At 34.0% G+C, this 43,730-nt stretch carries 39 protein-coding genes, 1 tRNA gene and 3 pseudogenes; 24 read left to right on the top strand and 19 right to left on the bottom strand.

Features of this window, described 5'->3' with window-relative positions; translation table 11 throughout:
- Positions 1 to 130 precede the first annotated feature (130 nt).
- Complete coding sequence (locus JR312_RS02280; RefSeq protein ID WP_264331111.1) at positions 131 to 1,456, top strand: dihydroorotase; 1,326 nt, start codon at positions 131 to 133, stop codon at positions 1,454 to 1,456.
- Between the two features lie 84 nt (positions 1,457 to 1,540).
- Positions 1,541 to 2,722: a ribonuclease D gene (locus JR312_RS02275; protein WP_416647620.1), complete on the top strand. Its 1,182-nt coding sequence runs from the start codon at positions 1,541 to 1,543 to the stop codon at positions 2,720 to 2,722.
- Here JR312_RS02275 and coaE read toward each other — a convergent pair.
- A complete protein-coding gene (gene coaE / locus JR312_RS02270) occupies positions 2,712 to 3,290 on the bottom strand; it encodes a dephospho-CoA kinase (RefSeq protein ID WP_416647619.1) in 579 nt (192 codons plus the stop codon). The genes JR312_RS02275 and coaE overlap by 11 nt on opposite strands.
- A 135-nt stretch (positions 3,291 to 3,425) precedes the next feature.
- Between coaE and JR312_RS02265 the strand changes: the two genes are divergently transcribed.
- The 3 genes from JR312_RS02265 (at position 3,426) to metG (ending at position 7,463) form a co-directional block, all read left to right on the top strand.
- Positions 3,426 to 4,829 (top strand): NAD(P)H-dependent flavin oxidoreductase, encoded by a 1,404-nt coding sequence (locus JR312_RS02265; protein WP_416647618.1) that lies wholly within the window; start codon positions 3,426 to 3,428, stop codon positions 4,827 to 4,829.
- 83 nt (positions 4,830 to 4,912) lie between these two features.
- On the top strand, positions 4,913 to 5,803 hold the full coding sequence (locus tag JR312_RS02260) for a hypothetical protein (protein ID WP_416647617.1): 891 nt from the start codon (positions 4,913 to 4,915) through the stop codon (positions 5,801 to 5,803).
- Positions 5,804 to 5,933: 130 nt separating this feature from the next.
- Positions 5,934 to 7,463, top strand: a complete 1,530-nt coding sequence (gene metG / locus JR312_RS02255) for a methionine--tRNA ligase (protein ID WP_416647616.1) — start codon at positions 5,934 to 5,936, stop codon at positions 7,461 to 7,463.
- Between the two features lie 117 nt (positions 7,464 to 7,580).
- Here the strand turns inward: metG and JR312_RS02250 are convergent, their stop codons facing one another.
- The 3 genes from JR312_RS02250 to JR312_RS02240 all read right to left on the bottom strand — a co-directional run bounded on the left by JR312_RS02250 (position 7,581) and on the right by JR312_RS02240 (position 8,906).
- Entirely contained in the window at positions 7,581 to 8,030 is a 450-nt protein-coding gene (locus JR312_RS02250) for a hypothetical protein (protein WP_416647615.1), read from the bottom strand.
- Positions 8,031 to 8,094: 64 nt separating this feature from the next.
- On the bottom strand, positions 8,095 to 8,292 hold the full coding sequence (locus JR312_RS02245) for a hypothetical protein (protein ID WP_416647614.1): 198 nt from the start codon (positions 8,290 to 8,292) through the stop codon (positions 8,095 to 8,097).
- 206 nt (positions 8,293 to 8,498) lie between these two features.
- Positions 8,499 to 8,906 (bottom strand): hypothetical protein, encoded by a 408-nt coding sequence (locus tag JR312_RS02240; protein WP_416647613.1) that lies wholly within the window; start codon positions 8,904 to 8,906, stop codon positions 8,499 to 8,501.
- A gap of 218 nt (positions 8,907 to 9,124) precedes the next feature.
- Here JR312_RS02240 and tnpA point away from each other — a divergent pair.
- Positions 9,125 to 9,568 (top strand): annotated as a pseudogene (gene tnpA, locus JR312_RS02235) (IS200/IS605 family transposase).
- A 56-nt stretch (positions 9,569 to 9,624) separates the two neighbouring features.
- Here tnpA and JR312_RS02230 read toward each other — a convergent pair.
- Positions 9,625 to 9,963: an outer membrane protein assembly factor BamE gene (locus JR312_RS02230; protein WP_006013961.1), complete on the bottom strand. Its 339-nt coding sequence runs from the start codon at positions 9,961 to 9,963 to the stop codon at positions 9,625 to 9,627.
- Between the two features lie 131 nt (positions 9,964 to 10,094).
- Between JR312_RS02230 and JR312_RS02225 the strand changes: the two genes are divergently transcribed.
- On the top strand, positions 10,095 to 11,084 hold the full coding sequence (locus tag JR312_RS02225) for a ribonucleotide-diphosphate reductase subunit beta (RefSeq protein WP_006013958.1): 990 nt from the start codon (positions 10,095 to 10,097) through the stop codon (positions 11,082 to 11,084).
- Positions 11,085 to 11,215: 131 nt separating this feature from the next.
- Positions 11,216 to 11,668, top strand: coding sequence for an ankyrin repeat domain-containing protein (locus tag JR312_RS02220; protein WP_416647612.1), 453 nt, complete (start codon positions 11,216 to 11,218; stop codon positions 11,666 to 11,668).
- Between the two features lie 1,299 nt (positions 11,669 to 12,967).
- Here JR312_RS02220 and JR312_RS02215 read toward each other — a convergent pair.
- Both JR312_RS02215 and ygfZ read right to left on the bottom strand, forming a co-directional pair.
- A complete protein-coding gene (locus tag JR312_RS02215; protein ID WP_416647611.1) occupies positions 12,968 to 13,804 on the bottom strand; it encodes a CREC-EF hand family protein in 837 nt (278 codons plus the stop codon).
- Positions 13,805 to 13,928: 124 nt separating this feature from the next.
- Entirely contained in the window at positions 13,929 to 14,726 is a 798-nt protein-coding gene (ygfZ, locus tag JR312_RS02210; RefSeq protein WP_264331039.1) for a CAF17-like 4Fe-4S cluster assembly/insertion protein YgfZ, read from the bottom strand.
- A 112-nt stretch (positions 14,727 to 14,838) separates the two neighbouring features.
- Here ygfZ and JR312_RS02205 point away from each other — a divergent pair, with 112 nt between their 5' ends.
- From JR312_RS02205 to JR312_RS02175, 7 genes are all read left to right on the top strand, one after another.
- Positions 14,839 to 15,129, top strand: a complete 291-nt coding sequence (locus JR312_RS02205) for a co-chaperone GroES (RefSeq protein WP_416647610.1) — start codon at positions 14,839 to 14,841, stop codon at positions 15,127 to 15,129.
- Between the two features lie 89 nt (positions 15,130 to 15,218).
- Positions 15,219 to 16,877: a chaperonin GroEL gene (gene groL / locus JR312_RS02200; protein ID WP_007302814.1), complete on the top strand. Its 1,659-nt coding sequence runs from the start codon at positions 15,219 to 15,221 to the stop codon at positions 16,875 to 16,877.
- A 287-nt stretch (positions 16,878 to 17,164) separates the two neighbouring features.
- Complete coding sequence (locus JR312_RS02195) at positions 17,165 to 17,668, top strand: protein-disulfide reductase DsbD domain-containing protein (RefSeq protein WP_264720002.1); 504 nt, start codon at positions 17,165 to 17,167, stop codon at positions 17,666 to 17,668.
- Positions 17,669 to 17,795: 127 nt separating this feature from the next.
- On the top strand, positions 17,796 to 18,743 hold the full coding sequence (locus tag JR312_RS02190; protein ID WP_416647609.1) for a hypothetical protein: 948 nt from the start codon (positions 17,796 to 17,798) through the stop codon (positions 18,741 to 18,743).
- A gap of 131 nt (positions 18,744 to 18,874) precedes the next feature.
- A complete protein-coding gene (locus JR312_RS02185; RefSeq protein ID WP_416647621.1) occupies positions 18,875 to 19,147 on the top strand; it encodes a protein-disulfide reductase DsbD domain-containing protein in 273 nt (90 codons plus the stop codon).
- A 108-nt stretch (positions 19,148 to 19,255) separates the two neighbouring features.
- The gene (locus JR312_RS02180) at positions 19,256 to 20,581 is read left to right on the top strand and encodes an alanine:cation symporter family protein (protein WP_416647608.1); all 1,326 of its coding nucleotides are present in this window, start codon (positions 19,256 to 19,258) and stop codon (positions 20,579 to 20,581) included.
- A gap of 392 nt (positions 20,582 to 20,973) precedes the next feature.
- Positions 20,974 to 23,241 carry a hypothetical protein gene (locus JR312_RS02175; RefSeq protein WP_416647607.1) on the top strand — a complete coding sequence of 756 codons (2,268 nt, stop codon included), beginning with the start codon at positions 20,974 to 20,976 and terminating at the stop codon, positions 23,239 to 23,241.
- Here JR312_RS02175 and JR312_RS02170 read toward each other — a convergent pair.
- From JR312_RS02170 to JR312_RS02160, 3 genes are all read right to left on the bottom strand, one after another.
- Positions 23,228 to 23,818 carry a Maf family nucleotide pyrophosphatase gene (locus JR312_RS02170; RefSeq protein ID WP_017531625.1) on the bottom strand — a complete coding sequence of 197 codons (591 nt, stop codon included), beginning with the start codon at positions 23,816 to 23,818 and terminating at the stop codon, positions 23,228 to 23,230. The two genes, JR312_RS02175 and JR312_RS02170, sit on opposite strands and share 14 nt — an antisense overlap.
- Entirely contained in the window at positions 23,815 to 24,051 is a 237-nt protein-coding gene (gene infA / locus JR312_RS02165) for a translation initiation factor IF-1 (protein ID WP_007302820.1), read from the bottom strand. Before infA ends, JR312_RS02170 begins: the two co-directional genes overlap by 4 nt.
- 163 nt (positions 24,052 to 24,214) lie before the next feature.
- On the bottom strand, positions 24,215 to 25,447 hold the full coding sequence (locus tag JR312_RS02160; RefSeq protein ID WP_416647493.1) for an IS256 family transposase: 1,233 nt from the start codon (positions 25,445 to 25,447) through the stop codon (positions 24,215 to 24,217).
- A 122-nt stretch (positions 25,448 to 25,569) separates the two neighbouring features.
- Here JR312_RS02160 and JR312_RS02155 point away from each other — a divergent pair, with 122 nt between their 5' ends.
- Together JR312_RS02155 and lpdA are read left to right on the top strand one after the other, a co-directional pair.
- Positions 25,570 to 26,049 (top strand): disulfide bond formation protein B, encoded by a 480-nt coding sequence (locus JR312_RS02155; RefSeq protein WP_064085878.1) that lies wholly within the window; start codon positions 25,570 to 25,572, stop codon positions 26,047 to 26,049.
- 686 nt (positions 26,050 to 26,735) lie between these two features.
- A complete protein-coding gene (lpdA, locus tag JR312_RS02150) occupies positions 26,736 to 28,121 on the top strand; it encodes a dihydrolipoyl dehydrogenase (protein ID WP_341813247.1) in 1,386 nt (461 codons plus the stop codon).
- 1 nt (position 28,122) lies between these two features.
- Here the strand turns inward: lpdA and JR312_RS02145 are convergent, their stop codons facing one another.
- On the bottom strand, positions 28,123 to 28,488 hold the full coding sequence (locus tag JR312_RS02145; protein ID WP_416647606.1) for a hypothetical protein: 366 nt from the start codon (positions 28,486 to 28,488) through the stop codon (positions 28,123 to 28,125).
- Positions 28,489 to 28,561: 73 nt separating this feature from the next.
- Between JR312_RS02145 and JR312_RS02140 the strand changes: the two genes are divergently transcribed.
- The gene (locus JR312_RS02140) at positions 28,562 to 29,584 is read left to right on the top strand and encodes a UDP-N-acetylglucosamine--N-acetylmuramyl-(pentapeptide) pyrophosphoryl-undecaprenol N-acetylglucosamine transferase (RefSeq protein ID WP_416647605.1); all 1,023 of its coding nucleotides are present in this window, start codon (positions 28,562 to 28,564) and stop codon (positions 29,582 to 29,584) included.
- Here JR312_RS02140 and gshB read toward each other — a convergent pair.
- Positions 29,569 to 30,495: a glutathione synthase gene (gene gshB, locus JR312_RS02135; RefSeq protein WP_416647604.1), complete on the bottom strand. Its 927-nt coding sequence runs from the start codon at positions 30,493 to 30,495 to the stop codon at positions 29,569 to 29,571. The two genes, JR312_RS02140 and gshB, sit on opposite strands and share 16 nt — an antisense overlap.
- Positions 30,496 to 30,558: 63 nt before the next feature.
- Here gshB and bcp point away from each other — a divergent pair, with 63 nt between their 5' ends.
- Together bcp and recF are read left to right on the top strand one after the other, a co-directional pair.
- Complete coding sequence (gene bcp, locus JR312_RS02130; protein WP_416647603.1) at positions 30,559 to 31,026, top strand: thioredoxin-dependent thiol peroxidase; 468 nt, start codon at positions 30,559 to 30,561, stop codon at positions 31,024 to 31,026.
- An 8-nt stretch (positions 31,027 to 31,034) separates the two neighbouring features.
- Positions 31,035 to 32,114, top strand: a complete 1,080-nt coding sequence (gene recF, locus JR312_RS02125) for a DNA replication/repair protein RecF (protein ID WP_416647602.1) — start codon at positions 31,035 to 31,037, stop codon at positions 32,112 to 32,114.
- 17 nt (positions 32,115 to 32,131) lie between these two features.
- On the opposite strand, the gene JR312_RS02120 is transcribed toward recF, so the two are convergent.
- The 3 genes from JR312_RS02120 to JR312_RS02110 form a co-directional block, all read right to left on the bottom strand.
- Positions 32,132 to 33,292: an aspartate kinase gene (locus JR312_RS02120; protein WP_264330934.1), complete on the bottom strand. Its 1,161-nt coding sequence runs from the start codon at positions 33,290 to 33,292 to the stop codon at positions 32,132 to 32,134.
- 89 nt (positions 33,293 to 33,381) lie between these two features.
- Positions 33,382 to 35,100 carry a monovalent cation:proton antiporter-2 (CPA2) family protein gene (locus JR312_RS02115; RefSeq protein ID WP_416647601.1) on the bottom strand — a complete coding sequence of 573 codons (1,719 nt, stop codon included), beginning with the start codon at positions 35,098 to 35,100 and terminating at the stop codon, positions 33,382 to 33,384.
- 5 nt (positions 35,101 to 35,105) lie between these two features.
- Positions 35,106 to 35,678, bottom strand: a complete 573-nt coding sequence (locus tag JR312_RS02110) for a thioredoxin family protein (protein WP_416647600.1) — start codon at positions 35,676 to 35,678, stop codon at positions 35,106 to 35,108.
- A gap of 102 nt (positions 35,679 to 35,780) precedes the next feature.
- Here JR312_RS02110 and tmk point away from each other — a divergent pair, with 102 nt between their 5' ends.
- Positions 35,781 to 36,374, top strand: a complete 594-nt coding sequence (gene tmk / locus JR312_RS02105) for a dTMP kinase (RefSeq protein WP_264330937.1) — start codon at positions 35,781 to 35,783, stop codon at positions 36,372 to 36,374.
- Between the two features lie 25 nt (positions 36,375 to 36,399).
- Here tmk and JR312_RS02100 read toward each other — a convergent pair whose 3' ends face one another.
- Positions 36,400 to 37,080, bottom strand: a complete 681-nt coding sequence (locus tag JR312_RS02100) for a hypothetical protein (RefSeq protein ID WP_264330938.1) — start codon at positions 37,078 to 37,080, stop codon at positions 36,400 to 36,402.
- Between the two features lie 365 nt (positions 37,081 to 37,445).
- Positions 37,446 to 37,522 (bottom strand) — tRNA-Met (locus tag JR312_RS02095).
- A gap of 96 nt (positions 37,523 to 37,618) precedes the next feature.
- Between JR312_RS02095 and JR312_RS02090 the strand changes: the two are divergent.
- From JR312_RS02090 to JR312_RS02080, 3 genes and pseudogenes are all read left to right on the top strand, one after another.
- A pseudogene (locus tag JR312_RS02090) lies at positions 37,619 to 39,723 on the top strand (ComEC/Rec2 family competence protein).
- Between the two features lie 41 nt (positions 39,724 to 39,764).
- Positions 39,765 to 41,579, top strand: a complete 1,815-nt coding sequence (locus JR312_RS02085; RefSeq protein WP_416647599.1) for a hypothetical protein — start codon at positions 39,765 to 39,767, stop codon at positions 41,577 to 41,579.
- Between the two features lie 35 nt (positions 41,580 to 41,614).
- Entirely contained in the window at positions 41,615 to 42,526 is a 912-nt protein-coding gene (locus JR312_RS02080) for an RluA family pseudouridine synthase (protein ID WP_416647598.1), read from the top strand.
- Between the two features lie 6 nt (positions 42,527 to 42,532).
- On the opposite strand, the gene JR312_RS02075 is transcribed toward JR312_RS02080, so the two are convergent.
- Both JR312_RS02075 and JR312_RS02070 read right to left on the bottom strand, forming a co-directional pair.
- Complete coding sequence (locus JR312_RS02075; protein ID WP_007302306.1) at positions 42,533 to 42,880, bottom strand: diacylglycerol kinase; 348 nt, start codon at positions 42,878 to 42,880, stop codon at positions 42,533 to 42,535.
- 271 nt (positions 42,881 to 43,151) lie between these two features.
- Positions 43,152 to 43,730, bottom strand: a pseudogene (locus tag JR312_RS02070) (carbamoyl-phosphate synthase large subunit); the annotation flags it as partial.

The raw sequence follows: 43,730 nt of genomic DNA, 5'->3' as shown, positions 1-43,730 counted from the left end.
TTATTACTTTTTTTTCGGTTTGACACACTTTTTTGAACGTTCCCTTGCTAGTTATTGTAACATCACTTTAATTTGGTTGTGTTTTACTAAAAAAACTTTAGATTTATTTTGTAATTGATACTTAAATATAATGACACAATCTTGGAATTTATTGCAGAAAGGCCAAAAGGAAGGCTATAAAATTGCGTATATCAATGCTCGTATTATTGACCCGGAAACTAAACTTGATATAAAAGGTTCATTGTTAACTGAAGGGGATAAAATTGTTGATTTTAGCGAATCATTACTTTCAACAAGTGGAGTTGATGAAACAATAGACTGTAAAGGGCTTGTTCTAATGCCAGGACTTATTGACATTCACGTGCATTTTCGTGAACCAGGTCAAGAGCATAAAGAAACTATACATACGGGTAGCAAATCTGCAGCTGTAGGAGGCGTTACAACTGTAGTTTGCCAGCCAAACACTGTTCCAGCGATTGATAGTGTTGTCTTGGCTAAATATTTGAAATATAGAGCACTTGAAACTTCACATGTGAATGTTGAATTTTACGCCAAAATTACCACTTCGGAAGAAAAATTAACTGAAATAGCGCTTTTAAAGGAAGCAGGTGCGGTTGGGTTCACCGATGATGGTATGCCAGTTATGAATCCAATGATTATGAGACAGGCACTGCTTTATTCAAGTATGCTTGGTGTTCCTATTGCTCAACATGCAGAAGATTTAAATCTATCTGCTGGTGGCGCAATTAATGAGGGTAAGATTTCTGAAGAATTGGGAGTAAAAGGAATCTTGAGTGCATCAGAATCGGTTATGGTAACTCGTGATATACTACTAATGAAGGACATAGAAAATGTACACTACCATATTTTACATGTCTCTTCAAAAGATTCACTTGATGCTATTAAACGAGCAAAAGATTTGGGGTTAAATGTTACATGTGAAGTAACTCCTCATCACTTTACTTTAACTGAAGATATAGTAAAGCAACATGGAGCAATCGCAAAAATGAATCCGCCACTTCGTACAGAGGAAGATCGTTTAGCTATGATTGAAGGTTTAAAGACAGGTGTGATTGATTGTATTGCAACCGATCATGCTCCGCATGATCTTAGTTCTAAAGATTTGCCACTTGAAAATGCTGCATTTGGTATTGTTGGCCTTGAAACAATGCTGCCCATTTCACTTGAACTATATCACAGTGGACAAATGGGTCTACTTGATGTGCTTGCAAAATTGACATATAAGCCTGCAGATATCATACATGTGCCACGTGGCCGCATACAGAAAAACCTTGCAGCGGACTTAATTTTAGTTGATTTGGATCATGAATGGAAAATTAAAGTTGACAACTTTGCTAGTAAATCAAAAAATTCCCCTTTCGATGGACGCAAAGTGAAAGGGCGCGTAATACGTACCGTTGTGTCTGGCAAAACTGTATACTTACGGAAGAGTTAGTTATCATATAGTTGTGCTTTGAATTTCAACCAATTGTAGAGATTGAATATAAGTGGTAAAATATAGCCACTGAATAAAAAATATATGCTAATTAGTACGACATCGGAGCTGGAGAATGCATGTGAAGAATTGATGGCAAAAGATCCAAAATTTATAGCAGTGGACACAGAGTTCATTAGAAACAATTTAACCTACTATCCTAGATTATCACTAATTCAAATTTCTTACGGAGAGAAGAGTTTTATTGTAGATGTGTTAGTACCGGGAATTGACTTATCGCTTATTAAGAAAATAATGCTGAATCGAGAAATAACCAAAGTTTTTCATAGTTGTCGGCAAGACATAGAATCCTTACTCACCGTGCTTAAATGTGTTCCTACTCCCATTTTTGATACCCAAGTTGCTGCTATGTTTTGTCATTATTATCACGACTTTATTGGTTATTCAAAAGTAGTAGAGCAATATCAGGGGGTAGCGCTGGATAAAATTAAAGCTAAAAATTCAGACTGGTTAAAACGGCCATTATCTGAGGATCAATTAGATTATGCAGTAAATGACGTGATACACCTATATGACCTACACCAAATATTGTGCAATAAACTTGAAGAAAATAATAGGATAGGCTGGTTTCAAGAAGAGATGGAATCAATAGTTGACGTTAATAAGTATTTGCATAATCCAAAAGATGCATGGAAGAGGATTAAATTTAATTATGAAGCAAATCCAAGGTTGATGTTAACTGTTAAAGCAGTTAGTGAGTGGCAAGAGACCTTAGCACAGCGTTACAATATAAATCGTAATAAGGTAGTCAATAATGCCGTAATAACTGGTTTAATTGAAAAAAACGTGGAACATATTGATGACATTTTAGATGACCTTAAGAGAAACACAAATATAAAAGAGGAAGATTTATTAGAATTTATAGATATTTTCAATGAGAATGAGAAGGAATTTGTGCAGCAAAATTATACTCTGTCAGATAATTATGATAAATCTGTATTTGATATACTCTCGATTATTTTGGAGAGCAAATGTAAGGAAAATAACATATCAAGAAAGTTAATTTCATCAAAAGATGAGTTAGCTGGCTCAATATCTGGGCAGATAGATAAACTATTCAAGGGATGGAGATATGATTTTTTCGGCAGATCAGTAGAATCGTTTTTGAATGCAGGCTCAAGGTTTGAAATTTTAACGGTAAAATCTGCTGATAGTATAGCTAAGATTCGGAGTAATCTTGTGGAGAATAACCGTATCACGTGTTAAGGTCTAACGAGTTTATTATATCTTTCACTTGAGAAAGAACATTTGCACTGGTATCGATGATAAAGTCGCTCATTTGCTTTTTTTCTTCAATAGGTAGCTGAATACTAGACATTAGATCCAGCTTTTTTTTATCCATATTACGCTCACTAAGCCTTTGAGCTTGTACAGTGCTATCTGCATGGATAAAAACAATAAAATCGCAATATAAACGGAATCTCGTTTCCAGTAGGAGTGGAATGTCTAGGACTAGGAGTTTTCTGTCGTTTTCTTTCTCCTGAGCAATAAAAATTGCTAATTCACTCTGCACAGCAGAATGCACTAAAGATTGAAATTGCTTCCAATTTTCATCGTAGGCCAAAAAATATTTAGACAATACTGCTCTGTCTATTTCACCATTTACTATCACCCCAGGAAATTTTTCTTCTGCGTAACTTATTATGTTTTTGTTTACTTTATAAAGCTGGTGCATGACAGAGTCGGCATCAAACAAAGCGGCACCAAATTCTTTAAAGCAATTGGCTACAAAGCTCTTTCCAACTGCAATCCCACCTGTTAAACCTATGATCATATAGCAAATTTCTTATAAAACTATATTTATAGCATCTCCTATGCCTATTTAAAACTGAATGCATAGGTATAAAAAAGAAAAGCTATTATTTTTTTAGTAATTCAGTAAAATAGATTGAAAGATTAAGAGGAAATTTTGAAAGATAAGATAAAAAAGATAGTGATTTCAGGGAAAAAAGTCTGGCCAATCGTCGAGGGCGGTAAAGGCATTGCAATCAGTGATGGAAGATCAAGTGGGGCATTTGCTGCAGCAGATGCTGTTGGTACGTTTTCTGGTGCAAATGCTAAACTTATTGATGACAATGGTGAGTTGGTGCCGCTGATTTATAGAGGTAAAACAAGAAATGAAAAGCATGAGGAATTAATTAAGTATAGTATTGAGGCTGGAGTTAGTCAAGCAAAAATAGCGAATGAAATATCAAAGGGCCGTGGAAGAATACATATGAATGTGCTTTGGGAAATGGGAGCAGCAGAACAAGTCCTTCATGGCATATTAGAAAAAGCAAAAGGCTTAGTTCATGGCATCACTTGCGGTGCTGGTATGCCTTACAGGCTTGGAGAAATTGCAGCTAAATATCAAGTTTATTACTACCCTATTATCTCATCGGCGCGCGCTTTTAAAGCGTTGTGGAAACGTGCTTACCAAAAAATATCTTCTTTTTTACTTGGTGGAGTAGTATATGAGGATCCGTGGCTTGCTGGTGGTCACAATGGACTCAGTAATAGTGAAGACCCAGAATTACCGCAGGCTCCATTTGAAAGAGTTGCAGAGCTTAGATCTTTCATGAATGAGGTCGGTCTTTCTGAAACGCCAATTGTTATGGCGGGGGGAGTGTGGAATTTGAAGGATTGGGAACATTGGTTTGATAATTCGCAAATCGGACCGATAGCTTTTCAGTTTGGCACTCGTCCACTTTTAACAAAAGAAAGTCCGATTTCTACGGAGTGGAAAAAGAAATTACTCACTTTAGAAGAAGGTGACGTATTTTTAAACAAATTTAGTCCGACAGGATTTTACTCATCTGCAGTAAGAAATAGCTTCATACATGAGCTACAGGAACGAAATTCACGTCAAATAAAATTTTCAGAAAGTGCGAGTGGAGGGTTTAATAATGAATTTGCAATAGGTAGCAGAGGTAGAAAGATTTACCTCACTGCAAAAGACAAAGAGCTAGCAAATGCATGGATTAAAGCAGGGTATACAGAGGTAATGAAAACTCCAGATACAACTGTTATTTTTGTGACACCAGGCAAATTTGCGGAGATAAGACAAGATCAAATTAATTGCATGGGATGTTTGAGCCATTGTCTGTTTAGCAATTGGAAAGATCATGGTGACCATTCAACAGGGCGAAAGCCAGATCCACGGAGTTTCTGTATACAAAAGACACTGCAAAACATTGTACATGACGGCAATGTTGAAAATGAACTTATGTTTTCTGGACACAATGTGTACAAATTTAAGCAAGACCCATTTTATGAGAATGGCCACGTACCAACAGTAAAGGAGCTGGTGGAAAGAATATTGACAGGTTTATGACTAACTTGACAAGAAGACATTATTCTATATAATTTATAGTAATAACTGTTTATTAATTTAATCTTAATTTGAGGAGAATATCTATGTGCGATAGTGTTTTAAAAAGGTATGCACTTGCCTATATAAAAGAAAATGGCAGTGACGAGAATGTTCAAGAATTTTTAAGTTCTCGTGGTATGCAAAATATTGATAACTGGAGTGATAAAAATTTTGAAAATGCGTATAAGGAATTTAGGTGCTATAACCCAACTAATGAACACAATATAGGAAGTGATCGACATGATAGTAGGCAACAACCTACAAGCCCTCAGGTTACACACGTACATGTACACAATAATAGAGGTTTAGATTTTTGGGATTATTTTCTACTGCGTAGCCTATTTAGTGGTAATACTACAGTGATAAATAACCTTGGTTCCGGTATCAGTAACCAGCCAAGCAGAGAAGATAAGAAAAAAGACGCAGAAGACAACAGGAAATTATTAGCTTTAGGGATAGTAGCTGTAGTTGCGTGTGTTGCTTTCCATGCTTTAATGTGTGTTTGGTACAACAGCAGCGAAAAAACGGCTAGAAAGTCAGAAAAGGTAGATTACCTGGATAATAAACTTAAAATGTTCAGAAATATAGAATTTGCAGTTGGTGCAATTTCTTTAGCAGCTTTAATAGGTTGCGCTATTAACCCAGTCTTACCAGTTTGGGGTTTAGTCATTCTTGGCATTAATTCTCTTGTGTGTCTTGCTGGTGGCTTGGCTTTTCATATGAAACATGAGAAAGAGTCAGAAAATATTAAGAAGGCTGAAGAAGCGGTAGATTATTATCATAAACCAGGATCTGGGCATAGCTCTGGAGGTTCTTCTCATGATGCACCACCTCCTTACGATTTTAATACTGCTCCAACTGCTCCTCCTCAAGGTGTATTTAATAATTCTTACCCGGAGCAATGTGTTGGAGGTTATGGACCTTACTCTAACTAAAGCGTAAATCACTTACAGGATACCGCTGCAAAACGCAGCGGTATAATGGCTTTTCAGATTGCTTGTACGATAGGATATATATTGATTTTTATTACTAGTGCAGATACGATAAAGCTTTAAGCACTACAAGATGGAGCAATTTGAGAGCTTTTACATCACTACGCCAATATATTATGTAAACGACAAGCCACATATCGGCCACGCATATACTTCCCTTATCTGTGATGTTACAGCTAGATTTATGAAATTAGCTGGAAAGAACGTTAAATTTACTACTGGTACAGATGAACATGGACAAAAAATTGAAAAAGCAGCTAAAACAAAGGGAATAGAGCCAAAAGAATTTACAGATGAAATAAGTGTTACATTCAAAAAATTAGCTGAGCTAATGAACTTTGATTATGATGATTTTATTCGCACCACAGAAGAACGTCATGAAAAGGCAGTTATAGCTCTATGGAATAGGCTTGAAGAGAGAGGACAAATATATCTGGATTCTTACTCAGGTTGGTATTCAGTTCGTGACGAAGCGTTTTATCAGGAATCAGAGTTGATAGATGGCAGGGCACCAACAGGTGCTGAAGTTCAGTGGATAAAAGAAGAGAGCTACTTTTTTCGTTTGTCAAGTTGGCAAAATAAATTACTAGAGTTATACGCAAATCAGCCGAATTTCATCTTTCCTGAGAGCAGAAAAAACGAGGTGGTATCGTTTGTAAAATCAGGACTTACTGACCTTTCGATTTCTCGTACTAGTTTTAATTGGGGAATAAAAGTACCAGGGAATTACAAGCACGTAATTTACGTTTGGATAGATGCGCTCACTAACTATCTCACGTCAATAGGCTTTCCTAATATAGAAGATGAGGAATATAAGAAATTTTGGGCAAACTCTTTTAACGTTCATGTGATCGGTAAAGACATATTGCGTTTTCACGCTGTATATTGGCCAGCTATTCTTCTTGCAGCAGATTTATCACTGCCAAAGCAAATTGCAGTTCATGGTTGGTGGCTAAACGAGGGAGAAAAAATATCCAAATCCCTTGGTAACGTTATAGATCCAATTGGTCTGGCAGAAGAGTTTGGTGTTGATCAACTACGCTATTTTCTCCTTCGGGAAGCAAGTTTCGGTCAAGATGGTAATTTCAGTAAGAAGAACATGATCAGCCGCATAAACTCAGAGCTGGCAAACAATATAGGCAATTTAGTGCAAAGAACAATTTCATTTCTGCACAAGCAATGCTCTGGAATTGTACCAGCAGTTGATCGCAACTTGCTTAAAGATGATGAGAGTTTACCAAATTGTAAAGCCATAATTGATCAAGTGATGGATCATCTATCAAAGTATGAATTTAACCAGATTATACTACTGATTATCAATATCTCTTCCAAGGCCAATGCTTACATAGATAAAAGTGCACCCTGGACGTTAAGTAAAACCGATAGAAAGCGCATGGATTTAGTAATTTACAAACTACTCGAATACATCAGAATAATTGGTATTTTATTGCAGCCAATTATTCCAAAATCAGCAGAAATGATGCTAGATCAATTGCAAATTCCAAAAGAACAACGCAACTTACAATCTCTGTGCAATGCGTGCGTAAGCTTAGGCATTACACTGCCTAAATCTACGCCGATTTTTTTGAGGATCGATATTTAAAGAATCCTTGGTAAGCCGTTACAAGACTAGACTGAGTTGGCCGTTCTGTAGTTAGCCTTTTTAATTCAACAGAGTCAAAAAAAGTGCCTTGGCGTTTTGATGTATCTATACCGTTATCTACTTTGGAAGAAATGATTGAGATGCACCGAAATTATTTTTAGCACTCTTAAAAGAAGAATTTAACATTTCGTGAGACTCATCAACTTTACTTTTCAACATAGTCTGTGGAGTAGGTACATGGTGAGCAGATGGTAAATTTACAGTAGAATTACCATCTGCTTGGCCTAGATGTGCCTGCTGCTCAGATAATCCAGAAGCAGGATCTAAAGTACATACGGGAGTTGGAAACAACTTTGATGCTAAAGCTGCTACTATAACTGATGCGTACGTTGCAATACTACTAAATTTTACAATCTGAGTTGTTCTATCTTTTAGTTTCGGTTGATCACCTGTTTCTTTTGCTACTGCATGCAATTTTGGTTGATTACCTTCTTCTTTAAATAAATTGCTAAGAGCTTCAGAATCTAAAACTTCTTCTTGATTTCTTTTTTTATGCTCTTGATGCATTTTCTTAGCATCTTCATCAGAATTAATAATGTATTATACCTTTTTATCTAGTTGTTTTTGCATTTTAGCTTTTTCTTTGGCATTTTGAGCATCTAAACAAGAAGAAGTAATTGTTAGCTCTTTGCAGTGCAGCTGAAAGCGCAAAAACTAGAGCAGAAAATACGGCACCACTAATAATAAATGGAAGGCCAACACTTAACGCTGCAACTGGAGCTAAGAAACTAACATAAGGAGCTGCAGCAAACACTCCTGATGCTAACAAAGTTGCTATAGCTAAAGTTACTACCCCTTTTTTACAGTAAAGGTAGCAAAAAAAGCTACAAATCTATGTAGTATTTAAACTCGCTCCTACTGGGACCTGAACCTAATCCACTACAACATATCAGAAAACATTATCTCTATTTTTTCTGGTTACACACTGAATTTTTTCTCAGCATAATGATTATGAGATTGCTTTTTAGCTTGGTTTTACTCAACTAAAGCTAAGTTATTAGAAATTACCTGGTTTATTTGAGCGTTAGCAATATGAGTATCTTGTTGTCTACATTTAGTACAATACATAATAGATGCAGCTCCAATAGCAGCTCCAACACAAGCAGCTCCAGCAATTAAGGCAATTTGATTAAAGTCTTTGTTATAACCTTGGTTAAATCCTTCACTGTAGCCTTTTTTGTAGCCCTCCATATAACCATCTTCATAACTTTTTTGTTGTGCAAAAAAACCATAAGCGTATGTAAATAATGCTCCTCCTGCAGCGTAAAATATACCCTGTATTCCAGGTTTGATTATGTCTGGAACAAGCCTAACGCCATTCTTTATTTCTTGTACTATAGAAATTGTTGTTAAGTTCTTTATGTTAAAATCATTGATATTCATTGCTTTTTGTAAAAAAATTAAGCTATATACTTTATATCTTAACATTAATTTAGTTTTAAAACAAATTAATATTTTAATATAAGTTTTCTCTTTTGTAGAGAATCTGCTTTTTCTTGTTTTGTATGAACTTAGAAAATTTTTATTGTCCCAAATTTGGGAGAAAAACCCTGGACCATCCTTTTAAGAATATAATTTTAAGGTGAAAAATCTCAAAGAATGTGGAATATTATAGAAAAAGCAGTCACTCTGTATATATGTCACATAGTGTGGATAACAAAATATCGATATCCAGTATTAGTTGGAGATATTGGACAGAAAGCTAAAGAAGTTGTACAAGAAGTATGTGCAAATAATCAAGTAGAGAGGTAGAGTTGCGTCAACATGTATACGTTTCTGTACCCCCATACTTAAGTATTAGTAAGTTAGTGCAGTTAATAAAAGGAAAAAGTTCCAGAAAAATCCACCAAAACTTTCCAGAGCTGAAAAAAAGATACTGGGTTATGGGCATTTGTCAGGACTAGCGGAAATGTAACTGACGAAATGATAAAAATTATATTGAAAATCACTTTAAAAAAGAAGATAAATTTGGTAAGTCGAAAGTTAGCATTATATGCTCTCTCTCAATCTTTGGATTTCAATCCATAGTGGTTGAATCTAAATAGGTGAATTTACGTTACCTAAATTAGTTACTTGTGATGAAAAATATATCAGCAAATTTTCAATCAACAACAGCTAAAGACCTTTCTGCAACGTTGATTTCTCTTATATCTGTAACTTCGTCATTCTGATTAAACGAAATTTGCAGGGACTTACTACTATACTTCCTTTTTCCTAAAAAGTTGGCTTGTTTAATTTTATATGAGATATAGTACCAAACATTGTCATCGAACTTTGATACTAATGTTGGTGATCCTAAAGTGTGAACCACTTTTTCTTTATCGTCACCTACTTTTATCTTGCTCCACAATTCAACACTAATGCCAGGAGCTCCGTGATTGTGAATAGTGTGAGTGCAGCTCACTGTAAATAATAAAATAAAAGATATTAATACTCGCATTTCTGTTGATAAATTGCTTGAAGCTATAATACACTAATAAATTATCTGCCGTCAAATTTCAAAAAAGTTAAATTGACTGATTCTCAATATCACTTAATATAATATTTACTTTAGAAAATAATAGGTGTCTTATGTCATTGTTAGAAGCAGATCCAATATACAAACCTTTTAATTACCCTTGGGCGTATGATGCGTGGCTGCAGCAACAAAGAATCCATTGGATACCTGAGGAAGTTCCGCTTGCTGATGATGTGAAAGATTGGAAAACTAAACTTTCGAATGTAGAGAAAAATTTATTGACCCAGATTTTTAGGTTTTTTACTCAAGCAGATATTGAAGTAAATAACTGCTATATGAGGCATTATTCAAATATATTTAAGCCAACAGAAATATGTATGATGCTTGCAAGCTTTTCCAATATGGAGACTATACACATTGCAGCCTATTCATACCTTCTAGATACGATTGGCATGCCAGAAAGTGAATATCAAGCATTCTTAAAATATGATGCTATGAGAAAGAAGTATGAATACATGTTAGAATTTGAGGAAAGTAAAAAGCACGATAAAAAACATGTTGCTAAAACTTTAGCAGTATTTGGTGCCTTCACTGAAGGATTGCAGTTATTTGCATCATTTGCAATTTTGCTCAATTTTCAACGGTTTGGAAAAATGAAAGGTATGGGGCAAATAATTGCTTGGTCAGCACGTGACGAAACCTTGCACACCAATTCAATTATCAATTTGTTCAATACGTTTATTAAAGAGAATAATGAAATTTGGAATGACGAGTTCAAAGAAGAATTATATTCTGCATGTCGCACTATTGTTGAACTTGAAGATGAATTTATAAGTCTTGCTTTTGATTTAGGAGATGTTGAAGGGCTATCTGCAGAGGAAGTGCGCAATTATATACGTTACATAGCAAACAGAAGGTTAACGCAATTAGGTCTTAAATCTATATATAATGTTAAAGATAACCCTATTCCGTGGCTTGATGAAATACTAAATGGCGTGGAACATACAAATTTCTTTGAAAATAGAGTAACAGAGTATAGCCGTGCAGCAACTCAAGGCACTTGGGAGGAAGCTTTTGCTAAAAACGATACAAAAAGTGAATAGCAGTAACTTCACCCTTTTTTATCGTTTCAACGGAAGCTTGCGATATATATCAAAGGTGGAAGGAGGAAGAATTTGATATAAATCATCTATTTAGCCTAGAGAAAAGAGAGTATAGATATAAGGTTACATTATTGCATGTAATAGTTGGAGATTTTGATTGCTTAGAGGAGGAGAAGAAGAAGTTAATACGATATCTATTAGACAAAGGTGCTAATGTTAATGCACGAGATTCTTTTGGAAAAACTCCTTTGTACGATAGTCATGACAAAGAGGTAACACAAATTTTACTAGATGCAGGTGCTAATCTTTTTATAAAGGATCATTATGGAATGACTGCAAGAAAACATGCCCGTGATGAATCAAAGCAGCTTTTAAAAAAGGCAGAAGATAAATACAAGCATAAAGCAATGAAATTTGGTGCTATTGTTGGTATTACGGCTGGAATGGAAGTTGGTAGTGGACTTTTTGCTGCTGCTGGTCTTTCATTACTAATATCGGCTTTTATTGGCGCAGCTGTTTCTATAGCAATGGGGTTTGTTGTTTTTGGTATTACATATAAAATGTCAAAGCCTAGTGGGATGTAGATAATGTTGATCTACTATCAGAAGAAATTTATGCAAGTCTAGGCGTGTAACAGTGTAGTTAAGTAAAAAAAGGAAGAAGCTTCTTCCTTTTCTCCAAATTTTTTGAAGTATCTATTAACAGGATTTTAGATACCTTGTTTTACGATATGTATAACCATAAACTCGCACAAAAGCCCCTTTTTCCTGTTTAAGTTATTCACAGAATTGTTAATAACTAAGTTGATAACCTAGTAGAGTATAGAATTTTACATTTCTGAGTACTTTGGAGATTTATAATAAATATGATCTCCAAATACTAATATATAATTGAGAACAAAAAAACTGTGGATAACTCTGAAAAGTTAGATTAATTTAGACATTTTTGAAAGAAAAGAAACAAACAATGAAGCAACCAAGCTGATATAGTTATGCAAGAACTAATATAATTAGTTGCTATTTTAACACTTTTTTGATAATAGGCAATTAAGAGAACAAGGAATGGTATTTAAATTAAAATTTTAGTTCTTTAAACATTATTAAAGTAATGCTTTAGATATTTCAAGGTAAAACTTTTAAAGTAGTACTTGAGTATTTTTAAATATTAATCTGGAGGTTCAACAGGCACTTTTTTATGCTGTTTGAGAAGAGCAAAAATTGCATTTTCTCCTGCTGAAAGCTTGTGTTTCTTATATTTTCCATAATATATATTATGTAATTTTCAATACTAATAAAACTATTTCCCAATCTTTTAAACAACAACCTATCGAACCGCCGGATTAGTACTTAAAAGGAACTATTAAAGTACCTCTTTCAGTATTAAGAAGCACTTAAAATTTCAACCTTTAGCTCCAATACGACCCTCTATTTGTCTTTTCTTAAAAAATGTTAATATATTTATCAATTGAGTAAGTTTTTCTGTAAATATTTCAATCTAATCATACTCTTTTTGATGTCTTTTTTGATCTTTTTCAGAGTTATCCACAGTTTTTTTATTCTCAATTATATATTAGTATTTGGAGATCATATTTATTATAGATCTCCAAAGTACTCAGAAATGTAAAATTATGTACTCTACTAGGTTATCAACTTAGTTATTAACAATTCTGTGAATAACTAAAACAAGAAAAAGGGGCTTCTAATCAAATGGAGAAATAGTGTCATTCTTTAAAGAACGACGCTAAAAACATTGTTTCTGTTCGAGCAATGGTTACACCTATTATCAGGACAAGTTATCTAGGGTACCCTGAATAGGATTAAGGGTACCTAACGAAGTAAAAAACTTGGAGAAAAAGGAAGAAGTCTCTTCTTCCTTCTACTTAACTACACCGCTACTTTTGATTCTGGACAAACTTCTTGCTGTGTAATAGCATCCTTTAGCTCATTACTAGGCTTTGATATTGTATATGTAATACCACCAGCAACAAGTCCAGTGAGTACAGCAGCAGCTACAGCTATGCCAATTAAAGTCAGCATTTGTAATGCAACACCAGCAGCAAAAAGTCCACCACCAACTGCTAATCCAGCTATAACACTGCAAATAGCACCAGCAACAATTGCTTTACTAGTTGGGCTAAATAGCTTATTTTCAACATTTGGATTTATTTTATCCGTACTGCTTTCAGCTTTCACTCTATTTTCAATAAGGTCTCTAATTGAGGTTATCAATCTCTTAAGATTTTCTTTTCGCTGTGCACATTTTTCATTTTTAATTTCTCTCTCTATAGCACCTTTAATTTCTTCAAGCTCACCTTTTTTTAAAGAATCGAAAAATTCTTCTTTTTTTTCAATAACTTCTAGAATATTATTTAAAACTTCTGATGGATATTGGCGACTAGGATCTGTAATATATTCAATCAGTGAAATAGATTTCACCTTATTTTGATTTTTAGAAGATAAAATCTTTGCTCTTACAACTTCTTTAAGCAAAACTAGTTCTTTCGCACGCTTCAAAACTGCTTTAAGATAGTCTACACGAGTTGCTTCATAAGTTCCAATTATTGACTCCTGAGTTTTTTCATTAGTTTCACTAAAAATAGTAAGAAAATCTTCTTTTGATACTGTTCCTAAAAGTTCAACAATATCTCCAATATCTCCATTACCTCTAAATCTTTGATATAATTGTTGAAATGATTCTTTCTGTTTTTCTGTTAATGGCATATCAAACTCTATTAAAAATAATAATATACTTTAATTATGATATATTTAAATAATAAAGTCAAGAATTTAACTAGTATTGCAAACACTTAAACAAGAAAAAGGGGCTTTTACTCGAATAGATATTTTATAACGTCTTAATGCTAACTCCACCGACATATAAATTTGCGTGGCTTTTTCCAGTATTAAGCAATGCAAGTCCAATATTGTCGACACTAGAGCGTAGTTCTCCTACTTCTTCATTATGTTCACTGATTACTTTAGTGCCAATATTTGGAAGTGCATTTTTTCCCTCAACAAGGTAAAGCTTCCTTCTGAATTTTTCTTGTCTGCTCATTCGATTTACAACTTCCTGACCTATATAGCACCCTTTATTAAAGCTTATACCATTTATCTTATCGATTAAATATTGCAGCGGAAATGATGAATTTTGCACCATATCTTTTGCTCCATCTGGGACAAGGTTTTTAATTCTAACTTTTTCATACTGAATAAAATCTCCAACCGGTTCTTTTATTTCATCTTCATGTATGATCCTCATTCCTAGCAGCTTGTGCCTTGGATCTTGAAAAATAACTTGTGACTTACTACTACACTCCGCCAACTTAGCATCAAACAAAACTCCAACCTTATATAGTGAACTAATGTCTTTAATCCTCACTCTAAGGTAAGTTTTGAGCAAGTCTAATTTTTCAATTATTTGCTGTAGATGGGCATTTTCACACTCCAAATAAATATATTTATCATGCTCAATGAGGAAAAAATCGTACAGATATTTTCCCTGAGGGTTGAGTAATAAAGAGTAAATTGCCTGCTGGCTACTTAGTTTATTAATATCATTTGTTATAACACCCTGAAGAAAATCTCTCGTATCTGGTCCGTATAAAGATATTAGACTACGGTTTGCTAGCGGTATGTAACCCATAAAACTTCTGTTCAAATCTTAATTATACACTTTTACTAACTCCAACCCTTGAAATGTAACCTTTAGATGACTACATAGAATTGTAGGTTAATCTATTAATGAGGAAACATAAATGTCAAGTGTAAATTTGAATGTATTAGATGATAACGTGCTAATAAAGCCTATTACTGAAGAAAAACAAGGTGGAATTGTACTACCATCAAGTGCTGAAAAGAAGCCTACTAGAGGTGAAGTTATAGCAATTGGTAGTGGTTCACGCAACTCAAGCGGAGAGCGTATAGCTTTAACTGTAAAAACTGGTGATAAGGTTTTCTACAGGCAGTGGGCTGGCACAGAAGTAGAGCATGACAATGAAAAGTATGTCGTGATGAAGGAGTCAGACCTACTTGCTGTTATCAAGTAGGTATCCCTATTTTACTAAACTAATGCGCTATATAGTGCATTATGTATTTTAATATTCTAAATTTTTTATTAATTTAAGGAGTGATAAAAATGGCTAACATAGTAGTATCAGGCGAACAGTTGCAAGAAGCCTTTCGTGAAGTTGCAGCAATGGTTGACTCAACGGTGGGAGCAACTGCAGGGCCTAGGGGAAATACAATAGGAATTAGTAAGCCATATGGTGGACCAGAGGTCACAAAGGATGGCTATAAGGTAATGAAAGGTATAAAGCCTGAAAAACCATTACACTCTGCGATAGTAAGCACCATTGCTCAAAGTGCTTCTCAGTGTAATGACAAAGTTGGTGATGGTACCACAACATGCTCAATACTGACTAGCAATATGATAATGGAAGCTTCAAAGTCAATTGCAGCTGGAAATGATCGTATTTGTATCAAAAATGGAATACAGAAGGCAAAAGATGTGATATTAAAGGAAATTACATCAATGTCTCGCACAATTTCTTTAGAGAAAATGGATGAAGTTGCACAAGTTGCAATAATTTCTGCAAATGGTGATAAAGATATTGGTAATAGCATTGCTGATGCTGTTAAAAAGGTTGGAAAAGAAGGCGTCATCACTGTTGAAGAGAGTAAGGGTTCAAAAGAATTAGAAGTTGAACTTACAACTGGTATGCAGTTTGACCGTGGTTATCTCTCTCCATACTTTGTTACAAATAATGAAAAGATGAGCGTGGAGCTTGATGATCCATATTTGCTGATTACAGAAAAAAAACTTAATATTATTCAACCTTTACTTCCTATTCTTGAGGCTATTTTTAAGTCTGGTAAGCCTTTGTTTATCATTGCAGAAGATGTTGAAGGTGAAGCATTAAGCACTTTAGTGATCAACAAATTACGTGGTCTAAAAGTTGCTGCAGTAAAAGCTCCAGGTTTTGGTGATAGGAGAAAGGAGATGCTCGAAGATATAGCAGCTTTAACAGGTGCTAAGTATGTCATAAAAGATGAGCTTGGAATCAAGATGGAAGATTTGACTCTTGAAGATCTTGGTACTGCTAAAAATGTTAAAATCACTAAAGACAATACCACAATTGTTAGTGAAGACAGCGACTGTGACAAACAAAACAGAGTAAATGCTAGAATTAACCAGATTAAATCTCAGATTGAAACTTCAACCTCTGATTATGACAAAGAAAAGCTAAGAGAGCGTTTAGCAAAATTATCAGGCGGCGTTGCTGTACTCAAAGTTGGTGGAGCAACCGAAGTAGAGGTAAAAGAACGTAGAGATAGAGTAGAAGATGCACTTCATGCAACAAGAGCTGCAATTGAAGAAGGGATAGTTCCAGGTGGAGGAGTTGCACTTCTTTACGCTGCATCTGCTCTTGATAAGCTAAAAGCTTCAAGCGATGAAGAGCAAATAGGTATCAACATTGTCAAAAAAGTTCTCAGTGCTCCAATCAAAAGATTGGTTAAAAATGCTGGTCTTGAATCTGCTGTTATAATTGACTATTTGATTAAGCAGAATGATAAAGAGCTTATATACAACGTTGAGGCTATGAACTACGCTAATGCATCAACAGCTGGTGTAATTGATCCGGCAAAAGTAGTTCGTATTGCTTTTGAAACGGCAGTGTCTGTAGCAAGCGCACTTATTACTACTGAATCTATGATAGTTGATCTACCAAACAAAGAAGAAAATGCTTCATCACCTATGGGTGCAGGAGCAATGGGCGGAATGGGTGGATTCTAAGTAAACAAGAGCCTTGGAGCAAGTTGCTCCAAGGTATCTTTCTAGTTCTAAAAAGTCTTACATTTATAAAGGAAATAAATTTGTGATTTTCTATGCAAAGCCACTACTATTTATATTTGTTACGTCTTTTTAATATTATAACTGCTTAAAAATAAAAAAATAATATATGAAAGTTATAATTGCTAGTATATTTCTATTAGCATAATATTATATTAACAAATGATTTATATAATATTTTTATTATAATAGATAGAACTTAAATTATTTTCTTCATAAATAGAGTATTTATGAAAATACGTATATACTCAATCCTACTTTTACTTTTTTCTTGCACTCAATTGTGCGCTGAAGAAGAAGTTGCAAAATTTGATCTGCTCATTGGTAAGGTAAATAAAGCAAACCTCACCATTGAAGGCGCAATAAAGGTTACAATAAAACCAGGTTGGCATATATATTACAAAGATCCTGGAGATTTCGGCCTTCCTACTTCCTTTGACTGTCAGGGTAACATATCAAATATAGATATTCATTGGCCTACTCCCAAGGAACATGAAGATAAAGTTGGGGAAGTTACATTTGTTAGTAACATATATGAAGATATGGTGTTATTTCCCTTTAAAACTAATATCATTCCAAATCAGGAATACGTTGATATTAACTTTCATATAAAGTACGCAATATGTAAAGATAGGTGTATCCCTAAAAATGCCGAGATAAAAACCAGTCAACCACTAAAGGATTTTATAGATTCTGATATCAATAAACTCATAAATGAGTGGTACAAGAAGTAAGGTTAAAAAGCAAGAGCTTAACAACTATAGTTGAGAAAGAGCTTTAAAAGCCTTATGTGCAATTAAAATCATTAATTATTTACTATATTATGTTAATATAGTAATATTAATTTTTTGATATACAATCATGACTCATCAATGTAAACACATAATAAATGAAACTGCTAATCAAAAAAAAGAAGAAGGAATAGAAGGTGTGATTATTACTACAGCACACGCTTCAGATGATATGCACAACTGCGTAAAACGCGCAAATTATTCTACTCTTACTAAGCACATTTGTCAACCTGGTTGGTTTATAAAGGACCTATTGGAGGAATTTTTTCCTGAATTAATACACAATGAAAACATCATGCATTATACTAACCCAAACCCTGTTAAGGAATACTATGCAGCAAATTTTGCTATAACATTTGAATGTAAGGAAGATGCAAAGTGTGGAAATGCAATAGATTATACAAACTTTTTACCTAGCGGTATATGGTGTAGTGGAAAAGGTAAAACGAATACTAGCGGTAAGGGTTATCCTTACAATGAGCTCTCTGCTGATAATAACAATAAAAGTGCATGTTATCACAGTAAAGATTTTAATAAAAATGCACTTCATAACAAAAATTTCTTCTGGAATACAACGTGTCCTAATCTAGTATTAGATCGTAGCGTAGAAGAGCTAAAAGAATGTGCAGGTAAAACTATAGTTGCAAAATTGGTATCACCTTTAATAATTGTTGATAAGAGTAATATGATAATAGATAAAGATGGCAACAATACTAAAATACCCTATCTTCACTTAGAGCACTTCTTAACTTTTGACGGCAAGCTTAAAGATGATCCTAAAAACAACTGTGCAATTTATAAGAACCTCACTAAGAAACCCACTGAATTAATTGAATTAAAAGATAAAGTTTTATGGACTTCCGACAAAGAAGTAAAGTTGATAATTCCTGACACTGGTAATATAAGATGTTTAGGTTCTCCTAGTAAAAGTGAGAGCGTAATTCAAAAGAGTGATGAGATAACTACTGATAACGAAGAGCTCCCTAGCTATAACTACAGTAATGATTATGTGCTATAATTTTCTTGAATGTACGCTCAAGAAAAGGTTTATTGCTACAATTTTCATGATACAAAAATAAGCTTAGGTATTTTAACTTTTTTATAAGGTTTGATACCTACTCTCTTTCCTTTCAGCTATAAACATACAATATAGATATTCATTGGCCTACTCCCAAGGAACATGAAGATAAAGTTGGGGAAGTTACATTTGTTAGTAACATATATGAAGATATGGTGTTATTTCCCTTTAAAACTAATATCATTCCAAATCAGGAATACGCTGATATTAACTTTCATATAAAGTACGCAATATGTAAAGATAGGTGTATCCCTAAAAATGCCGAGATAAAAACCAGTCAACCACTAAAGGATTTTATGGATTCCGATATCAATAAACTCATAAATGAGTGGTATGAAAAATAGGATTTTAGCAGGCTTACTATAGCTTTTATAGTGTTACTTCTCATAAACAATAAGTTAGGTATTTTTCAATTTTTGCTATATACTCGAGTAAAGGTCTCTCTTTTACAGATGGATACAGTAAAGTTTGTTTTATTACTGCCAACAATACTACTCATACTAGTTGCTGGTGTTTACCTATCGGTTAAACTAAAATGGTTACAGGTGTTTAGACTACCGTATGCCGTTTCACTTATTGGAGCTAAAAGAGGAGAAAATAAATTTTCTTCTATAGCCGCCCTGTTTACAATCTTAGGAGGAAATTTAGGAGTAGGAAACGTTTCAGGCACTGCTGTTGCTCTAAAAACCGGAGGACCAGGATCCATTTTATGGATGGCAATAATTATTGTTGTTACTTCTGTGATAAAATATGTTACTTGTTACCTAAGTATAAAAACCAGAAAAGAAAAAAATGGACGGTTTATAGGTGGACCTGTAGCCTACATGACTGATGCATTTAATTCTAGAAAAGCTACAGTTGTGTTTCTAGTTATTATGATGATGGTTTCAATAACAGTTGGTAACCTTGTTCAGGTAAATTCTCTATCAATACCACTCAGCATGGTAGATATACCTGTAGTCATTGGCGGCATTGTAATGGCCATAATATTTTTTGTTGTTGCAGCTCTCAGCTTAAAAAAAATTAAAATTTTTATATCGGCTATGATACCGATAATGACGGTAAGTTACCTCACACTTTGCGGTATCATATTATTTAAGTTTAGTGAAAATATTCTTCCTTCTCTAAAACTAATAACAAGCAATTTTTTTACAACTAGTAGCTTTAACTCTGGCTTATCTTTAGGTTTAATTTTAGAAATGTTGACTATTATTCAAGTAGGAACTCTGCGAGGTATTTTTGCAACAGATATAGGACTTGGCCTCGAAGGAATTGTACACTCCTCGATTACTCCTAAAAAAAATAACAATAAATTTATCATTGAACAGAGTCTAATCACAATAATATCTCCTTTTATAGTTGCACTCATAGTGTTCATTACAGCAATGGTACTGCTTGTCACAGATTCTTGGATTACTGATTTAGAGAGCACTAACATGTGCATTTTTGCTTTTAGAAAAGCTATGAATTGGTCCTATACTGACTATTTAATTATGGCTATAATGTTTTGTTTTGCCTTTACTACTATCTTTACTTGGTTTTTTTGTTCAAAACAAACAATACGCTATGTATCTATGGATAATAAATACACTAAAATCTGGACTGTAGTTTTTACCTTAATCATTCCATTTGGTGCAATCGGTGGAGTTAAGTTACTCTGGGATATCGCTGATATTTCAATTGCTGCTTTGCTGCTCATAAACATACTTGCTATACTCAAGCTCACTTCTCAAGATCCAGAAGTATTTACTATGAGTAGCAAATACTTGAAGTTGTAAAAACAGAGCTAAAGCAATATTTTAAGTTATCATTCCAGTCTGGAATCCAGCCTTTCATGAACTTCATCAAAAATGTTATGTTTTAACATAATACTTTTATGCTCACTAACTGAGTGCCACTGGATCCCAGTGTCAGCTACTCAAATGACATACTTTTTGGTGAAAATTACTCTTATATTACAACGTTTGTAGTTATGAATTTGACTATAGGATCAAGTCTAGAAAAATCTAGATTCCAGACTGGAATGACAACTTAAATTGCTTGATGTGAACATAAAATAGCTCATGTCATCACGTTAGCAATACAACTTCTTTAATAAAAACTAAATCAATTCCCGTAATAATTGTACTAGCTAAGGCTAAAAGGCAGAGGGTTATTAGTGAGGGAAAATATGAATACTCAAAGCACACAACAATATCATGAATTCATTCGAGGATTTTTTACTTTATTCGATGAAATAAAAAAGGAAGACGACCCAATTTATAATTCCAGAGTTGGTTTTAATGCAGTAAAGTTTCTAATAAAGCACTCCGTCTGGAATTTGGAGACAGATGAAGACAAAAATAAAGCTTATGAAGTTATTCTTCCAGAGCAGAACAAGATAAAGAAAGCCGAACAAAAGCTTGAAAGTGAAGTTAAAGCAAGGTTAAAAGAGTATGTTGATGATATCGCAGGAGTTTCAATATATGGCGATCACGCAAGTATTACACTGGGAGATGACAAAAAAGAGTTTAAAATCAGCGAGTTTTTAAATAGTGACTTTTGTCAGAAGAAAGGAATTTCGGGATTTTCAACGCTGCATAGTGATGGAAAGAGCGGAATGCACGGTTTTGTTGCCGAAGAAGGAGAGAAAAGAATAAGGCATTATGTTGTAACCGATGGTTCATATGAAATGACTTTGAATTGGCATGACAAAAATGGAAAAAAATGTACTATCAAAATCAAGATTGATAAAGATGGTGTAGATCTCACTGAACGTAATGGTGTTACTGAGGAACAATTAAAAGCAAACACAGATGTAAAAATAGGTGGCTTATTCCTATATCAAATACAATTCAAGGAGAAAGGACAAGAACAAGAGAATCAACAATCATCTGAAACTTTCATAGAAAATGATATTAGTAAAGGTGTTGGCGTTCAAGCTACTCAAGATCAAGAAGTTGAGTTTAAGCATGCAACGACTAGCACTACAAATTCTAAGAACGCATCTGCTAAAAAGATTCCACCGTCACTGCCACCTAGAGCTAGTTCATTACCTAATAATCAGAAAAAAGATGAGTATCAGCCAATACGGATTAATAGTAGAAATAACTACAATTCTCCATATTCTGATGCTTCTTCAAGCAGTACTATTTTCACCAAGTCTGTAATCTACAATCAAGATAATACACAAGAGGATGAACGGTATGACAATCCTACATTTGCTACATTTGGACATGCTGTACCTGGAAGCCAAAAATCAGATGAAAGTGAGCAAATATCTAATAATCGGCAAAAAGGTGCAATTTTTGATCCTACAACTACTGAAAGCGCTGCACCAGTACAAGACGTTGCATTCAAAAAAGTTAAAGATGCATTTAAGTATGAAAACGCTAAAGAATCACGCAATACTGGAAATAAGCAACCACTAAATGATGTAGCTTCGATTCTTGCATGGAAAGCAAAAAATGAGTTATTACGTAGTGAAAGTGAGTATGATGAAGAATTTTCTGACTTCGAAGATGGTTGGAGCGATAACGAAGATGAGTATATAACGCTTTCAAATCGTCAATCAGATTATAAACAAGAAAAAGATTATCTTAGCACTAAGGAAAACGAAGAAAGAGGAAACGATAAACAAAAAGAAACCGAAGATAAATTACAAGAAAATGAATCTCTAGAATACAGCTCAACAGACATAAAAACAAACGATTCGGGCTATTCATCTCCAACTCACTCTAATCATGAAAAATCTCGAGTAAATTCTGGACAGTTAAAAGCGAGCCTAATGAATGTTGAACAAAGAGATGATAACCTACTTACGGAATTTACCAGTAAGTTGGATAAAGAAACTCAGAAATTCCTGCTAAAACCAGTAAATCAAAAGAAAATGAGTGGGCAAACAAAAGAACATTTATTAGCAGCTGGATTGCTAAAAGACAATGCAGCGGAGAAAGAAATAAACGACTCAGGTTACTCATCTCCAACTTACACTAGCCACTATAATTTTCAGGTCAATTCTGAGCAATTAGAGAAGAGATTAGAAACCATTGAACCAAAAGATACATTGGAAAAATTGAATAAAGGATTGAGAGAACCTTCACACCAGGCTACTAAAGATTTATTCTCAGAAAGTATGTTGAAAGAAGTAAAAGAAGGTAAAAAATATGACCCTGTACGTAAGTTATTAGAAAGAAAAGTGGCAGAACAAGAAGCAGAACAAGAAAATGATAATACTAATCTGACTATAGACAAAAATAGCGAACTATATAAATTGCTAGAAAAAGATGCAGCACAACTGAAAGCTGGAATAGTAGAAGAGGAAAGAAAAGATACTTTAACAGAACGCAATGATAGTCCTGATCGCAATAGAATTGCATTAGCAAATAGAAATAGAATCTGGGCTAAACTTATTGCTGAAGAAAAACAAAAAAAGGACAATGGTATTAGTATAGGTTAAAGTAATTACTTAGCAAGCAATGGGTTTCATGTAATGGTAACCCTATTACAGAAGAGTATGAGCCACGTAAAAATAATACAAACATTCCTGCAAGACCTTGTATGTTGCACCCCCCTGCCCTGTTTTTCCACTCTTCTGATGCTAAATAATATTTAATTTCTTGTTCGCTGAGACGCTTAAATTTCACTATTGTAACTACAGTCCTAATATGCTGTTTAGATTGATCAGGAGTTAATAAACACACACTGGTGTATACTCTATGCCTTCTTCCTGATAACAAGCGAACGCATTTTTCTGCTTGCTCAACGTTTTCAGCTTTGAGCAGTATCCTTCTACCACAAGCAACAACTGTATCAACACCAAGCACAAAGTAATTTGGATTTGCACTTTGTATTTTCTCGGCTTTACTTTTTGCCATACGGATTGAGTAATCTTTTGGCAGCTCTTTCTTCAAAGGCGATTCATCTGTATCTGCTGGCAAAACCAAACCTGGCTTAATATTTATTTGTTTTAGTAAGGCTACTCGCCTTTCTGATGATGAAGCAAGAATAAGATTATCTAGAGATTGTTCTATCACTTGAGCCTTTTTATTATCCTACCCTTTCTTGCATTCCTATCATAAATACTCATCTCAACTAACACTCTATCGCCTATAATAATACGTATTTTACTTCTTCTCACTCTTCCTGATACATGACAGATAATCTCATGTTCATTGTCCAGCTTCACTCTAAATTCTGCTGCAGGTAGTAAAGCAGTTACTGCCCCTTCCACTTCAAAAATTGTTTTTGATTTGTCTTCTTTTATCATTGTCGTATTATAATTTAATAATCTTTTTCAGTCTACTATAGATTTTAAATTATTATCAATACAGGAGATTTTTATACTCTACGTGAGTATTCCTCTTGCAACTTATCTCCATATAATACAAGAGGAAAGGGGAACGTTCAAAAAAGTGTGTCAAACCGCATTTTCAATTCAACTCAATTTTTAACCTACCAGGAAAAAAGATATCAAGTTGAGACATAGTTAAAGCCCAATTAGGCAAAGCAGTAATCCACTTTTGCTCTACCTTTTTTATAGCACAATATACCTGTTTGTACAAGGCATTTGTACTGGTAAATGAACCTTTAGTTTTAGTAAATTTCCTGATTTGTCTATGCAACCCCTCAATTGGATTGGTGGTGTAAATCATCTTCCTAACTGGCCCAGAATACTTAAAATAACTAGATAAATTTTCCCAATTGTTTTGCCACGATTTTGTAACTAAGGGATATTTTTCACTCCATTTTTCTTCCAGCTCAAGCAAATAATTCTCAGCGATTTCTTTACTTGAAGCACGATATATTTTTTTTAAATCATTCATGAAAACTTTTACATCTTTGCTAGATACATATTTCAGTGAATTCCTTATCTGATGCACTATACATAGCTGTACTTCTGCTTTAGGAAATACACTATTTATAGCTGTAGGAAAGCTTTTTAGTCCATCAATGCAGGCAATTAGAATATCTTCTACTCCTCTTTCTTTGAGGTCATTTAGAACTCCCAACCAGAAGTTAGCTCCCTCACTTTCAGCCAAATAAAAACCTAATACTTCTTTTCTGCCATTTTGATTTATGCCCAATATATTATACATGCATTTACTTATACAATGTCCGTCCTCCTTGACCTTAAAGAACATGCCATCCATAAACACTATTGGATACACTGATTGCAGTGGGCGGCTGCGCCATTCATTGATTACTGGAAGCAGTTTATCAGTAATACTAGATATCTCTGCTGCTGATATTTTGTGGTCATATATTTCCTCAACGTGTGAAGCTATGTCTCTGTATCCCATGCCACTGGCGTATGTACTTAAGACCTTTGCTTCAAGTTCTGGATGTAGGCTTGTTTGCCTTTTTTTGACTATTTGCGGTTCAAAGCTTCCCTCCCTATCTCTTGGTGTTAGCAGCTCAAATGAGCCTGCACTCGTGCGTAAAGTTTTTGCGTTTCTCCCATTTCTTCGGTTATTTTCTTCACTTTCAGCTGACATGTGGCTTTCTATTTCACCTTCCAGACTTGCCTCTAGCAACCTTTTTATAAACGGTGTTAATGCTCCATCTCTTCCTGTCAATGGTCTTCCTTCTCGTATAGATGACAGGATATTTGTTTCTAATTCTTTATAATCTACCAAACCAGTAGTTCTATTTGCTTGACTCATATCAAACCTCCATTTTTTATATCAATTTATTACTTTTTTTTCGGTTTGATACACTTTTTTGAACGTTCCCCGTTGTCAAACAAGAGTTGACTCTTCACAGATATTGTAGTAATTCGTTAACTATGTCAGATGTAAATAACAGTTCTATAATTTTTCTCTTATCAAGCGCTGTCGCTTTAATTTTTGCATATGTGCTAGAGTATTTTTTCAATATGATACCGTGTAAGTTATGTATATACGAGCGAGTAGTTTACTATGTTACAGGGCTACTTGCAGTTGCGTATATGTTCAAAGACAACAAAATCCTAATCTATGCGATGTTTTGCAGCTATCTCATTGGTGCAATAATATCTTTTTATCATGTAGGTCTTGAACTCCACTTATTTCATGATGTTTTAGGCTGTACAGAGCAAGCAAGTGGTAACGTTAGCATAGAAGAGCTAAGAAATAATCTATTAAACCCTAACTACTCTCCGTCTTGTGACAGACCTCATTATATTTTTGGTGTTTCGTTAGCAACATGGAATCTTATTTATCTTATAGTAGCTCTATTCTTATCAGGTAAAATGTATTGTGGAGAAAGAAATAAGGTACAACAGTAACTGGTATAGACGCTGTACTTGTGCGTTACTTGGTGCTGTCCGTAATTTAAAAATTTAGCAAGTCATACCCACTGATTCTTGCACAGCTGTACGAACATTATGGTTCAGCATGCCAGTGCCCTCTTTCTTGTCATCCGAGTAGCTGAAACTGGAAGTGCGGCTATCACCCAAATAACCTTTCGTTGTTATTCAAGCAACCTATTTCTTGTCATCCTAGTGCCCAGATACTGGGATTAAGTTTGTCCATAATCTCACCAAAAACGTTGTGTTTTAGAATAATTTTGTGCTCAATATGCTTATTTGTAGTAAAGGTTTCTGGATTCCAGCATCAAGTGCTGGCCTGAAGCTTTAGCTATAGATATTAATAAATTTACTAAGTAAAAAAAGGCAAAAGAATCCCTATATAGCGAGTTTTAATAATGTAAATTGATAATGTGATAACAAGCGTGTTTTGGCTGAAGTAGAAAAAATTTAAAAAACATGCAGCCGCTATAATTTTTATGTAATCTGCCAATAAATATCTGAGTTTTGTTGTTAAACCCGCGGAGATTAAAAATAAGGATAAATACTCTTATTGATATAAGAAGAAAAGTGGGAAGGTTTGTCAAGCCGCTTCTATGCACCTGAGCATTGATTATACGGGTTCCATCTGTTATATATAATCTTTTTGAATACGAAGAAAGCTGATGAATGAGTATGATATTACAGTTATAGGCAGCGGTCCTGGTGGTTATATAGCAGCAATTAGAGCGGCGCAGTTTGGATTTAAAACTGCAATTGTTGAAAAGGAAGAAAATTTGGGTGGTATATGCTTAAATTGGGGGTGTATACCAACAAAATCGCTACTTAGAGCATCTGAAATTTATAGGTTAATAACAAGATCAGAAGAATTTGGCATAAAAGTAAAGGATGCAAGTTTTGATATACAATCAATAGTGAAATACTCAAGAAACGTTGTTGATAAATTGTCAAGCGGTGTTGCATATTTGATGAAAAAAAATAACATCAAAGTTCATCAAGGCTTTGGTAAACTTGCAGGTAATCGTACTGTAAAAATTCTTAATGACAAAAAGGAGGAGGAAATTTCTTCCAATCATATCATTTTAGCAACAGGTGTTAGAGCGCGAAATCTACCTGGAGTAGAGGCGGATGGAGATTTAATATGGAATGCGCAGCACGCTATGACTCCAAAGAAGTTACCAAAATCGCTACTAATCATAGGTTCTGGTGCGATAGGAATAGAATTTGCAAGTTTTTATAGTACTTTAGGGGTTGATGTAACAATTATAGAAGTAAAAGACACTATTTTGCCGCTGGAAGATAAAGACATTTCAAATTTAGTACAAGAGATATTTACAAAACAAGGAATAAAAATATATACGAGCAATAGTATAAAAACTTTCACTAAAAATAAAGACTCTGTTCAAGTGCAGCTAAGTAGTGGTGATAACAAAGAATTCGATAGAGTAATTGTTGCAGTTGGCGTTCAAGCAAACACTGAAAATATAGGTTTAGAAAATACAAAAATTAAGTTGAGTCCTTCTGGTTTCATTGAAACGAATGAGTGGTATGAAACAAGTGAATCAAGTGTGTATGCAATAGGTGATGTAGCTGGTCCCCCATGTTTAGCGCATAAAGCAAGTCATGAAGCTGTAATCTGTGTTGAGAAAATTGCTGGTAAAAATGCTCATAAGTTAAAAAAAGAGTGCATACCAAATTGCACTTACTCTCATCCGCAAGTAGCAAGCGTTGGCCTTACTGAGGAACAGGCAATAAAAAGTGGATACGATATAAAAGTAGGAAAATTTCACTCCAACTTTAATGGTAAATCTATTGCACTAAGTGAAACTGAAGGTTTAGTGAAAACAATTATAGACAAAAAAACAGGCGAACTTCTTGGAGCTCACATGATAGGAGCGGAAGTAACAGAGTTAATTAGCAATTTCGCTCTTGCAAAGCAACTAGAGGGAACAGACTGCGACATAAAATCTACGATTTTTCCTCATCCAACTATTTCGGAAATTATACACGAATCAGTACTTGCCGCAGATGGTGAATCGTTAAATAGTTAAGCTAACGATTCATTGTTTTAGAGCTACAATTATCCTGATTAGGCGATTCAATTCTAATAGATTGATTACCAATATCAGATTTTTCTAACTTTTCTTTTAACCCTTCAGCGGCTTCTTTCACTTCAAGCTTTTTTTCCTGATTAAGATCCTCTGGGCTTTTTCTTTTACTTTCTAAACCTTGTTGTCTATCAATATTTTTATTGAGTTGTTCTTGCTGAGGTAGATCAACAACTGAGTTAAAAAGAGCTTTTGTTATGCTTTTTAACAATCCTATAAAACCTCCGCTTCCGCCTTCTCTTTGCTCTTGAGGCTTGTTTTTCACGTTTTTACTGTTGCTGCTTTCAGGCATTTTTAACTCAACTATCATAAAGCTTAATAAAATTTTACATGCAGATTATTAAAAAATGATTAATAATCTATTATCAAATTGCTATTTACAGATGGATATTATTCTAGCAACAGGCGGTACAGGTGGGCATGTTTTTCCAGCTATAACCTTAGCAAAAGCACTAAAGGTACAAGGGCACAATTGTATATTATTCACTGATCAAAAAACCATCAATATAGAAAGTTATATTTTACCATTGTGCAAACCAAGTGGCAACAAATTGAAGTTTCTCTTTTTGTTAATGTATAGTTGTGTATTAGCACTGTATCAAACAAGAAAATTAAAACCAAAGCTAATCATTGGTTTTGGTAGCTACGCTTCTTTTCCAACTCTTTTTGCAGCAAAGATTTTTTCTATACCTATAATTTTACATGAACAAAATATAGTTTTAGGGAGAGTAAATAGATTCTTTTTCAAGAGTGCAAAATTAATTGCAACTAGCTTTCCAGAGACTAAGTATGCAGAAGGTAGTAAATGCGTTTTTACAGGAAATTTTGTCGGTATAGAAGCACAAGGCTATTCTAGAGCTGAAACAGTTTTAAACGTGTTAATAATAGCAGGCAGTCAGGGTGCAAATTTTTTTGATGATGTAGTGAGCAGCGTAATTTGTGATCTACCTGTTGAAGTAAAAGAGAGGATTAGAGTAACGCAGCAATGTACGAAGAAAAATATAAACAAGGTCAAGAGTCTATACAAAAGTGAAGGAATTGATTGTGAGTTAAGTGAGTTTTTCGATGATATGGAAAATAAACTGGCCAATGCTCATTTGGTAATTAGCAGAGCGGGGGCAACTTCAATAGCAGAGATTACTCTTGCTGAGCGTCCTGCTGTATATATTCCTTATCCTCACTCAAAAGATAACCATCAATTTTATAATGCAAAACATATTGAAGATTCGGGAGCAGCTGTAATGTTTGGGCAAAATAGTAACGCGAAAAAGAATCTAGGAGAGTTGCTAGTTGATTTATTGCAAAATTGTCAAAAATTGCGTGATATGGCTAATAATACTAAGAAAACAAGAATAAGGAATGGAGTTACTGAATTTATTAAGGCAATAGCTCAAGAACTTAGTTGACGAATTGCTTTTTCTTCAAATGCATTCCATAGTTCTTTTTCTAGTGATTTACTATACAACTTATTGATATAAACTACTCCCGTAGGCGAAGTTGTGTTAATTTCAAGAAGGAAGTTATCTATAATATCAATGCCAACGAATATTAGCCCTCTTTTCTTTAGCTCAGGACCAATTTTATTACATATTTCGTTGTCTCTATCATTCATTTGGGCAGGCTCAAAACTTGCTCCGAGTCTCAAATTTGTTCTGATTTCTCCGCTAGATTTTGGAACTCGCTTCATTACTCCTATTGGCTTTCCATCCAGTAGCAGTATTCTTTTATCTGTATTTATCTTTTTACAAAATGCTTGTGCAATTACAGGACATTCATATTTTGCAATCATGAGATCGACTACCACTTGAATGCTATTTTGGTCTTGTATTCTTATTACGTCATTTCCTCCATAGCTATATAGTGGTTTCAAGATGATATCTTGATAGTCGTGACAAAAATTTCTAATCATCGATATATTTTCAGTGATCAAAGTTGGAGGAATTAGCTCTGGAAATAGTGAAGTAATTAATTTTTCAGGACAGTTTCTTATTTCTGTTGGATTATTTATTACTAACGCAGTAGTCTTTTCTAAGATATAGGTTGTTGTAATGTACCGCATATCAAATGGTGGATTCTGTCTGATAAATATGATATCCATTTCATTTAGGTTGATTACTACATCCTCTTTTGAAATGAAGCTACAATCATCAACGCTGACTTTCTGAGAAAGGGCAATTGGCTGATTTAACTTGAGTGCTAAATTATTAGGTACATAAACAAAAATTTCGTACCTTCTTCTTTGCGCTTCTTTTATTAATGAAAATGTAGTATCAGCTTCAAAATTTATACTTTCATCCATCTGAAAAGCTACTTTCATTTATCCTCCCTTCCTATTACAATATAATATAGTACCATAAAAGTGTTAATAATGGAGCAAAGTATGGAATTAACAATAGGAAATAATGCATCTGATTTTAGCTTGCCAACAGATTCTGGTGAGATTTTATCACTGAGTGAATTTTTTAATAAAAAAAATGTAGTTCTTTATTTTTATCCTAAAGACGATACTCCGGGCTGCACAATGGAGGCAAAAGGCTTTAGAGACAATATAGAAAATTTTTCTTCTCTTGACACAGTGATAATTGGTGTATCAAAAGATAGCGTTAAGTGCCACGCTAACTTCAAAGCAAAATATTCTCTGCCATTTTCTTTAGTTTCTGATGAAAATGCTGAAATGTTGGAAAAGTATGGTGTTTGGGTAGAGAAAAGTATGTTTGGCAAAAAGTATATGGGAGTAGAGCGTACTACTTTTTTAATAGATAAAAAAGGCAAAGTAGTGAAGATTTGGAAAAATGTAAAAGTGAGTGGACATGTTGATGAGGTTTTAGAGGAAGTAAGCAGAATATAAATTAAAGAATGGCTACCCATTGCTATATGAAAAAATTGAAATTACATAATTTCCGTAGTCATTCAAATTTCGAACTGGATTTAGACGATAGATCGGTTGTAATAACTGGTCAAAATGGTATTGGTAAAACTAATATACTTGAAGCAATCTCATTGCTTGCTAAAAGTAATGGCATGAAAAAAGTAAAAATTAGTGAGATGCAAAATAGACTCAGTAATGAAGATTGGGCAGTGCATTATGACTTTTTTAATGGAACATACTTTAACTCAATTGGTATAGGAAAGAATCTTAATAATAAACTAATACAAATTGATGGAAAAACACAATCAAGTTATTCATCTCTGTATAGAATATCCAATGTAATATGGCTCATTCCACAAATGGACTATATTCTTCTTAATTCTCCGAGCGACAGATTAAAATTTTTAGACCGTATCGTCTCACTGTTTGAAGAAAATTACACTTATTGCTATATGAAATACAGGAAAGCTAAACATGAGCGAAGTAAACTGCTTAGAGAGAATATTTTAGACGGAAATTGGCTCTCTAGCCTTGAAAATGTCATGGCTACCAATGCAGTTGATATTTTACGTATGCGTTTGTCTGTTTTAAAAATACTACAGGGCACAATTGATAACCATTCTTGTGAGTTTTTTCCAAAGGCAAGTTTGAAATTTAGCAGTCAGCTAACTTTGAACGATACTGCAGAATATTTTCAGAATCGTCTAAAGGAAAACAGAGAAAAAGACTCATTAACTGGTAGAGTAACCTTTTCTGTACATAATGATAATTTTCGGGTTTTTTGCCAAAAAGGGGACATGCCAATAAATCTTTGTTCTACTGGAGAGCAAAAGCTATTACTGCTTTCTATCATCTTATCCAGTGTAAAAGCAAGGTGTATTTACTACAATAAAGCACCTCTTCTTCTGCTTGACGATATAATGTCGCATCTGGATAAAGATTACAGAAAGGTGTTAATGGAGGAGGTGTTAAGCATTCAATGTCAAACTTGGATAACCGATGTAAATCAAGATAATTTCAATAACTATCTTTGCTCTTTCAAGTTTGTTGAATTATCAAGTAAATAAATTTCAAGCGTGCTGTCTCATACATCAAGCTCATATTCGGTATGTAAATCTCTAATTAAAGCCTCAGCGTGTTTTTTTTGAACAACTATACTGATCTTGATTTCGGACATTGTGACAGCAAGTATTTCTATCTTTTTTTCGCTTAAAACCTTGAGTGTGCGGTACATCACTTCAGTGTTAGACATAATACCAATACCAATTATTGAAATTTTAGCTATATTATTGTTTACGACATAATTTTCATTTTTGTTCAATAACTTTGTCATTAAATCAACATCAAATTTAGAAATCAAAAAGCTTGACCCATGTATCATGTCAACTTTAACGTTTGCTCCTGCTATATCTCTTAAAGTATCCAGAGTATTTGCAAAGTTAGTAAAAGTTACAAGAGCTTCGTGAGTGCTATAAGTTATTCCAGTAATTAAGTATCTTTCCAGTACATCTTTTTCGTGTAGTACTGTAGTGCCTTCTACTTCCTCAAAAGTGGATAACACTTGCACCTTAATATTATGCTTCATTGCAAGTTGTACTGAACGATTATGCAATATTTTAGCACCAGATGACGACATCTCCAATATTTCATTGTAAGAGATAGATTTAAGCTTGCGTGCCCTTGGAACAATTTTTGGGTCTGCTGTATATATTCCGTCAATATCAGTAAAAATTTCACAAGTCCTAATACCAAAGACTACAGCAAAGGCAATTGCTGAGATGTCAGATCCTCCTCTACCAAAAGTAGTGATTCTATCATCGTATATACCCTGAAAACCAGCAATGATTGCAGCAGTATAACCCTCAGCAAAAGATCTTTTTACATGGTCAATTTTTATCTTTTTTATTTTAGACTCAGAATAAAAATTATCCGTTAGAATTGGTAACTGCCAGGCGAGCCATGATTTAGCATTAACTCCAACAGACAGAAGAGTGATAGCTAATAACCCGCAAGAGATTTGTTCTCCTGCTGAAAGCAGGACATCATACTCTGATAACTCTTGTCTACAATTTAAATTTGAAATTTGCCTGGCTTGAAAAGCCATTTGGTCAGTGAATCCTGCAGCAGCAGATACAACAGCAATTACATTATAACCTTTTTCAATATCGTTTTTTATTAGATTTGCAACTCGATTTAAGTCAGTTAGCGAAGTACCACCAAATTTTTTTATTATTATTTTGTTCATAGTTACAATAAGGTCAATTTCACCTTTCTAGAGAGTATAGTTGCTTAATTAAATGTGTTTTTCTGGTCACTAATTAAAGTGATAGAGGATTATTCATCTTTATCACTACCAAGGTCTTTTAACATACTGTAGTTGCCTTTTCTGAATTTACCTTTTAAAGATGTAACTCCGCTTTCGCTAATACCACTTAAACTTAATGCTGCTCCACCTAGCTGTAATCCAATTTCAGACGTTTCGGGAATAACTTTACTAGCCCCTAGATCTTTATAAACCTCCACATTATTCAAATCTGGTAAACGTATTATAATATTTACATGCGGGAAGTTTGTTGCAACTAGAGAAACTATTTTCTTTATAGTGACTTCGTTCTTTATTGAAACCACAAGAGCTTGAGCTCTTTCTATTCCTACTGATTTTAAAATTTCATATCTTGTAGCATCTCCAAGATATATAGGGAAACTGTCATTTTTTCCTTCTTTCACTATTTTTGATTGAATATCTACAACAACATAACTTAAATGCTCTGCAGTAAGCATTTTCGTTACCATATATCCCACTCTACCAAACCCGGCAACTATTACGTGGTTATAAAGATCTTGTGTGTCTGTTTCGATTGCTTCATCGTCTAGTATTATTTTTTCAGTGCTAAATGAATTTGCTATCCAGTCTCCTATTCCCGATAAAAGAGGAGTAAAAGCCATAGTTACTGTAGTTACCATCATAAGCACTTGAGCGATTTCACTTGATAGTACATCTAATTCATCTGCTAAACGGAATAAAATAAATGCAAATTCACCGCCTTGTGCAAGCAGTAATCCAGCTTGTATTGCAGGTGCACTTCTAAATCCAAAAAATCTACACAATGTATATATAATGGACGTCTTTAAAACGATAAGGATAATTGATAATAAAGTAACGAGTGGTAACTTATTGAGTAAAAGGTCAATATCAATAGACATGCCAACAGTCATAAAGAATAAACCAAGAAATAAGTCTTTAAATGGCAATACTGCATGCTCTACCGAATTCCTGTGTTCTGTTTCTGCAACTAGTAACCCAGCAACAAATGCGCCTAATGCCATTGATAAATGAAATTGTTCAGTAATAAATGCTGATCCTAATATTATCAGAAGTGTTGTTGATATAAAGATCTCATTACTCTCCATTTTGGCAATAACCGAAAACAATGGCCTCAGTAATAACCTACCAGTTACAAATATCAACACCAATGCAATAGCTGCTTGCACTAATGAGCCTGCCAACGAGCTTATTAAGCTGTGTTCAGAATTGCCAGTAAGCAGAGGCACTAGTACTATTAGAGGTACCACTGCAAAGTCCTGCATTAGTAGCACTGCTATTGACAATCTACCAACTTGGCTTGCTTGAGAACCCTTTTCTTGCAGAACCTGCAACACTATTGCTGTTGAGGATAGTGCAAGTCCACCACCGATAACTGCTGCCATGTTTGTATTTACTCCAAAGGCAAGAGCAATGCACCATATTGCTATCATGGTAACTATAACTTGAAGGGAACCAAACCCAAACACATGCCTACGCATAGCGATAAGGCGTTCAAATGTCAATTCAAGACCTATAATGAACAATAGGAAAACTACGCCAAACTCTGCAAAGTTATCCATTACTTCAACTGAATTTATCAGATCAAACCCATGAGAACCAATCAACGCACCTGCAACAAAGTAACCAAGTACTGGGCTAATATTCATTTTCCAAAACGCTATGACTATAAACACAGCAGCAGAGAGTAAAATTATAATATCAAACAAATGCTGAGAGCCGCTGTGCATAATATTCAACCTGTAGAATTAGACCATTTTATTGAACAACCAATGCTTGATTTTTGGTCAACTGGAGGATTGCTAGTTTCTGCAATAAATTTCATGGCTTGAAATAAATCACTACTTCCTACTTCGTAATTTTGAACTTTCTCTTTTTTTGTGTTGTTAAAACGCCCGCGATAGCAGAGGGCTAGTTTGGAATTAAAGCCAAAAAAATCAGGGGTACAAACAGCACCATACTCTTTAGCTACTTCTTGGTTATTGTCAATCAAATATGGAAATGTAAACTTATTTTCCTTGGCAAAATTAATCATGTTTTCAAAGGAGTCTTCTGGGTACTCATTTACATCATTTGGCATGATTGCAACGGTGTTTACCTGATAATCTTTTTTTAACAAATTAACATCGCTTACTAGATCGCTAATAATTGATTGAACGTAAGGACAGTGATTGCATATAAACATTACAATGAGACCATTTTCCCCATAGCAGTCACTTAATGTATAATATTTGTTATCCACTCCCAGGAGATTGAAATTCTTTGCAGTAAAGTCTAAATTTATCTTAGGAGTGTCTAGCGTAACCATAGCTCATAGAGAATTGTATACCACAATTTATGATCTTATTGCTTAAATGTCAAATGGTTTCTATGTAAACTGTTTGCATTTAGCATTGTAATTATAAAATTTATGTTCATAACCTTTGAAGGAATAGATGGTTCTGGTAAAACAACACAGTCTGAGTTACTTGCAAATTATTTCAAGCAAATTCACGGTGAAAATAATGTCGTATTGACTAGAGAACCAGGTGGTACTGATTTTGCAGAAAAAATAAGAGGATTACTACTTAAGGATAATATTGATCCTATTTCTGAACTCTTGCTGCTTATCTCGATGAGGCACGAACATATGAAAAAATTAATATTGCCAGCTCTTTTAGAAGGGAAAATAGTGATTTGTGATCGGTTTATTGACTCAACTATTGCGTATCAAGGGTATGGACTAGGTGTTGACTTGAGTCTAATAAGAGACTTACACAAATTAGTGGAAATTAAATATCCAGATATCACATTTATTTTAGATATTGATGTTCAAGTTGGACTCAGCAGAGCAAAAGACAAAAATAAATATGAAGAGATGAACGTTGATTTTTATAATAAAGTTCGAGAAGGATTTCAAGAAATAGCTAAAAAAGAACCCAACAGGTGCAGTGTTATTACTAAAATTGAAACAAAAAGTGATAATCACGTACAAAATGAAATTATTGATATTGCAAAAACTTAGCTACACGCATTGAACTTTTGCTAGTTTAAACAGTCACCATACTAGCCTGTAGCAAAAAATTGTCAATTTTAGGTGACATTATTTCATATGAAAGACTCTCTTTTTGATTATCTAAAAAACTTTGTATTTCATTTTTAGGTTTTTCACTTATTGTTCTATATATTCTTGCGCGATTAATTAGCTCATTTCTACTATTCTTATTGCTTGCTTCAGTTATGGTAAAAAATTGATCAAAGTGATTTAACAGATCCTCGTCTTTTATCAAGGATGCAACGCTATCAATGTCTCTTACATATAAAGCAAGTTTGTGCGCTTTGCTACGATCCTCAAAACAAAGATTAATCAGTACGTTACAAAACTTACTTTTTGTAATATCTCTTGTTTCTGCTAGCAAATATTCGATCTCGTCTTGGCAACGCACCCTCTTAACTGATTCAGCAGGTTCAACCATACCAAGAACATTCTCTACTACAGACTTTTTCTCACAACCAAAAAGAAACGTATAATATCCCATAGATAGGGTCAAAAGAAGGAATATAACTGGAAGCAAGAAAGGAGCAAGTACATTTTGCGATCCAGGAAAGATAAACCAAACAGCAGTTGCTGCTGATACAGCTAAAAATAACCCTGACATAACGAGTTTTATTTTTCTTCTGTATCCGTTATCAATAACTGTATTTACACCAATAAAAGCTACATCAACCATTGCTCACACCTCACTAAAAGTAATATTAGCTTAATAATAGCATTGTTGTGATAAGAAATCAATATTATGAATATTTTAATTAATTTATAAAATCATCCAACCAAATAGAAAAAAGGCAAAAGAAGTCCCGAATAGCGAGTTTTAATAATTTAAATTGATAATGTACTAACAAGCGTGATTTGGCTAAATGTAGAAAAAATAAAAAAGACATGCAGCCACTATAATTTAATGTAATTCACCAATAAATACCTTAAGTTTTTTACTGAATGCTGCGATTGAGCCTACAGGTCAAAAACAAGCTTTGAGTCAGAAATATCATTGCTATTATAATTAAGAGAAATCGCGATGTTTGTACAATTGCAAGATGGTTGCGGGAGTAGGATTTGAACCTACGACCTTCAGGTTATGAGCCTGACGAGCTACCGAGCTGCTCCATCCCGCGTCGTTGCTTATTTATTATTATATGCGTAATAATAATAAATAAAAGAATAAAATCACACTATTACATATATTTATATATCTATTAACCTTTCTTAACATGATAGTAAATTATATACATAACAATCTGTGCAATGAAAAATATAACTTGATATTGTGGTTCCCTGTTTTTCAGTGTGCAGGAATTTTAACCTATTTCTCATTAAATTTTGAACCAAGCTGTGCTTTCACTATATCTATTTTTCTCTTGCTTTCACCTATACTAATTCTGATTGCAACATTATACAGGAAGTGCGTAATATTATGCATTTCTTTAATTGCAGTGCTCATAGGATTTACAACCAGCAAATTCAGAACAGATTCAGTTAATACTCACATTCTTGATAAGGAAAGGTATGTGAAAGATATTGTTGCTACAGTGAAGGATATTAATAACAGGGGCTCATACAAACAATTTCTGCTTTCTGTCTCTACTACCTCAAAATCCTCTCCTGTCATCCCAGTACTTGATACTGGGATCCAGAAAAAAAAGATATGGATTCCAGCGTTACGCGCTGGAATGACACCGTATAGAGCTCTAGATAACATCAGAATATCAGTTAGAACTAAAGTGGAAGAAGGCATAAAAATAGGCGATCAAGTAAAATTATCAGCAAAACTCTTCCCTCTAAAGATTGCGCCTTCGGAGTATGCATATGACTTTGCACGAATAGCATATTATCAGAAAATAAGTGCAACAGGCTTTGCAACAAGCAAAATAGTCCTGTACAAAAAGGCTGAAGCAAGAAAATTTCAAGAGTATATAGAATCTTTCCGTCAATATATCTATGAAAACCTACAGCAAAATACCAAAAAGCCACACGCGGACATAATCTCTGCATTATTAATTGGCAAAAAAGACGGGGGATAGATCAAAAAACTATGAATGCGATACGAGATTCAGGTATAGCACATTTATTCGCTATATCTGGTTTACATTTATCGTTTGTTGCTGGTCTATTTTTTATAGTATTCCGTAATTTATTTGCAATATCTGAAACTTTGACTCTTAAGTATAACACCAAGAAAATATCTGCATTTCTTACCATTTTGCCAACCACGTTTTATCTATTGATCACTGGTATGCAAATTTCCGCTCAGCGCGCGTATATTATGGTAATTTTAGTACTTGTCGCAATAATGATAGAGAGAAAATATCGAGGATTAATAGCAATTGCGTTTGCTGCTTCGGTGATACTCATAGTGGAGCCAGAAGCAATCTTAAAGCCAGGTTTTCAAATGTCATTTTCTGCTGTTTTGGCACTAGTTGCCAGTTATCAGATTAATGCCAATAAGTTATTCAAAATAAAAATAATAAAATATTTTGTGTCGATAATGATCAGCTCAGTAATAGCAAGCTTAGCAACTGTTCCGTACACAATATGTAATTTCAACTATTTTTCAATCAGTGGCATTATCACAAATTTGATTGCTATACCAATAGTTACACTCATTATTATTCCACTTGGAATAATCTATGTTTTATTGATTCCTTTAGGCATTGAATGGATTATAACGCTACTCATAGAACGCCCAATTGACAGCGTTCTATATATAACAAACGCGATTGCTAGTCTTCAGTATCTGGTTATTCCTATTCACACTTTTCCTGCCTCATCAATTGTTATCATAACACTTGGGTTATTATGGCTATGCCTGTGGGAAAGAAATTGGCGTTTCTTTGGAATTTTCTTTATTGTACTGGGTATTTTCTCTAGCGCTATGTATAGAACCCCTGACATTCTAGTTAGTGCTGATAATGCTGCTGTAAAAGAAGATGACAATTTGCTATATTCTCTTACTAGAAAAAACAGGAATTTTGTTGTCAAAACGTGGGCAAAGCAAAATGGGCAGAATCAAATTGTAAATCACACTAAATACCACAACTCAAACAAAAGGCTAAAGTATAGTTGCATATATAGCAAAGAGAATGATAGATCAGTGTTGTTAGCTTATAAGAAAGAGGATATTATGGAAAGTTGTGATAACGTTAATCTAATAATTCAGCTAAGCAAATTCAACTATCCAGCTTGCAATACTAAAACCATCAAGTATGCTGACTTAGAGGCATATGGCACACACTCTGTTTGGCTAACAGATGGTGGCATAAAGGTTAGTAAAGTGCGTTCTAATCGTCCTTGGCATAAGCCAAAAAACTTGTTTTAAAAGTGTTATTAGTATATAATTAATTAGGTGCTAGAAAGTTTATGCCTTTAGATATAATAAATCCTTTAAGTGTTAAAGTAGATCATAATTTTGCCAAAATAGATGATGCTATTGGTTTTTTCCCTAGATTATGGCGTGCAGCAAGAAAGTATTCTGTAAGTAACACTCTGCCCATAGCGGCTGTAAATACTTGGCTTCAATTTTCTTTGGCTTATGTAGCTGCAATAATAATAACTAGTAATAATTTAAGCTTTATTACAGATATTTTTAACCCAACATTCATGCCAATTTACACTTTGGTTTCTATTATTCTTTTAACAACTTTTGTAGCCTCTTCTGCTATGAGATATATGCATAAGCAGAAGATAAAAGAAGGAAAAAAGCCGATAGAGGAATTAATAAATGATAAAATTAGAGGTGGCAAAGACAACGAGATAAGTGAACTTGCTGAAAATGCTCTAAAAATAGAGATAAAACCAAATTTAAGTCTTATAGGTCGCAAAAAAGCAAACTTTTCAATAATTTTGCCAATTTCTGAAAATCAAAAAAAAACATTAGATGATCAAAGACAAGAGAATAAAAATAAGGCCATTTTTCTTACCATACCATATATAATTAGCACTGTAATTATAGTTGGCGCATTAATACAAAATAGATTTAGCTTTGCCAATGTTCAGGATTTGGAATGGGCCATAGTTGCACTGGCTAGTATCATTGCTATTGTTGGGATATGTATAACATTCAGCAAGCTAAAAAACAATGAGATAAACAATAATCATAATATTGTTAAAAAGTTTAACAATTTGGATATTCTCTTTCCATTCAGAAGAGGTGGGGTTGTATCGGTAATAGAAAAAAAGACAAAAGATGAGGAAGAAAATGATTCTATATCTCGATTGATAAAATTACTTGATAAGCACTTGACTGATTTTACAGATAAAATTGTTGCTTCATTTGATAAGCAGCTAGATGAAGTTAAAGATCTACTTGATAATAGCCTTCTAAAGCCTGCAAATGATGAAATTCAAGAAACACTTGTTCATCTACAAGGAATTAGAGGAGACATCAAAAAAGATTTAGATAAGTTGCGTAAGGAAATGATGGTCATTTTAAGCGAAGCTAAAGGGTTGGCAAAAAGAACAAATTCACTAAACATTGAAAGCATTTTTTCTAGTTTAGAGAATACTATTAAAATCGCTGAAGATAAGGTTGAGCGATTTGAACCAAGCAGATTTGTTGGCTTTTTTCAATCTAGAGAAGAAATAATTAGCAACGACAACGATTTTTTTTGTATGTTGAAAAAGCAAGAAGAAGAAGAAGCGGAAAAGATAAAGAAGGAATTAGAAGAAGAACTAAAAAAAGTAAAAGATGAACTAGAGGAATTAAAGAATAAACAAACAAACGAACCTACTAGCAATGAAGACAGTGCTATTCCTCCTTCTCCTCTTGAAGAACAGCGAGATGAAGAGAGAAAAGCAATAGAGAAAAATAGACTATTAAAATCAAAAAAAAGGACAAAAGAACTGGAGAAAGAAAATGCAAAATTGGAAAAAGAATTATCTGAACAAGAAAAAGCAGATGAATGGAAAAAAAAAATTAATGGCAAAGCAAGTGAGTTTTTCTTCTATTTATTAGAATCTATTAAGTTGGAAGAAAAAAAAGATGATAAGGGAGAAAAAGTCAGTGAGGTAACATTAAGAAATTTTGATAACAAGGTAATAATCCACTGGAAAGATGGCTCTCAAATGACTTTTAATATCCAGAAACAAGATGGGCTTCAAGCTCAACCTAACACAAAAGTTGATTTTGTGGATCCAGATGTTCATGCAGCATTTGAAGTAGCTTATTCAAGGTAGCTACTATAGATATATAGTCTTAGATATTGTTAGTAATGAAAAGGCTAGATACCTACATAGCTAAAAAGTGTAACATATCACGCAGTAAAGCACAAAGATTGATACAAGATGAGAGGGTAACATTACTTGGCACGCCGATAATTAATAATGACCACATAGTAAAACCAGGTGAAGAGTATATAGTACATCTCGTTCAACCTGACATATCCACATCAATTGAACCTAACTATAATATAAAGCTTGATATCATCTACGAAGATGGGGACATTATAGTTCTGAGTAAACAAAGTAGATTAACAGTACACCCAGGTGCTGGAACAAACAATGATACACTCCTGAATGCAGTGATCGCTCACCTTGGCAAAATTCCATATACAAATACAAGACCAGGAATTGTTCACAGGCTTGATAAAGATACTAGTGGACTCATGGTAATTGCAAAAAATGAACAATCCCACAGCTTCTTGTCTGAGCTGCTATCAAATCGTAAAATAAAACGGGAATACTTAGCAGTAATTTGGGGAGCATTACCTAATCTGCAAGGAACAGTAAAAACCCATATTGCTCCAAAACGCAGTAATAAAGAAATGATGTGTGTCACAAAAACAGCAGGTAAATTAGCAATCACTCATTATTCAGTGAAGAAAATTATAGGGCAAGCAAGCCTGGTTAAATGTACTTTAGAGACAGGCAGAACACACCAAATTCGAGTACACATGAGCCACATAGGACATTCTGTAGTTGGTGATCAAGTTTACGGAAAAAATAGTAGTAAAAGTGAAAAACATGCCAAAAACTCTGACTTTATCCGTAATTTCAATAGACAGGCACTACATGCTCACACGCTAGGCTTATACCATCCAAAAAGTAAAGAATATATGGAATTTGTTTCTGATTTACCACAAGACATGCAAGTCTTAATCGGTGAATTTGAAAATATATCTTAACAACATTCATATCAATATTATCATCCATGTTATCAAGAAGTTAATTAATGAGAGAAAAACTGCTGCACTACCTAGATCTTTCACTTTTTTTGAAAGTATATGTTGTTCACTGGAAATACGCTCAATTGTTGTTTCAAAAGCAGTGTTAATAATTTCTACAATTAACACCAAAAATAGGCTACTTACCATTACTGCACGTTCTAAATTACTTACATCTAAAACAAACAAAGTTGAAACACATATTATAAAAAGCAGTAACTCCTGTCTGAACGCAACTTCTGATACAAAAGCTGATTTTATTCCTTCACAGGAGTATTGAATTGCTTTTATTAGACGAGTAATGCTTTTCTTCATTATCAATTTTGGAAACTCAATGAATTACACTTATTGCACTCAGGTAAAAAATGCATGAAAACACCTTTCAGTCGTGATCACTTACAAAGATTTTTAAGTTAAAGTCTAGCATATTGTTTGAATCAAGAAAATTAGTACAAAGCCTTTCAACAAACGCTCAAGGCAGTTATATATTGATACTGACACAAAAATCCTTTAATTAAATTTCTCTCGCCTTAGCTTACACGATCCTCATTTTGAAATAAGTAATAATTTATTATAGTCTTGATATTTAAACATTTTGTATCTGCTGTAATGATTTCACTTCCAATTTGCTATTCTTTACATATTGAATTGCAAGCGCTAACGCTTTACTCCCAGAAGCTGTGGTGCTATAAGCTATATTTTGCAAAATAGCAGTTCTCCTGATATCTTTGCTATCTGAAACTGATTTCACACCTTTTGAAGTATTGATTACTAGATTTATTTTTCCATCTTTGAGCATATCAACTATGTGGGGTCTGCCTTCTCTCACTTTATTTACAGCTTTTGCAGCAATGCCGTTATTGTTCAGATACAAAGCTGTGCCTTTGGTGGCATATATTTCAAAACTCAGTTCTTTCAACATTCGTACAACAGGCAATATATACTCTTTATCATCATCTTTTACTGAAACCAGAGCTGTTCCTTCTGTTGGTAACTTGTATCCTGCAGCCATGTGCACTTTTGCAAGTGCAGCTCCGAAAGATAAGTCAATTCCCATCACTTCTCCTGTTGATTTCATTTCAGGACCAAGTAAAGTGTCAATTCCCGAAAAACGCGTGAATGGAAAAACAGCAGCTTTAACTGCAAAATGATTGAAAGGCTTGTT

It is taken from the genome of Wolbachia endosymbiont of Nasonia giraulti, assembly GCF_048054155.1.
Lineage (GTDB): Bacteria > Pseudomonadota > Alphaproteobacteria > Rickettsiales > Anaplasmataceae > Wolbachia > Wolbachia pipientis_C.
This window is presented reverse-complemented; position numbering and strand designations above follow the sequence as displayed.

Bases quoted from the DNA above. Each gene is read 5' to 3' on its own strand.
- JR312_RS02250 (WP_416647615.1), bottom strand. From the start codon at position 8,030: ATGCATCAAGAGCATAAAAAAAGAAATCAAGAAGAAGTTTTAGATTCT.
- JR312_RS02190 (WP_416647609.1), top strand. From the start codon at position 17,796: ATGACTCATCAATGTAAACACATAATAAATGAAACTGCTAATCAAAAA.
- groL (WP_007302814.1), top strand. From the start codon at position 15,219: ATGGCTAACATAGTAGTATCAGGCGAACAGTTGCAAGAAGCCTTTCGT.
- infA (WP_007302820.1), bottom strand. From the start codon at position 24,051: ATGATAAAAGAAGACAAATCAAAAACAATTTTTGAAGTGGAAGGGGCA.
- JR312_RS02230 (WP_006013961.1), bottom strand. From the start codon at position 9,963: ATGCGAGTATTAATATCTTTTATTTTATTATTTACAGTGAGCTGCACT.
- JR312_RS02175 (WP_416647607.1), top strand. From the start codon at position 20,974: ATGAATACTCAAAGCACACAACAATATCATGAATTCATTCGAGGATTT.
- gshB (WP_416647604.1), bottom strand. From the start codon at position 30,495: ATGAAAGTAGCTTTTCAGATGGATGAAAGTATAAATTTTGAAGCTGAT.
- JR312_RS02145 (WP_416647606.1), bottom strand. From the start codon at position 28,488: ATGATAGTTGAGTTAAAAATGCCTGAAAGCAGCAACAGTAAAAACGTG.
- JR312_RS02075 (WP_007302306.1), bottom strand. From the start codon at position 42,880: ATGAAGAAAAGCATTACTCGTCTAATAAAAGCAATTCAATACTCCTGT.
- JR312_RS02240 (WP_416647613.1), bottom strand. From the start codon at position 8,906: ATGAATATCAATGATTTTAACATAAAGAACTTAACAACAATTTCTATA.
- JR312_RS02275 (WP_416647620.1), top strand. From the start codon at position 1,541: ATGCTAATTAGTACGACATCGGAGCTGGAGAATGCATGTGAAGAATTG.
- JR312_RS02180 (WP_416647608.1), top strand. From the start codon at position 19,256: ATGGATACAGTAAAGTTTGTTTTATTACTGCCAACAATACTACTCATA.
- ygfZ (WP_264331039.1), bottom strand. From the start codon at position 14,726: ATGGGTTACATACCGCTAGCAAACCGTAGTCTAATATCTTTATACGGA.
- JR312_RS02100 (WP_264330938.1), bottom strand. From the start codon at position 37,080: ATGGTTGATGTAGCTTTTATTGGTGTAAATACAGTTATTGATAACGGA.
- JR312_RS02110 (WP_416647600.1), bottom strand. From the start codon at position 35,678: ATGGTTACGCTAGACACTCCTAAGATAAATTTAGACTTTACTGCAAAG.
- coaE (WP_416647619.1), bottom strand. From the start codon at position 3,290: ATGATCATAGGTTTAACAGGTGGGATTGCAGTTGGAAAGAGCTTTGTA.
- bcp (WP_416647603.1), top strand. From the start codon at position 30,559: ATGGAATTAACAATAGGAAATAATGCATCTGATTTTAGCTTGCCAACA.
- JR312_RS02260 (WP_416647617.1), top strand. From the start codon at position 4,913: ATGTGCGATAGTGTTTTAAAAAGGTATGCACTTGCCTATATAAAAGAA.
- JR312_RS02120 (WP_264330934.1), bottom strand. From the start codon at position 33,292: ATGAACAAAATAATAATAAAAAAATTTGGTGGTACTTCGCTAACTGAC.
- JR312_RS02205 (WP_416647610.1), top strand. From the start codon at position 14,839: ATGTCAAGTGTAAATTTGAATGTATTAGATGATAACGTGCTAATAAAG.
- tmk (WP_264330937.1), top strand. From the start codon at position 35,781: ATGTTCATAACCTTTGAAGGAATAGATGGTTCTGGTAAAACAACACAG.
- metG (WP_416647616.1), top strand. From the start codon at position 5,934: ATGGAGCAATTTGAGAGCTTTTACATCACTACGCCAATATATTATGTA.
- JR312_RS02140 (WP_416647605.1), top strand. From the start codon at position 28,562: ATGGATATTATTCTAGCAACAGGCGGTACAGGTGGGCATGTTTTTCCA.
- JR312_RS02080 (WP_416647598.1), top strand. From the start codon at position 41,615: ATGAAAAGGCTAGATACCTACATAGCTAAAAAGTGTAACATATCACGC.
- JR312_RS02160 (WP_416647493.1), bottom strand. From the start codon at position 25,447: ATGAGTCAAGCAAATAGAACTACTGGTTTGGTAGATTATAAAGAATTA.
- JR312_RS02155 (WP_064085878.1), top strand. From the start codon at position 25,570: ATGTCAGATGTAAATAACAGTTCTATAATTTTTCTCTTATCAAGCGCT.
- JR312_RS02225 (WP_006013958.1), top strand. From the start codon at position 10,095: ATGTCATTGTTAGAAGCAGATCCAATATACAAACCTTTTAATTACCCT.
- JR312_RS02085 (WP_416647599.1), top strand. From the start codon at position 39,765: ATGCCTTTAGATATAATAAATCCTTTAAGTGTTAAAGTAGATCATAAT.
- JR312_RS02115 (WP_416647601.1), bottom strand. From the start codon at position 35,100: ATGCACAGCGGCTCTCAGCATTTGTTTGATATTATAATTTTACTCTCT.
- JR312_RS02280 (WP_264331111.1), top strand. From the start codon at position 131: ATGACACAATCTTGGAATTTATTGCAGAAAGGCCAAAAGGAAGGCTAT.
- JR312_RS02215 (WP_416647611.1), bottom strand. From the start codon at position 13,804: ATGCCATTAACAGAAAAACAGAAAGAATCATTTCAACAATTATATCAA.
- recF (WP_416647602.1), top strand. From the start codon at position 31,035: ATGGCTACCCATTGCTATATGAAAAAATTGAAATTACATAATTTCCGT.
- JR312_RS02195 (WP_264720002.1), top strand. From the start codon at position 17,165: ATGAAAATACGTATATACTCAATCCTACTTTTACTTTTTTCTTGCACT.
- lpdA (WP_341813247.1), top strand. From the start codon at position 26,736: ATGAATGAGTATGATATTACAGTTATAGGCAGCGGTCCTGGTGGTTAT.